The organism is Roseburia inulinivorans DSM 16841 (assembly GCF_000174195.1).
GTDB lineage: Bacteria > Bacillota > Clostridia > Lachnospirales > Lachnospiraceae > Roseburia > Roseburia inulinivorans.
Map to the genome: position 1 here is coordinate 1 of NZ_ACFY01000113.1, position 55,965 is coordinate 55,965.

Here is a 55,965-nt window from a genome sequence, read left to right on the forward strand (position 1 = left end):
ATATGGCGAGATAGCTCAGTTGGCTAGAGCACATGGTTCATACCCATGGTGTCGAGGGTTCGACTCCCCCTCTCGCTACTAACAAAAAGCTTTGAGATTTTCTCGAAGCTTTTTTCGTGTAACAGGAAATTACGGTGAAATGTTCCTGATACATAGAAACGCAGTTTTGCAATAAGAAATCAAAGTTACATAAAAATCCTTTTCTAATTTAGTCGAAAAAAGGTTTTCTTTTATACTTTTATGTGGTAAAATGATAAAGAATACGGCAGAAAGACCGTGGAGACAAGGAGTAGCATGAAAATGACAAAGAAATGGGAAGTAACGGTAAATGGAACAAACAATGTGATTGAGTACAAGGCAGGATTTGGAGCAAAGATTCTGGTGAATGGTCAGGCGTACAAGGTGAAATCACAGAACTGGTGGGTGATGATGGTGGATTATCCAATTATGATCGATGATACGGAAATTCGTGTTGTGGCAATCGGAAATAAAGTTGATCTTGCTGTGAACGGAGTATATCAGGGCAGCGGCGAGCAGTATCAGCCATTGCATAAAACACCGACAATGTGTAATGTGTTTATCGGGATCAGTTGTATCGCTGGATTTCTTCTTTGCGGATGGTTGGGTTTACTGATCGGAGCTTTATTTGGAACAGTTTATGTAAGACAGGGACTGGCAGGTAAGATGGGGAATGTTGTCGGCGCTTTTGTTGGATGTACGGTAATACAGCTTTTGATCATGGTCATTGTAGTATTTCTTCAGCTTGCATAGTAAAGGACGGTTTACATATGGAACAGGGAAACTATGGAGAAAACTTTGACAGAGGATATGAGGAGCAGGCGAGACCGAGACAGCAGGTGATCGTGATCGGGGAACCGGTTCCGGATAAGAGAACGACCAAGAACCTTGCAATCTGTTCGCTGGTACTTGGAATTCTTGCGATTGTATTCAGCTTTTTGCCTTATATTGGAATTATTCTTGCACTGATCGCATTGCCACAGGGAATTGTAAGTCTTGTGCAGAAGCGGCCGGGCAAAGGACTTGCGATTGCAGGGATTATTACAGGAATATTCGGAATATTATTGTCGATATTGTTTATTTTGGTGTATGTTGTTGCGGTACTTGCTTTATAATACCGGGATAGGATAAAGAGGTTATTACAGAAAGAATGTCAGCTTTGTGTAGTAACCTCTTTTTCTACCTATTGACATTTTTTCTCTTATTGTTACAATGAAGTTAGTTAATACTAACTAACAAAATACATACATTATGAATAGAATACGAAATTGTAAAATTGATTGAGGACTTAAAGAAAATAACTGAAATAAAGTTTGCAATTACTTATTAATAATAAGAGAGGAAGGTGTCTTATGAATTTGTCAGTATTTTATGGAATTTTAATTCCGTTTTTGGGTACGTCGCTTGGTGCAGCGTGCGTATTTTTTATGAAACATGATATGAGCGAACGGTTGTCCCGTATCCTTACCGGGTTTGCTGCGGGGGTGATGGTGGCAGCATCCATCTGGAGTTTACTGATCCCGGCGATGGATCAGTCGGAAGAGATGGGAAAGTTTGCGTTTGTTCCTGCAGTTGCAGGTTTTTGGGGAGGCATTCTGTTTCTGCTTCTGTTAGATCACATTATCCCGCATTTACACAGGTACAGTGTCAGCGCAGAGGGACCAAAGAGCAGATTGCAGAGAACTACCATGATGGTGCTGGCCGTCACGCTGCATAATATTCCGGAAGGAATGGCAGTCGGGGTTGTGTATGCAGGATATCTGGCTGGAAATGCAAAAATCACAGTGGCGGCAGCTATGGCATTGTCAATAGGGATCGCAATCCAGAACTTCCCGGAGGGGGCGATTATTTCCATGCCGCTAAGGGCCGAAGGGATGAAAGTGTCAAAGGCTTTTGCAGGCGGTGTGCTTTCGGGGATTGTGGAGCCGGTCGGTGCAATGCTCACAATCCTTGCAGCTGGATATATTGTCCCGGCTCTGCCTTATCTGTTAAGCTTTGCAGCCGGAGCGATGATCTATGTGGTTGTGGAGGAACTGATCCCGGAAATGTCCCAGGGGGAACATTCCGACCTTGGAACGATCTTTTTTGCAGTGGGATTTACGGTGATGATGTCGCTGGATGTGGCTCTTGGGTAAAAATAACAGAATAGAGACAGTGAAAAAGAAATTCCTTTCCGGATGTGAAGGGAGTTTCTTTTTTTACACAGATGGATTGTGGACATACCAGTGACAAAACATTGTGCATTTTTTAACAAAATCATTGACAATAATACTTATGCAATGTATGTTATAGATAGAATGTTTTATAAATAACAATCTGGTTATACCAGAGAGTAGACACTGGAAATCTGATATGGAAACATGGGATAGCCGGAACATAGAAGAAGGGAAGAGGGAGAATAGATGAAAGACTTTAAAGTGATTGAGGTAAAACGGAGTATTTTTGAAGACAACAATGCGGATGCTGACAAATTACGCGCAGAATTAAAGTCAGAGGGGACATTTTTGTTAAATCTTATGTCTTCTCCGGGCGCAGGAAAGACAACGACATTAAAACGCACGATCTCCATGCTCAAAGACGAGATGAAGATTGGTGTCATGGAAGCAGATATTGACTCTGATGTGGACGCACAGGCGATCAGTGAGACCGGTGTGCGTGCCATCCAGATCCATACAGGCGGAATGTGCCATCTGGATGCGGACATGACAAGGCAGGGAATCCGGGAGTTCGGAACAAAAGACCTTGATTTTGTTGTGCTTGAGAACGTAGGCAATCTGGTCTGTCCGGCAGAGTTTGATACCGGAAGTACAAAGAATGCCATGATCCTTTCCGTGCCGGAAGGGGATGACAAACCTTTAAAATATCCATTAATGTTTTCTATCTGTGATGTGGTTCTCATTAACAAATGTGATACATTAAGTGTTTTTGATGATTTCAGCAAAGAGGCTGTGAAAGAACGCATCTTGAAATTAAATCCAGATGCAAAGATTTTCTTTGTCTCAGCGAAGACAGGAGAAGGTTTTGATGAGTGGGCGGACTGGATCCGCACTGAGATTTCTGAATATCAGAAATAAGTGAAAGCAGAATAAAATATTTTTTTACAGGAGCCGGCAGAGTGACGGCTCCGCATATAAGGAGGAAGAAATGGCAGATCCATTGGGAAATTTTGTACCGGAATTTATTGAAAACGAAGTAGAGAGAGAAGCTATTGTAAAGCTTGCTAAAATGATCACAGACCGTGTTCCGCAGAAACTTGGAATGAAAAAGATCACAAAGTATGATCCGGAGTACTGGGGATTATCTGCAATGTGTACAGATGAGATGGCAGAGATCGCACTGAAAATGGGTGTTCGTAAGCCAAAGACATTAGATCAGATGGTAAAGCTGACAGGCATTGAGAAAAAGCACTTGGAAGAGGTTTTACAGCAGATGGCTGTGAATGGTGTGATCGAGTATAATTGGGAAAATCCACAGCATGAGAAACAGTATGTACTTCCAATGTTTGTACCGGGAAGTGCTGAGTTTGGAAATATGAACCTTCAGATGTTAGAGGAACATCCGGAAGTAGGACGTTTCTTCGAGAGAATGAGCCGTCTGCCACTGGAAAAGGTAACACCTATGGTACCGGAAGGAGGAGCCGGCATCGGTATGCATGTTATTCCGGTCGAGAAAGCAATCTCTATGGAGAACCAGTCTATTTCCATTGAGCATATTTCACACTGGCTGGATAAGTATGAAGGAAAGTATGCAGCAAGCCCATGTTCCTGCCGCCGCTCCCGCCAGACGTATGAAGAAGGATGTGCGGATGATCCGGAGAGCTGGTGCATCGCAGTCGGCGACATGGCTGATTATGTTGTTGAGACGAATAAGGGCGGACGTTACATCACAAGAGAGGAAGCATTAGATATCCTAAAGAAGGCAGAGGAGAATGGATTTGTCCACCAGATCACCAATATCGATGGTGAGGACAAGATTTTTGCGATCTGTAACTGTAATGTGAATGTCTGCTATGCACTCCGTACTTCACAGTTATTTAATACACCGAATATGTCCCGCTCTGCCTATGTTGCTAAGGTTGAGACAGAGAACTGCGTAGCCTGCGGACGATGTGTGGAATACTGTCCTGCAGGTGCAGTAAAACTTGGACAGAAACTCTGCAGAAAAGACGGTTCTGATGTGGAATATCCAAAACATGTCCTTCCATCTGAGAAAAAATGGGGACCGGAGATGTGGGATGAAAACTACCGTGATAACAACCGCATCAACTGCTATGACACTGGTACAGCTCCATGTAAGACAGCCTGTCCGGCGCACATTGCAGTTCAGGGTTATCTGAAAATGGCAGCGCAGGGAAGATATCAGGATGCGCTGGCGCTGATCAAGAAAAACAATCCGCTCCCGGCAGTCTGCGGACATATCTGTAACAGACGCTGTGAGGATGCATGTACCAGAGGAACGATCGATCAGGCAATTGCGATCGATGAGGTAAAGAAATTTATCGCAGCCCAGGATCTGAAGGCTGAGACACGTTACATTCCAGAGAAAGTTGTCCCATCTGTCAGAGGATATTTTGAGGAGAAAATCGCGATCATCGGTGGTGGCCCTGCCGGTTTATCCTGTGCCTTCTATCTGGCTGAAAAAGGTTACAAACCTACTATTTTTGAGAAAAATGAGCGTGCCGGCGGTATGCTGGTATACGGTATCCCATCCTTCAAATTAGAGAAAGACGTTGTGCAGGCAGAGATCGATATCATCAAGGAGATGGGCGTTGAGATCAGAACCGGAGTGGAAGTCGGAAAAGACATCACATTAGATGAACTCCGTGCGCAGGGATACAAAGCGTTCTACATTGCGATCGGATGCCAGGGCGGAAGACTTCCGGGCATTCCTAACGATACTGCAAAAGGATGTTCTTCTGCAGTTGACCTCTTAAAAGAAGTCAATGCAAATGAGAAATATGACATCAAAGGTGATGTTGTTGTCATCGGTGGCGGTAACGTTGCGATCGACGTTGCAAGAGATTCCAAGAGATGCGGCAGTGACAGCACAAAAGTCAACATGTTCTGTCTGGAATCCAGAGAGACAATGCCGGCTTCCGTGGAGGAGATCGAGGAAGCAGAGTCCGAAGGAATCGTTGTAAATCCGGGATGGGGACCAAAGGAAGTTCTCGTGGATGAGAACGGTGAAGTGCGCGGAATCGTTTTAAAGAAATGTTTATCTGTAAAAGATGCAGACGGAAGATTCAATCCACAGTATGATGAGAACCAGCTTTTGACAGTAGAATGTAAGCATGTATTCTTCTCCGTAGGTCAGTCGATCGTATGGGGCGACTTATTAAAGGGAAGCAAAGTGGAATTTGGACGCGGCAACGGAGCGGTTGCAGATGCGCTTACTTACCAGACAGCAGAGCCGGATATCTTCGTTGGAGGAGATGTATACACCGGTCCTAAATTCGCAATTGATGCGATCGCAGCCGGAAAACAGGGTGCAATCTCCATCCATCGTTTTGTACAGCCACATTCGAGCCTTACGATCGGACGTAACAGAAATGATTTCATCGAGTTAGATAAAAACGATATCAAAGTGGAAAATTATGACAACTCCAGCCGTCAGATACCGGGACATAATGCTTCCATCGATACAAAACATTCCTTCCGTGATGCAAAGCTTGTATTTACAGAGGAACAGGTCAAAGCAGAGACAGCGCGCTGTCTTGGATGTGGCGCTTCTGTGGTTGACCAGAATAAATGTATCGGTTGTGGTATCTGTACAACGAAGTGTGAGTTTGATGCGATCAAGTTACATAGAGATCTGCCTGGATGCAGCAAGATGGTTCCAAGTGAAGATAAGTTGAAATATATCCTTCCGAATGGAGCAAAACAGGCGATTAAGATTAAATTCTCCAAGAAGAAGTAAGGATTGTAAAACTTAAATTATATTTGTTCTAGAGGAGTTTTATAAATAATTCATTCGTGAAGAATTTACGGAGAGGAATAAAATGCACGAACTGGGAATTATTGTACATGTTATGCGTACCGTGGAGGAAGTGGCTGCTGAGAACAATCTCACAGAGATCAGATCCGTGACCTGTGAGATTGGAGAAGTCAGCGGCGTTGTCCCGGAATACATGATAGACTGCTGGGGCTATGCAAGAAGCAGATCAGAGCTTTTAAAAGACTCAGAATTAAAAATCGAGATCATACCTGGTGTTACCATGTGTGAGGACTGTGGAAAAACCTATTCCACAGTCCAGTATGCAAAAATATGTCCGCACTGTGGAAGCAGTGCCACGTATCTTCTGGAAGGAAACGGATTCAGTATCAAGGAGATTGAAGGGGCATAACAAAAAAATATTGATAGTAAAAACCTCACTGGCTGAGTATAATCTGCTGGTGAGGTTTTTCTATAAAAAGTAAAAATACACAGAGACCAAATCCACTTCTCATGCATCTAATCTATGTAAACAAGTAAAAAGCCGGCAGAAAGGATGCTGTGCCACGGACAAGTCAGTGGAAACAGCGCAAAATAAAATGACAAAAGAAACATTAGGACAATTGATTATTGGTTCCGAGGAAACAATGTATCGTATTGCAAAGTCTCTGCTCTACAATGACGCAGACTGTGCAGATGCGATACAGGAAGCCATTGTAAAAGCATTTGCAAAATTACATACATTAAAGGATGACTCGTATGCAAAAACATGGCTCATCCGCATTGTGATGAACGAGTGTTATGCGATCATGCGCAAAGAGAAAAAAATTATTTCCCTGCAGGATTATCAGATGAACGAGCAGGAAACGGAATCCAAAGACTATTCAGATTTATATGAAGCGATTTTCCATTTGCCAGAGCAGATAAAACTGTGCGTCACACTGTATTATATGGAAGGGTACAGTGTGAAAGAGGTCGCAGCATTGTTAGATACGACAGAGAGTGCAGTAAAAAACAGGCTGGCAAAAGCGCGGGGAAAATTAAAAGAAGCGCTGGCAGATTGAGACATAGTGATGATCCATTGGAACAGACATACAAAAACACGGATATCGAATGAAAAATAATAAATTTCGTATCGTTTGGATAGCAGGAAAGGCGGTAACAGTATGAGATTAGAAGATATGAGAGAACAATTTCCGAAAATGCCGGAGAGCATGAAGCGGATGATTGAGCAGGAAGTTGCAGTGCAGATCGGGCAGGAGAAAGAAAATGACAATCCAAAAGTTGTAACTTATAAGAAAAGAAAGAAAAAACAATGGCACACCGTATGCTGGTGGCATCTATGGTGGCTGCTCTGGCACTTGCAACAACGGTCTGTGCAGGTGTTGCTTACCAGATGCATAATCAGAAGGTTGGAAAATATGGCTTAAAAACACAGATTGAAGGACCACAGACAGCGGCAGAAAGTACGGAGAATATGGCAGATCAGACGACAGAAGAGAGAGCGGGTAAAGCAGCCGAATATGTCAGACTGGAAATCTCTTATCTGCCGAAAGGTATGGTGCAGTCAGAGGAAGGAAAATTCAGTTTTGAAGATAATTATATGCAGGGTGGAGTCAGCATGATCGTGTACCAGCTGACACCGGAAAAAACAATAGCAGACATTGAAAATACAGGCATTGCTGTGAGCGAGGAAACCAGCATCGGTGGCAGACCGGCAGTTTACATGGAAACAGCTCCTGCCGAGGGTGATTCAGCAGAAAATTCTTCTACAGAAGGAACTGCGAATGAAAATACAACCGGTGCAAAAAAAATATATATGATTTACGCGGAACACAACTACCTCCTTGAGATGTTCATTTTCCCGGATGTGACAAAAGAAGAAGCATTCCAGATCGCAGAGGGTGTTTCCATTACTCCGACAGAAGAAACGAGAGGAGAGAATGTTATGCAGGTGTGCAGTTGGAATGACATGGAAAATGAGGCAGGAAAAGGAGAACCGGAAACGGATGAATCAGAAACATTGATGACATTTCCAAAAGAGAAAATGAAAAATATACACCTCATTGGCGGTGAGATTTCTCTGGATCAGAACGGAATTGAAGCAACACCGGGACTTACAGCAATCGTTTCCGATGTAACAATTTCCGATAATATCAGCAGTTTGTCAGAAAATATGCTGGAGGATGATACAAAAGCAGCATTTGACACAGACGGTAATTTATTGCCAATGAAAGTGGAATATTTAAAGAGCGGAGACGGTATCAACACAGTTGATGAAGTTGTGGAGACCAAAGAGATTCCAATGAAAATTGTTTCAGTGACAGTGGATTATAAAAATAATGGAAAGACGGCACTTTCCAATGTAATGTTTAACGGCGGCATTGCACTTCTGGCAGAATATGGAGAAAACATGCAGTTTGACGCATACATGAATGAAAAACCGGGAACAGGCGATATATGGGATTGCGTAAACGAAGAATCTATTGGATTTAGTCAGGAAGTTTATTTATCGGATGTTCATGGAGGAGAACGCCACAACAACTACATTAATACGATAAATCCAGGTGAAACCGTCACCGTGCGTATGGCATTCAAAGTGCCGGAAGAAAAATTAAATGAGATGTACTTCACCTTAAGCAATTATGGTGGCAGCCATTTCTATGATGAGACAAGCTTACAGCTTGGGTATGTGGATATCAGACAGTAGAAAATTTTTATGAGAAAACCCTCGCATCCAGTTTTAAGAAGCTGTTTGCGGGGGTTCTTTTTAAGTTTGCCGTCACCTATATACAAATCTAATTTATAGAAAAGGAACCATATAAACTGGCAGACAAAGAATGTCAGAGTCCTTAGCCAAATCTTTGGTATACACAAGATACTTATCAAGTATACGATCAGAATATTTTTTGCAAAATTCATCAAGAGATTTATGTGTTTTGTATCCGCTTGACTTTACTTCAATCGGACATATTTTATTTCTACTTGCAAGAAGAAAATCAATTTCATAATTATGCCGCGAAGTTTCATTGAAAAAGGTATAATAAAATAATTCATTGCCATTACAAGTAAGGATTTGGGCAACTATATTTTCATAGAGATATCCGAGATTTGTATTGAGCGTATCATTTAATAGTTTTTCGTATATTATATTTTCTGTAAAGTCTTTGTCCTTGAACATCAATGTAGTAAAAAGTCCGGTGTCGCAGAGGAACAGTTTAAATTTACAAAGGTCTTTATTAGTTGACATTCCAGCATTTGGATCATTGGCATGATATGAAACAAGAACAATTTTTGAATCTTTTAATTCGGCAATTAATTCTAATATACTATCGGCTCGGTCATTTGCCAGTACACTGGAAACTTGATATCGTGCAGCATTTTTATTTAGCTGGGCAGGAATTGCATCAAAAAGAAGTGAAAGCTTTCCTGTTGAGTCTATTTTCTTGAAATCATCCTCATAAAGATTTAAAATATCACGTTTTATGGTATCGACTTTTCGAAAATTATTTGTCTGGAGATATTCATTTACAGCCTGTGGCATTCCACCAACAAGCATATACAGTCTGAAGTCTCTCATTAATTTCCGATGTAATTTATCTCCGATTGGATGGCGGGAGTCAAAGAGTTTTCTTACTAAGGCGGTGGTTGTATGATCACCTAAAGCCCATAAGAATTCTTCGTAATCCATGGGATACATAGAGAGTTTTCTTTCTTCACTCGGAATAAGGATGTTCTGTATGTTCTTTTTTATGGAAATCAGTGAACCGGTTTCTATATAGTCATATCTGTGGTCTTTTACTAATGATTTAATTGCCTGTCTTGCAAGTGGACATAGTTGAACTTCATCAAAGATAATTAGAGAATTTCTTTCGTGAAGATCAACCTTGTATTGTAACTGAAGCTGTAAAAAAAGATAATCTAAATCGGAAATGTCTTCAAAAAGAGCTTTGATACTTTTGGATACAGTTGAAAAATCAATTAATATATAGCTTTGATATTCATTCTTAGCAAAAGATTCCACAACCGTAGATTTTCCAATTCGCCGCGCACCTTCGATTAACAATGCTGTATTTCCGTTGGATTCTTCTTTCCAGGATAGTAGTTTACTGTATATTTTTCGCTTAAACATAGATCCTCCAAACAAAATCGCGTTTTTTATTTTGATATATTACCACAAAATCGCACTTTTTATTCTATTATATTACCACAAAATCGCACTTTTTCAATCATTTATTTGGAAACAAAGTGTCTTCAGCTTGTGTTTGATATTGACAGTTTCTGTGCCTGCGATGGCAAAAGCAGAGACAATATGGGCAAATATAAATTGAAAAGTCCTGTGATTTAAACTATCATAAAAGATATATCGGCAGACATTTTTATAGATGGAGAAAAGAGAGTATTGTATGAAGGAAACAAAAGTTTATCCGCAGTCAGAAGCAGATCAGGATTTTGCAAAATTACTAAAGAATATACGGACAGAAGAAAAGGTATCATTAGACCAGTTAGCGATGGGATTAATGAGTGCCAGCCAGCTTGTGAAAATTGAAAACGGAGAGCGCCCCATTAATAAAAATATCAGAGACAGATTGTTAGAGAGGCTTGGTATAGCGAAAGAATTATACGAAAACCTGTTAGATTTATGCGATTTCGAAGAATGGGATTATAAGAAGAAGATTTTATCTGCGATTCAGAATAAAAAAATAGAGGATGCATATCGTTTGCTTAAAGAATATAAGGCACATTTAAGGGAAAATGATAGAATAAATCATCAGTTTATTTTGGCAATGTGGGGAGAAGTTTTGAAACAGGAAGGGGCTTCGAAAGAAAAAATTGCTGAATGCTATCGGAAAGCCGTAATACTTACAATACCGGATGCAGAAAAAGTATGGTGGGAGAAAAGACCATTATCGGTATTGGAGATGAATCTGCTATTGGAAACAATTATATATGGAAACAACATGGATTATTTGCATAAATGCAGAGTGCTCATGGAGTATATAGACACAGGATATTATGATGAAATTATGAAAGCAAAAATATATCCTAAAATTGTTTATTATTATCTGAAAAAGCAGATTTTATTTAAAGAGTATTGGAATATGGAAACACAGACTGAAAATTTGAAGATATGTGAAAAAGCTATTGACAAATTAAGAGATGCCGGGCGGACATATTATCTGGTCGAACTGCTGGAAATAGAAATACAAATATTAGAGACAATGCCAGAGGATGCAGTTACAGAGCATTTAGAAAAAAATGAGGCAGATAAGATAAATGCAAGAGAATTAATGTCTGTGATTAAAAACTTGTATGCAGAGTATGAAGTTCCGGCATATATGCAGGATTGCACCTACTTTTACCAACAGAAGTGGATCTTTAGTATGAAAGATGTGCTGCGAACCCGCAGGGAAATGTTCGGATTAACGCAGGAGCAGCTCTGTGAGGGAATATGTTCTGTAAAATCACTTCGCAGGGCGGAAAAAGGACAGACAGATATGCAGAGGGAAACACTCAAAAAATTATTAAACAGACTGGGACTGTCAGGACAAATGCAGTGGTCACGACTTATCACAAGTGACCGCGAAGTCATAAGAATGGCAGAAGAACTGGCAGATTACATCAATGACCGGAAGTTTTCTGTGGCAAGTAAACAATTGGAAAGCCTGAAATCACGGATTGATCTGGATATTCCGCAGAATAAACAATATTTTTTAGAGAAGCAGGCATTACTAGAGTTTGAACAGGGAAAAGTAACGAGAGAAGAATTTGTAAAGATGGAAAAAGAGGCTCTGGAATGTACGCTGCGTGCGGAAAATCTTTATAGGAAAGAGAACGTGTATCTGACAGAGAGGGAAATAATCTGTATTAGCAATAGCTGGAAAGGGATGGAGGGAAAAGAGAAAAGGGAATCTATTAATTTAATACTTAGACTTTATGATAACTATGCTTTAAATAATGGATTGTCACAGGCAATTTCAGTGTATGAAATTGTAACTGAAGCTGCTGTAAATGAACTTGGAAATAATGGGGAACATGTGAGGGCAGAAGAAATAGACAGAAAATCAATTAAGGTAAGCTTATCGTGTAGAAGGGTGTGGGATATTCATTATAAAATATATGATATATTATGGAATGAGAAAGAAATACAAAAGAAAAACAAAGAAAAAAAACGGAATATGGAAATGACCGATGGATTAATGAAATGCATATCCATCAGTCATTATGTGAAACAGCCTTTTTACGAAAAAATATATAGAGAAAAAATGATTAACCTTTATATTCAGGATAATTAGGAATATCATTATATGGGGCAATAGATTCTATATATTGTATGAATGGAATTTCAAAGTTACGAGAAGGTAGCTTTGATTGAATAATGCAAATAAGTACTAGTGTGATAAATAATTTTGAAATAAATTTTTGGACAATTCTGTCCCTTGATTGGAAAGCAATAATATATTAAATTGAAGTTAAATAGAAATACGTATTTTATATGGAGACTATCATGGAAAAAGAACCATCAAATTTATAATTCAGATCAGATAAAAATTGTTAATACTAATGATGAACTAATTCAGTTTACAGATTTGAAAAAAGATACAAGAATTTCTATGAGATTATGGATAAAGGAAAAGACTTTATATAATGATATGGATAGGCTGGATATTGTTACATTGATTCAGTGCTGTGAATGAAAAGGTCATATATCTTTCCATTACCAGGTATTATAAAGGGGACACAAAATGAAAAGCTATATAAAAATTGTAAAAGCAATGTTTTCTGGTAATAAAAGAGTATTAGCAGAGGCTTTTTCTGTTATGGTGATATTGCTTGCACTTGAGATGACAATCCCGGTATGTGTGAATAAAATGATAGACAGTCTTGCAGTGGAAAATGGAATTGTCACTTTTTTGGGAGGAATCTTTCTATTTGCCTGTGCATATGGAATCGTTTGTTTTTTATCAGCACTTAATACAAAATTATATATTCGTATTGGCAAACATCGGTGTACAAGGGGTACAAACGAGATAAAATAGAAATGAGGGGCGATAGAGCGGAAATGTCAGATTTTCCACTCTATCTGAACACGGTCGCTGGTGGCCTTGATCGTAGAGATCAAACCATCGGCGGCTTTTCTTTTGTCGTCAAAATCTATGCTGTCCCAGTTGTCGAGATAATAGGATAACTTCTTTATCTGCTGGGGCGATATGGTTTCAACGCTCAATTCAGCGATTGCCTTTGAAATGGTCTGGCGTCGGGTGTCCAGTTCTTCAATTTTTTTGTTGGCGTAGGCAAGCAAGGTCGCATTGGCTCCGGTCAGCGTATCCAGCAGCTTTTCAATTTCTGCCTCCACCTGTGCCAGCTCCACTTGATAGGTGGTCAGCTTCGGATTGACTTTTTCCTCCCTGCCGTGGAGTATCTGAAAGTCTTTGAACTTCTCCTGCATGGCCGAGAAAATGAATTGCTCAAATTCTTCTTTGCGGATTTTCCCGCAGCCCGGACAGCCTTTGTTTTCCGTCCGTTTGGTACAGCGGAAATAGCCGGTGCTGTTTGGTACATGGGTGGCTTTCAGAGCATACCCACAATGCCCGCATTTGATTTTTCCGGCCAGCCAAGTATTTTTCGGTTTCCGTCCCTGCTGGAAGGTGGTATTTGCCATAAGTTTTTTCCGGCATTTAAGCCATGTGTCAGAGGAAATGAGTGCTTCGTGGGGAGCGATAACAAGTATCTGGTCTTTTAAGCACCTGTCCTTGTCCTCCTTCACATCCCGCCCCTGATAGAGATAGCAGCCGTTTGTTCCGGCAAAGTCGGAAGCGTCATTGACAATCGCTGCGCCCTGGCTCTTGAAAAATTCGTACAGCTCCAAATCGGCCTGTGCGTAAACGGGGTTTCTTAAAAGCTGGGAAAGAAATGTACGGAACATGGATTTGCCATAAATTTTTATGTCATGTTCCTCGAAGTATCGGGTAATATCTCCGAAGGAGGTTTCCGGTTCAGCGTACATTTCAAACATCAGCCGAACATGGTCGGCGGCTACGGGGTCGGCAACCATTTTCTTTGTGCGGATACCCTCTACCACAGTAGGCTCTAACTGATAACCGTATGGTGCCTGTCCGCTCATGTGAAAGCCTTTCAGGCACCGGGAATAGTAGGCGTCTGTGACACGCTTCTGAATTGTCTCACGTTCAAGCTGGGCGAATACAATGCAGATATTCAGCATGGCCCGGCCCATCGGGGTCGAAGTATCAAACTTTTCCGTGGAGGATACAAACTCCACATCGTACTCTTGAAACAGCTCCATCATCGTTGCAAAGTCCAGAATAGAGCGGCTTATACGGTCCAGTTTATACACGATGACCCGCCTGACCTTTCCCTTGCGGATCTCGCCCAACAGCTTTTGAAACTCCGGCCTGTCCGTATTTTTACCGGAATAGCCTTTGTCCTTGAATACCCGGCAGCTCCCACCTTTCAATTCATACTTGCAAAAGTCAATCTGACTTTCAATGCTGATACTGTCCTTGCGGTCTACTGACTGTCTTGCGTAAATACAATCTTCTCTGATAAATTCCATATTGGGCTCCTTTCCTTGTTGGAATGGAGCTACCAACCTTACAACTATATTATACCATCAGCAGCCCCGGACAACAATGTTGCGAATGATTAGGGAAATCTGTCTCCATATTTGCGGAACACCTCATAAAGACAACGCTCAATTTCTTTTTTGCGCTGTGCTTTCTCCTTCGGGGGAAGTACCGGCGTGAGGCTTTCCAGCACAATGATCTTCCCTTGAAATGCGACAGACTTTGTTTCTCGTTCATAAGTGACAGCTTGCGTCATTGAAAACCTCCTTTGCGAAAGTGCGTGTATATGCCTGCCTTTCCCACTTGTCCCGTGGGGAAATGTCAAAAGACGGCACCCAGCAGGTGCCGCCCTTTGAGCTTTCTCCACTTCGGGTCGATGTGACCCGAGGTCAGTAAGGACTGGAATGGTACTTTTCTTTGGCGTCCTCCACGCTGTTGAGGTCAAATACTTCATAAAGCTGCCCCACAACACGCCGTATATCCTTCTTTGAAAATCCGCAGTCCTCCATTGCCATAATGACATAACCACGGCAGGCGTCATTGCTCCATTCGTCCGGTTCCAAGCCGGGGATCATTCCAAACGCATTTCCCATAAAGTGCTCCTTTTTTTGAAAAGATGGGGAGCCACGCCGGATTGGTTGGCCTATCATCAGACAGCATTGCCGGGGGCTCCCCATAGGTTTTCACTTCATTTCAGACACACCGGACGGGCATAGGCTTCATGCCCCATAGTATTTCAACTCTCCCCATTCTGATGGCAAGGCGTTCTCATTGCCTGCGACGGCTCACGGCTTACAAGGCCGCTTCAACGCTCGGACTGTGACTAAACGCAAGTATCCGGGTTCTGCGCCTGTTCCGGTGGAGCCAGCCTTGCCCCACCTATGGCATGGACCTGTTCGCTCGCTCAGTTTTACAAAGACTGTATTCTCTGAAATCCGAGGTCATGGCGGGTCTGTCACACAGCGCGTTTCCCTTCGTATCCGGGTGTCTTTTTATTCAATTTTCAATCTGCATGAGGCTTGTCTGAACCTCGGGCCATTGTGACCCGAAGTGTTTTGCCTCTCATAAGCCATTTCATTTTCCGGCCTAAATCGGTACGCCTTACAAAGAATTTTTCAAAATTTTTTCTAAGTGCCGCAGACCTCGCTCGATTGCGACACGAACCACTTTTTCATGGACGCCCTCTGCCCGGGCAATATCCTGTTTGGTCATGCCGAGAATGAAATGAGCGTAAATCCGTTTTGCCTGTTTGTTCGGCAGACTGGCAATCGCCGCATGAAGCTCCTGCATGGTCACTTTCCGCTCATACAGTTCATGGGGAGATAAGGCGACAAAGACAGCTTCATGCTCCAGCCCGTCATCCCGATCAAGGGAATAGTAGGCTTTGTGGCGGTATGTACGCAGCCGGTAGGCAGCCTCTTTACGATCAAACTCTTTGAACATTTCTGCAACTTCTTCCGATACTTCCATGAAGCAATCTGATGTATAGAATGGGTAATAGTCCCGCAAATTGATAATAGCCATATTGACCTCCGTTTCGGTTGTTGGTTGACGAGCGACCGAAGCGGAGGGCGGCGGAGAGCGACACCGGGGTTGGACTTCGGGCCAAGTTGGCCCGAGGCAAAGCAAAAGAAATGCGCCCGCACAGCAAGACACTATGCAGACGCATGAAATTACATTATCATAATTGTACTGATATATTGTACCTTCATAGCCAGACTGTCCCGGAGGGGGAGCTACGCTTTTTTTAGCTGGTGAAGGTCATGGGAATTGTGAGAAAGTAAGATGGACACGGCGACACCCTCCTATGGGCCGCCGTGGGGTTACTGAATATCCAAAGAGAAACGGCGGCTCTGAAAATTGAGCCGCCGTTTCAAATAGACGTATTGATAGGCTGCTGTACGACGGCTTTTTTTCTTTTGCCGTCGTGCGGCAGATAGATGGTTTATTTAGTTATGGCTTGCATTACCTATGGGCTGATTTCCAGACATTCCGGCCTGTGTATGCTCGTCAAATTCCTCTTGACTGTATTTCTCGATGCCAGTTAATGTTCCGTGATGTTCGCTGTTCAAGTGGCCGTAATCACGAACGGTATAAATGTCTATTGTGCCAACACCACTTCCAAGCGTTCTCATTTCGCCTTGGAATTTTCCGCTGGTGAGGCTTTCACCATTAGAAGTGAGAACATCCCGGAAATAGCGGACTTCCTCACCATTGAAATACCACTGATCTTTTTCGGCATCATAGGTTACTCCAAATGCCTCATACTCTGCAACGAGCTTTGCAGTTTCGCTATCTTCAAGCGGCGTTCCTGCCATAGCAACGGATGTGCTGTTTTTCAACGCCTCAATATCCCGTGCGTCAAATTCCTGCTGAGTAAACTCTTTTAAGCCAATCAGTTTACCCGCCGGATCAACGGAGCCGTCAGCCGCTTTTGAAAAGCTCTCTAAATCCCGTACAGCATACACATCTACTGTGCCGTTCTCATTTAGAAAATCAATACCGGCGGTTTCGTTGTTACTGATGGGATAATAGTCCTCAAACCAGCGAACCAAATTCCCGTTATAGGTAAGTTCATCTTTGACCGCGTCATAGGTCATCCCGTATTGTTCATAAGGTGCAAACATTTTTTCTTTGTCTGCGGCGGAGAGTGACGAGCTGTCCTCGCTGTTTCCCAGCGCCTCAGAACCGCCAAGAGGTTGACTGATTTCTTCCTTGATAACGGGATTACCTTGTTCCTGGCTGTTCTGTGGTGTCGTACTGCATCCAGCCAAACAGCCTAACAAGAGCATGGACGCAGCGCATAATGCCATTCTTCTCATAGTGTTTACCAATCCTTTCTTTGAATGTACCCCAAGTATAGCAAAGCATTTTGGGATACCTTTGGGATTAGTTTGTGATTTATGTGTAGTTAAAAAAAGCGGCAGGTTGTTCACCTGCCGCTGATTGTCCGCTAAATCGTGAAGAAGAATTTAACACCGTTTTCTGTGTTGCAAGCCTCACAATAGCTGTTATGTTGTTGTAAAATTCTTTGAACCATATAAAGCCCTAAGCCGCTGCCGCCTGTTCTTCTACTGCGGGATTGCTCCATACGATAAAAAGCGTCAAACAATTTGGGAATATCATCTTCTGGTATATGTGTACCTGTGTTCTCTACGGAGAACAAAAAGCGTCCGTTGGTATTTTGTAAAATAATATCAACGCTTGCTCCATGCGGCGAATACTTTACAGCATTTGAAATCAAATTGGAGAACACCTTTTCAATCAGTAATTTGTTCACATTGATAAAAGCGGGAGACTGTATAGCAAGATGTATTTGTAGCTCTTTTGTTGCCACTAAATCATCAATCTCCCTCAAATAGCCATGTATCATGGGAGCGCAATCAAAATGCTCCATTTTGAAATCGACATTGGTTTCCAGCCTTGAAATCGTTAATATTTCCTGCACCATCGTTTCAAGCGTAGCTGCAACTTCCAAGGATCGGGCAAGATACTTTTCGTGGTCTTTATATGCCCCTATACCCAATAGCATCCCCTCTAATTGACCCTTGATAATGGTGATAGGGGTTTTCAGTTCATGGGAAGCGGAAGAAAAGAAATCCTGTTGTGCCCGTTCCAGCGCCTTTTGATGTTCAATATCCTTTTGGAGCTGGAGATTTGCACTTTGCAACTCCTCCAAGGTAGCAGATAGTTTCCGGGACAGCGTATTCAAGCTATTCTCCAGTACACCCAGCTCGTCAGAACGGCGTTCCTCAAGTTGCCATTCCAGCCGCATATCAGACATCTCTTTAGAAATCCGACTGATTTTTAATACCGGGTTTGTAATGATACGAGAATACACCCAAGCAGTTGCCAACGATACAAGGAGAATAACGCAAAACAAAATCGGTAATACGCTTACAAATGATTGCCGCAGTTCTGCGATTTGAGAGGCTTCTCCATAAACTGTTAAAATATATTGGTTATTATCATCTGCAAATGAGAAGTAATAGCTGTTGGATATAATCGGCGCACTTTCATAAGATGCTCCGCCAAGAGCCTCCCCGGTGATCCCATCGTTAAAGCTATTTTGGTTAGACGGTGTTTCCACCAGAACACCATCAGCAGTATAAAGCTCCACCATGCTAATTGTCGTGTTTTGAAGAAACTGATCAAAAAGTCCGCCGCTATCCTGCATACGGATATGTTCTAATTCATAAATAAAGTCGCTTGTCTGTTCATCTAATGCCGCATTGAGATTGTTAGAATAGGTTTGAGGCATATACCAAGCCAAAACGCCATAGACAAGAAAGCTCACGCAGAGCAAAACTGCCACAGTCAGAATAAAGACTTTAGCAAACAGACTGCCTTTAATTCTCTTTATCAACTTTATATCCCACCCCTCTGATTGTTTGAATGAAATCTATTCCCAATTTTTTTCGTAGATTTTTGATATGGGTATCAACAACACGCTCGTCCCCATAAAAATCATATCGCCACAGCTTATCCAACAAGTTCTGCCGGGTCAATATCCGGCCCTGATGGGTCAGCAGTTCCCGCAGTATTTCAAATTCCTTTTGTGTCAGTTCAAAATTAGCTCCGTCCACGGTGGCGGTGTAGCTGTCACAGTTCAAAAGCAAATTGCCATAAGTAATGATTTGATACTTTTCATCTGTTTCCCGGTTACTGCGCCGAAGTACAGCCGCAATTTTGCGGAGCAGGACAGGCATAGAAAACGGTTTTGTGATGTAGTCATCCACCTGCAAATCCAATCCTTTAATCTGATCTTCTTCTCCGCTTAATGCGGTTAGCATAATGATAGGAACATCAGATTGCTTGCGTATCAATTCACAGACACCGTAACCGTCAATTTTGGGGAGCATAATGTCCAACACAATCAAGTCATATCGTTCTCCCGCAAATAAAGATAGTGCCTCGACACCATCATTTGCAACAGCTACTTCATATCCTGCTTCTTGTAAAAAATTCTGTAAAAGTTCTTGAATATCAAAATCGTCCTCAACGACTAAAATCCTTTGCATAATAACACCTCCAAAGATAGCGTATCATAGATTTTTGTGATTAAAGTGTAGTTTTCAAATTTTCTTTCTGTTATTATACCTTGTCCGTGTAACATCGGCAACCTTGCCGACGGGCAATAAAATACTACTAAAACATAAAATCGTGTTTCGTTCTCATAGTCAAACCCGAAATGTAAAATAATATAGGGGTGATATGAGAATGTACCAAGACACCAGACGGCTTGACTTCCACGCATTAGGCCGGGAGATCAAGCGCAAGAGAGAGGCAAAAGGTTGGACGCAGGAATATCTTGCACAGCTTGTAGACCGTACCCCACGCTCTATCATGTATTTTGAAAACCGGGGTCAGCATCCAAGCCTGAATACCTTTTACCAAATCGTCACCTTGCTGGATATTTCCGTAGACCAATTCTTTTATCCTGACAGGCAAAATAGCGAAAGCGACTGCCGCCAGCACATTGATAGACTGCTCAACTCAATGGACGAAAAGGAATTGACGGTCATGGAGGCCACAGCAGAGGGACTACAAAAAGCCAGAGAAACGGAGGTCATGTAAAAGGGCCTTCGTTTTTCTGGCTTTTTGGAGTACTTTTCGGGGGTTCCGCTAAATGGCAAGCAATGCCTCTGTGGCCACAAGTGGCACAAAGGCGGCTTGTTGGGGCTCGCCCCAAACCCGTATCTTCGGGTCAACATGGCCCGAAGTGTCAGCGTCGCTTTGCTCCTTGTTTTCATAACCTTAACGCTCCTTTTCCTGCTTTCTTCCCGGTTCGGTGTAGCCCATCAGAGTGTCAATGTTCGCTTTGATCGTGACGATCTCCTGCATATCCCGTCGTGTCTTTTGATATTCTCCATAGAGCTGTTTTTCTTTGCTGTGAGCTTACGGCCTTCCTCCTTCAGCACATCCATTTTGGGGAGCTTCGCCCCGCCCAGCAGAGAGCGCATTTCCGCTTGTGCAACCCGGTACAGTTCAAGGTCGGCCTCATGCTCCGCAAGGAATTTCCGGCTGTACTTCGTCGCCTTATACTGCTCAAAGACTGGGCGGGTTTTGGCATACTGAACCGTTGCGGCCTTTAGCCCGGCATTGGTTTTCATGGCCTGTTCCGTCTGCTTGATCTGCTCGGAAATGGCATGAAAACGGTCTGCCGCCTCGGTGGCTTTCTTCGCCAACTGCTCATAATCGGTCAGGTTATTGTCCTGTATATAGGCAAGAGCGGCGGCCATCTGCTTAATGTTAAATACCTTCACCCAGCGTTCATATCCCGGCCCCTTACCGGCAGCCAGCTTCGCTTGAATATCCACCGCCAGACTGATTTTCCGTTCCGAGTGCCCGGGGCGTTTTTCTTTGCCCTCAATGGCGGCCAGAACATCTTGCAAGTCGTAGCCGTCCCCCAGCGTGGAGGCACGCAGACGGGTGAAGCGTTCCTGCCCTTGCCCGGTCAGCCGGAAACTGATACCACCGCCCCGAACCTTCTTGACCTCATACCCGGTCCGCTTCATCAAATTGAGAAATTCGTCCAAATCAGCGGGGCGTTCCGCCAACGCAGTATCAATGGCAAGGCGCAGCCTGTCCTGATAGGAAAGCGGCCCTTTCCGGTCTTTCTGCCACTCTCCATAGTTCCGATACTTGCCCTTGCTCCGGGGCTTCGGGTTCTCCACGATGGATAGCTCGTTTTCAAGGCACAGCCTGTCAGAGAGCCGCCGAAGGGCGAAGCTGGAGCCCCAAAAATTTCGGAATTTCCGGGTGCAGTCAAGGGTGGTGGAGTTGTAATAAATGTGACAATGGATGTGCTGCTTATCGGTGTGCGTGGTAACGATAAAAGCGTGCCGCCCCTTTGTCCAGCGCATAGCCAGCTCATAGCCGATACGGTTCGCCTCCTTCGGGGTGATCTCGCCCGGATAGAAGGATTGTCGTATCTGATAGCACAGCACATTATTTTCTTTCTTCTGTTCCCGGCCCGTCATAGCGGCATAGCTGGCCTTTGCCAAAAGGAACTCGTCCGCCACGGTGGCCGGATCACATTCATAAGCGGAGATATACTTTCCGCTTTCTGTTTTCTCCGGGTCCTTGCCATAGTCCAGACAATCCCGGATAGCCTCAGCAATCGTTTCGCCTTCGCCCGCATGGCGCTGTAACAAAGTTGTGGTAGCCAAAAATCATTCCTCCTTTCCATGAGAAAGGGGCGGTCCATTCAGACCGCCCCGACTTCGGGCCAGTATGGCCCGAGGCTGCTTAACTTGCCAGAAACCGGTACAGAGCGGATTTGCCTCCGTCCAGCGCCCAAAGAAGGGAGCCCGCCGCCGCTTGCAGTCCATACGGCGAAAGAAGGAAGGCAAGAAACAGAAATACAATCCCGCCTATGGGCGTCGGCGTGAAAAAGAGAGCGACACCCAGCACCGTCAGGATCACAGAGGCAATCGTCAGCAGGACGGCACAAATATCAAATAGGAACACCAGCAGAGCCGCCAGAAGGGACAACGCTAAAGCAAAGGGAGCAACCAATATTTTCAGCAGTATCTTCATCTTCAAAACCTCCTTTATCTATCCTTCCTACCTCTATTTTATCATGCTTGCCCGGGGACATAAATGTTGCGAAAGATTAGTAAATCCTGTCCCAAACTTTTGGGTCATACTGGCCCGAAGTGGTAAAAAAAGAGCAGGGCGGCAAGCCCCGCAACGGAAGCCTGCCGCCCTCGTCTTACTTTGCCACCAGCTCGGAAAGCTCCCGCAGCACCTTTGACACCTCGCCCCACAGCTTTTCATAGTCCCGCTTCAATCCGTCGATTTCCTCCGGGTACACGCCATGGGTTGTGCGTGTACGGCGACCTGATTGAGATTGTTGGAACAGCGCCGTTGCAGAGAGATCAGCTCTTTTACGGGCGCAAGGTCGATGTGCAGGATATACCCGTTCAGAGCCATTTTCCGTACATAAGCCCCCGGCGTTGGAAATGCCCGCCTCGGCCATCCGCTCATGGATGGCCGCCAGCTCGTCCGGTGTTACCATGACGTGCAGATGGACATTCCGCTTGCGGTTCTCCATCAGCGTTCCAGCTCCCGGCCTTTCCGGCGTTCTTTGGGCTCCTTTACCTTATCCAGCGGTTTTGCGTCCAACTCCGGGGGCGTGGGCGGGATGGGCGTGTTGTTGGGTACGCCGTCGATCATGTTGCAGTTCTGCTCTGTGGAGAGCTCGGCGGTTTTCAGATAGTTGTCTTTTTCGTGCATGGCGATCCTCCTTTATCGTTCCTCATGGTTTTTATGGTTTCGCTTCTGGCCGGGTTCCTTCGGGGGTTCCTGCCCTCTGGTTTCATCTTTGAGCCGGGCAGTAATGGATGGGCGCACCCGGTCAGGATTGCCCGGTGCTGGTTTCAGCTCATAATCCTCCATCTGCTTTTCGGTCAGCGGCTTTGCGTAGGTCAGTTCGCCCCATGCCATCAGCCTGCCGTCTGCCACAGGACGCCGCCTGTCATCATCGTAGTTGACGATGGAAAGAGGCTGGTTATCCGGCGGCTTCGGGTAAGTTCCTATGTCCACGGGCCGCTGGGTGGAATAATAGCGGTAAACGCCCTCCGGTCCCAGCTCGGTATGCTTGACCGCCGCATGGTAAAACTGCTGATAGTCGTCCACCCGGCGGTCAAAGTCCCTCTGCGCCCACGCCTGACTGGTTCCATAGCGGCCCCAGTAGTAATCCCGATGGCCGTTTTCCCCCTCGGTAAACTGCCAGGTCACAAAGGGGCTCGGCGCTCCCGGATTATGCCCCAGCGCAAAGCCGTGTCCGGTTTCAAAGGTGGCAGCTTTCAAAATCACATATCCTTGTACTGTCTCCAAGAGATTCCTCCTTTCTGTGCCTCGGGCCAACATGACCCGAAGTGCTGGATGTTACGAAATAAGAGGGCAGACCGGGGAGGAATGTAATAAGATATTCCCACCCCGGAAACACCCTCAAAAAAGCCCGGAATGTCAAGCCTTTGGAGGCGGCAAATCGTAACAGCCGCCCGGCCTTTTCTCCCGCATTTTCCTCATGCGTTCCCGGCTTTTCCGTCGGTTCCCTTCGGCCTTGCAGGCGTCGGAGCAGTAGGCTTGACGCCCCTCGGGCAAAAATGCCTTTCCGCAGACCGCACAGGCCCGCAGCTCCGGGGAGATGCCTTCCGTTGTCAGCGCCGCTTGAAGCTCCGGGTTAAGGGGCAGGACAGCCTCACGGAAGTAACGGCAGTACGCCCCTGTCCAGCACTTGTGCAGCATATAGCAGGCACAGTCAAGAGGAAGGCACAGGCCGCTTTCCCGGTCATAGTTGGCGCACACCCCCGTGACCAGAGTGCGGATTTTCTTCTTCTCGTCACGGGTCAGCTCCCGGGCGTCCATTTATGACTTCGGGCCACGATGGCCCGAAGGGCGGGGCTCCACGATCAGCGCCCGGAACTTCTTCCGGCACTGTTTTTTCTTTCCTTTGCACTCCTTGTAATAACGGCATCCCTTACAAGGGTCGTCATTGTCCCAGCCGGGGTGCGGTACTTCCTTCATCATTCGTTCAAAAGGGCTGCTTGTAAAATTCATTCTCATTCCTCCGTATCTTCCTCCCATGGCGGGGTATCTTCGTCCTCGGGTTCCTCTGCGATCTCCTCCAGCTCCCCGTCCTCATATTCGCAGTAATCATCTTCCAAATCCGGGGCTTCATGCTTCGGCTTGTAAATCTTGAAATAGTAACCAATTCCACCGCCGGCCAGCACCACCGCACCGATTAGGAGCAGAGAGAGAAGGGGGCTGTCCTTTTTCTCCGGCTTGGGTTCCGGTACTTCCTCCACCGGTTCGGTGGGCTTTGGCTCTGGCTCAGGGGTCACTTCTTTGGGCGGTTCCTTACCCTGTTCAGCAAGAGGCAGAAGGTCGTCTGTGGTAACGGTATTGAGGAAATAGACGTTCTCGCTGGTTTTCTGTTTGTCGATCACCAGATAAAACACGCTCTCGTCTGCTGTGGTGATGGTGTAGAACTCCTTTCCATCCTCGTCGGTGGCGTTGTCCACCACGGTTCCCGTCCCGTCCGGGGTAAAGGGGTTCTGGGTTTCCGGCTCTGCTTCGGTTTCTGCCGGGGAGGGAGCTGTCTCCGGCTGCGGCTCGCTGCTCTGGGCGTAGGCCGGGACCGTAAAGATCAGGCAAAACAAAAGGCTGGCAGCCATCGCCGCCAGCCTGCGAAATTTAGTTTTCTTCATGGGCCGTGTCCTCCTTTTCGGGTGCCTCCGGCTTCGGGTCAGTATGGCCCGAAGCGGTAAGGCTGTTTTTGGGGTCATTCAGAAAAGCCATAAGCTGGGCGGGCGTCAGTTTGAGGGAGCGCACCGCCTGCACGATCTGGCTGTTTTCTTCCTCCTGTTTCTGCTTTTCCAGCTCCCGGATTTTGGCCTGCCATTCGGCGGCCTTCTCCCGGGCTTTTTCCAGTTCCTTATCGAGCTTGTCGATTTTGTTCATGCAAGGACTCCTTTCCTCTGGCTCACAAACGCCCGAAGGCATAGAAATGTGTCTGCCAGTAGCTTGAATTGATGTTTGCGTATTGGATGGGCGAACCACAATGGAGCATCATCCCGTCGCCCACATAAATTCCCACATGGGATACAGGGCCGGGGCTGTCATAGGTTCCCGTGAAAAAGATAATGTCGCCGGGCTTTGCCTCGGAGGGAGAAATGATAGCACACTGGTTGTAAATGCCCTGCGCCGTGGTACGGGGCAGGTTGTGGACGCCGCTGGCCGTGTACACCCAGCAGACAAAGCCCGAACAGTCAAAGGAGGTGGACGGGCTGGAGCCGCCCCACACATAGGGCCAGCCGATGTACTTTGTGGCTTCTTCCATGAGCGCCGCAAAAGCCGGGTCATCCAGCGCCTCGCCGGGTATCTCATAGCTGGGGCCGGTATCTTCGCCACCGTTGTAAATCCCTTCCCACAGATAGGGTTTGTTGCCTTTGAGCTGCTGCATAACGGTGTAGATTTCCCGCTGCTGTTCGTTAAGCCTCGGCAGGATCACGGCGGGCAGCGTCTTGTTTGTGAGGGTCACATTGAGAATGTAATACTCATAGGGGACTTCCTCGGTGGTGGTTTCCCCTGTCTCCGGGTCGGTGCTGGTTTCGGTGCGGTAGCGTATCTCGACTTCCTCCGTCAAGGTCAGCTCATACTGTGCCTCAAAGATTTCTCGCAGTTCGTCCTGCACCTGTTCCCGGAAATACACATGGTACTTTGCCGAGAGATAGGACGCCAGCTCATAGGGGTTATGGCCGATCTCGTCCACGGAATAGCGGTACTCGTCATAGCCGGGATGGGTGCTTTCGATGTTCGCTACCGTCTGCGCCAGCTCGTTTTCCAGTGCCGTGTAGTCCTCGTCCACGCCCAGCAGGTCCGTATCCTCCGAGGCGTAGGAGGTGCCGGATAACGCATTGGCAAGGCCGCTGCCAAGCGTGGGAAAGATAGAGCTTACCGCCGACACAAGAAAACAGAGCAGCAACAGCAGGAGCAGGACCAGCACCGCCACGGGATGACGGGTCACAAACTGCGCCGCCCGACGGGTCGCAGTTCCCGAAGCGGCAGCGGTTTTCTTTGCGGCCTTTGCGCCCTGTTTTGCAGCCGCCTTTGCTTCTTTGGAATACCGGCGTTTCAGTTTCCATTTCTGCTGCACACGGGAAAGCGGATTGCTGGCAAGTTCCGGGTGCTCGGAGGCCATCTTTTGAAAATCTACATTGGCCCGGGCTTTTATGTCCTTCCGTTCCCACTTTGCCACCTTCCGGGCTGGGTGTTCCCGCCAGCGGCGTTTGGCATAGCGGGTCAGTTTCCGGGCTCCGGCCTCTGCGGCCAGCTCGGATTTATGGGCTCCTTCCACACCCACATTTTCATGCTCAACCTCGTGTATCTTGTTGTGGACATAGAACCACGCTTCTGTACGGGCTCCCCGGACTGCCTTTTTTGCAAGCCCCGGCGGCTTCTTCGCTGCCCGTTTTGCCTCGGTCTTGTCCAGTTTCTCCCGGGCCTTTCCCAGCTTTTCCCCGGCGTGTTCCGCTTTTGCCTGTGCTTTCTGGTACTTGTCCTTTTTGCTCCCGGCCTTCTCGGCGGAGCCCTCCGGCTCCTGTGCCTTGCCGGTATCCTGCGGCCCGCCCGCTTCATCTTCCTGCCTCATGCGGTCAGAGGAACGGCTTTTCCGGCTGTCCTCTTGAAACTTACCGCTTTTGGACTTCAGGCCATCATGGCCCGAAGGGCTGTCCTGTCCGGTATCCTCGTCCTCAAACCGCAGACGCCGGGATGGTGCGGGGGAAGGTCCTTCCCGTTCAGCCGGTCCGGGGCGATTGCCCCCGGTATCCTCCGTCGGCCCCGGCCTCTGAAAATTCCGTTTGTCCGGTTTCTTTCCGATGACGTATCCCTCCTTTCCAAACCTCGGGCCAACATGGCCCGAAGTGTGTTATGCCCGGTTCATTTCCTGTTTTTTGTCCTCCGGGCGGGTGGTCATAATGGCGTACAGCTCGGTATTCTGCGGGAAGCGGTCAACAAACGGGATGGTGGTATTCCCGAAGAACAGCAACCCTTCGCCGGAATTGGTATGGGTCACATAGGAAAGCTGGTGGGGGCTGATCCCAAGCTGTTTAGCTAAAATCTGCCGGTCCCCCTGTGCCTGCGAGAGCAGCACAAGGAAGTCCGAGTTTTCAAAGATGTTCTCAATCTCTGGGCTTGCCAGAAAATCCTTTACGTTCTGCGTTAAAGCACTCGGAACGCACCCTTTTTTTCGCAGCATTTTCCAGATCGCCACACAATAGCTTGCCGTCAGCCGGTCGCGGAGCAGCACATGGAACTCGTCGAAGTAGCACCATGTAGCGATACCACGCAGGAAATTCATGGACACCTGCGAGTTTACCAAGTCCTGCATAATGAGCATGGCAATCGTCCGAAGCCCGGCCCCCAGCTTTTTTAAGTCAAGGCATACCAGACGGCGGTTCAGGTCCACATTGGTTTCATGGTTGAACACATTAAGGGAACCCGACACATAGATTTCAAGGGCAGTTGCCAGCCGTACCGCCTCGCCCTCCGGCTGGGAACAGAGCAGGTCATACAGGGTTTGGAGGGTCGGCATTTTGCTTGTTTCCGGGTCCTGCAAGTGTTCCCGGTACATCTGGCGTACACAGCGGTCAATGACGGTCCGCTCCACCGGCTGCAAGCCGTCCTTGCCGCCGACGATCAGCTCCATCAGTGACAGGATAAAGTCGGCTTTCAGCGCCATCGGGTTTTCCTCGTCGAAGCTCAAATCAATGTCCATCGGATTGATGTGGTGGGGGCTGTCCGGGGCGATCTCGATGACCTGACCGCCCAGCCGCTTGATAAGGGGCGAATATTCGCCCATCGGATCAACCACAATGATCCGGTCACGGGTGGCAAGGAACACGTTCACAAGCTCCCGCTTTGCGGCAAAGGATTTGCCGGAGCCCGGCACGCCGAGGAACAGGCCGTTGGGGTTTTTGAGCTTTTTCCGGTTTGCCATGATGACGTTATGGGAAAGTGCGTTGAGCCCGTAATAGACGGCTTCGCCATCCATGCGGAGCTCCTGCGTCATAAAGGGAACGAAAATGGCCGTGGAGCTGGTCGTCATGCCACGCTTGATCTCAATGCCGTTATGACCCAGCGGAAGGCTGGAAAGAAAACCGTCCTCCTGCTGGAAGTCCAGCCGCTTCAAGGTGCAGTTGTATTTCTGGACGATACCCGACACCGTGAACAGGTCATTGTCCAGCTCCCGGCGGGTCGGGGCCATGTTTACCACAAGGAAGGTCAGCAGGAACATTCTTTCATTCCGGCTCTGTAAATCTTCCAGAAGGGTCTTTGCGTCGTTGCTGTACGTTACAAGGTCGGGCGGAAGTATGTCCATGTCGTACCCTGACCGGGCTGCCTTCTTTTGTTCCTCCACCTTCATCTTGTCAATGTCGGAGACTTTGGCCTTGATAGATTTTACGGCGGCGGCCTGATCGACGGTTTGGATATGGAGAGTGATGGTCATTTCCGCGTCCATTTCCAAAAGCTCCGCCAGCAGCTTGTCCGAGAGCTCCGAGGCCAAAATCTGCAAGTAGGAGGCAGCGCCCCAAGTCGTCCCCACCCGGAACAGACGGCTGAAACGAAAATCGAAACTGTCCGGGGCGATAAAGTCTTTGGTGGAAAGCCCGGTTTTGGGGATCATATCCCATGAAAACCGGAAGGGGGAGCCGCTGCCGGGGTGGAGTTGCCCGTGAAGAAGTTCCAGCCGTTCCAGCCCCGAAAGGGAACGGCACTTGACGCCCAGCTTTTTGAAGTTCCCGCAAATGTCCGCCTCTACACGTTCCAGCCTTGCCCTGGCGGTGGAAAGGTCGTCCACGTTCACGCCGAAGGTCAGGAGCTTTGTGCGGACAATGCCGTTGTTGCTTTTGGCGATCTGGTTTTCCAGCATTTCCACATACTCACACCGGACGCTGTTGTAATCATCGTCCTGCATGGGGATGTTCACGCTGTACCGGCTGCCCGGGCGGCTTCGGTGGTTGAGGAAGGAAAGCTGGAACGGAAGGCTGCTGTCAAAGTAGTTGAGGCAGGCGCTCCACCCGTCAAAGATGGCCGCCTGATCCTCGGACTGTGCGAGCTGGTAGTTGATGTCCTCGTATTCAATGGTTTTGGTGTAATAGCGGTCCGCTACCCGGCACACCCCGTCCCGGTACATTTCCCGGTAAGGGAGGGTCTGCTGGGCGGTGGTGGGAATGTTCTTTCCTTTCGTGAACAGGCCGGTAAGGCCCTGCTTTTCAGGCTTTCTGCCTGCGGGCTTTCCGGCCCTTCTGCTGTTTCGCAATCGGCTGCGCCTCCTTTCTGGCGCTAAGCAGCGCATAGAAGTTTTCGGTTTTGTAAGGCCGCACACGGGGATAGAGGAACCGGGTGCGGATGATATTTTTCAGCACTTTTTCCAGCGGCAGGCCGTCCCGCTCATACATAGCCAGAAAGAAGAACGGGAGCATGAGGCCGATCATCAGGAACATGGCGGCGCTGTTCCCGATACTGCCACGGGAAAACAGGTAAGCCGGGAGGCCCACCGCCGCCGCGCTGGAAAAACAAACAAGCTGGCGCTTCGTCAGATTGAAGGCCAGCTTTGTCTTGATTTTGGAAAGGTCTTTTGGTACTGGCACATAGGCCATTTGGGTACACCTCCTTTATTGCTTCGGGCCAGCATGACCCGAGGTTATCTTGCGGCCTCTTTGGCCGGGGCTGTGCTGCGGGCAGCTTCGGCGGCCTCTCGTCCGCTCTGCCTTGCCCGCCAGTATTCGGGGTGATACTGCCGGATGGACTGATTGAGTTTTTCTTCAAACTGTCCTTTGTCCTTAATGCGGTCAGGGATTTTCCACAGCTTTTTGTCCAGCAGCTCCCGGAGCACCACACTTTCCTGTGCGTCCTCCTCATAGCAGATATAGCCCTTGTCCTTGAAGCCGCACTTTTTCGCTGCTGGGGAGAGGACGGCGGCTACCTCATTTGCCACCATCGTTCCGCCGTGGCTGGCGGTAGATACCAGAAACACCCCCGGACAGAGGGTTTCACAATTCTGCACCTCGCCCCACGGGGAACTTTTCGGCCCATGGAACATTCCGCCCGTCCGGCTCCGGTCCGCCTGCATGAGCGCCGCCTTTTCCAAGATGGCGCGAAGTTCCGGGGAAAAGTAGGCGTATTCCCGAAGGACACGGGCGGCCTCCCCGCCGCAGGCGTTCATCAACAGGGTATAGGCGTCACTGTCCGCTTTGGTACAGCGGCCCAGCAGTTTTCCGTCGTAATAGCAGGCCGCGTCATAGCCCGTCCGTTTGCGTGGCATGGTTCCCGCCTCCTTTCTGCTTCGTGCCAGCATGGCCCGAGGTCAACGCTCTGCACTGCGGCTGGGCTTTTCCTTCGGAGGCCGCTCTGCCTTTGCCTGTTCAGCAGCCGCTTTCCCGGCTTTGAGCTGGTCGCTGATGGACGCACGCCCCACAGAGCCGCGCTCCGCCATCTGTTCCAGCTTTGCCTCATAGGCTTGCAGAACAGCGGTGTTGAGCTGTTCTCGGAACTCCTTTGTGACAGGGTAGGCCATATCCCGGTAGCCGCCTTTGCCGTCCGGCTGGCTGGGCATCCCAAGAAAGAGGCCCTTGCTGCCCTGTACGATTTTCAGATTTTCCACCACAAAACAGTCATTGAATTTCACGCTGGCAAAGCCCATCAGATTTTTCACAGGTTCGATGACCCGCACGCTTACATCCAGCTTTATAGGGGCGGCTGGTGTTCCGCCCGCAGTTTTTTCCTGCATGGATTTCTCCTTTCCGCTTCGGGTCAGCATGGCCCGAAGTCTCTTAATGGCAGCCGAAGATGGATTTTGCAAGACTGCCTGTTTTGAATAAGGTAAAACACAGCAGCACCGTATATCCCACACAGCCCCAGATTGCCCCGATGGGGTCGCCGTCGGTGGCGATACTCTGGATCAGCACCGCATAGATGGCGACACAGACCAAGATCAATAGACCTTGAAAGCCCACCGCAAAGAGAGAGCGGAAATAGTTCTGCCCCATGTGTCCGTTTTCCCTGTTGGGGACTGTGGCAAACGGGATAGGCGCTAAACTTGTGAGTAAATAAATTTCAATCATACGGCCATATACGATGACGAAAATCACGATGTTTAAGGCAATCATGGTAAGCTGGATCAGGAAGGACTGGAGCCAGAGTCCGAACAGAGGGCCTAACTCCATCGCCTCAAGCTCTGTCCGCAGACTGTCCAGCACATCCGGCGTGATCTCTGTCCCGTTCTGGATAATGCCCGCTGACTGCTGTATCACATGCTGGCTCACATCAAAGACCGCCAGCACGATATTGAAGGTATTCGTCAGGATCATCACAGCCACAAAGGTTTTGAACACCCACTTAAAAAACATCCATGTGTCAACTTCATGGAGGTTGTTGCGTTCTATGAGCATCTGTATCAGTTCATAGGTCATAACAAAAGTGAGGATGACCCCGGCGATTGGCAGAATGGCAGTTTCGGAGATCTGTCGTATCATGGAAAAGACCCCGGCGTTCCAGTCCGCCGGGGTCGTGCCTACCTGTGTGGCGATCTCGCCAACGCTCTGATTGACGTTATCGAAAAGGCCATCCAGATTTCCCATGATACCATCGACGAGCAGACCTTTCAGCCATTCAACGATTGCGTCGATGATAAAGTCCATACATCAGCTCCTTTTCTGGAAAAGGGACAACGGGTGACACTTAGCTGAACAGGCCGGACAGCAGAGGGATAAGCTGAAGGCCGATCAGAACGACACCGCCGCCCGCCATGAGCTGTTTTATCCCCAATTAGGTGTAAAACTCTGCTCGATGGCGGGCGGCGGCGTACAAAAAATCTATATGGTGTTTTTAAGAGAACCGTCCCGGCGGGACAGGTCAGGCAGTGACCTGTTCCACCTCTGGGATGGGTTTGAGATTAAAATGAATTTCGATAGAAATGTGTCTTGTTTTATCTTCGTCAATGCGCTCATGCACGACGATTTCTTTGATTAAGCGGTTGAGGGTGGCTGCGTCCAGCTCTGTGATATTGGCGTATTCCTGAATGGCTTCCACCCATTGTTTTGCGTCATTGGCAAGCTGGACTTCATCGGACAGCCGCTTTCTGCCCTCGGACACTTTTGCTTTAAGCTCCGCTTGCTCGGTCTGTGTCTTTTCCAGCATGGTGTTGAAATTCTGCTCACTGATACGCCCTGCAATCATATCCTCATAAAGCCGCATGACCATTTTATCCAGAACCTCAATCCGTTCCTCGTCCCTTGTAAGGGAGCGTTCCATTGCTTCCCGCTGTTCCCGCTGCTCGGCTTCACAGGTATTAGTCAGGCGGTCGGCAACCGCTTTCCCGTCCATCAGGGCAGCTCTGGCACATTCCCGGATTTTCCGCAGCACATGGCTGTAAAGGGTGTCATAGTCAATCCGGTGCTGGGTGCAGTGGTTCTTTCCAAAGGCATTGTAGGTCTTGCAGGAATAAATCTGCTGGGGATGTTTTGCGTTTGTGTAGCGTATCGTCAGCGACTTCCCACACTCGCCGCATTTTATCAGTCCGGCAAACAGGCTGATTTCATTGGTCTGCCCCGGACGCTGGCGGGATTTCAGCTTGTTCTGCACAATGTCAAAGCTCATGCGGTCAATCAGCGGTTCATGCTGTCCCTCCACCACAATCCAGTCCTCCGGCTTCTTTTCTCCAATCGTGCCGATTTTGAAACGGTAGTCTTTTTTCTGGGAAGCAATCGCCCCGGTGTAGACGGGATTCATCAAGAGGTCTTTGATAACGGAGAAGTCCCACATATACCGTCCGTTTTCCGGGTCTTTCTTTTCCCATTTGGTGCGGGTATTGCGAAGCCCCCGTTCCCGGTTCCACCATGTGGGGCAGGGGATTTTTTCTTCCTCCAGCCGTCTGCGGATATAGTTCGGACCATGACCGTTCAGGGCATATCCGAAAATCAGCCGCACAATCGGGGCGGTTTCCTCGTCAATGAGCAGATGGTTTCTGTCCTCTGGGTCTTTCCGATACCCAAAGGGGGCAAGACACCCGGTAAACTGTCCTTTCTGCGCTTTCAGAAGATAAGAGGAATGGACTTTCTTGGAAATATCCTTGCTGTACATCTCGTTCAGGATATTCTTGAACGGGGCAATATCGTTGTTATCCCGCAGGGTGTCGATACCGTCATTCATGGCGATATAGCGGACACCGTTTCTTGGGAAAAAGTCCTCAATCAAATGCCCGGTTTGCAGATAGTTACGCCCCAGTCGGCTGAGGTCTTTCGTGATGACAAGGTTGATTTGCCTGCGCTCAATGGCTCTCAACATTCTCTGTAAATCAGGACGCTCCATATTAAGACCTGTGAAGCCATCGTCCTGATAGACTGCCACAACCTCCCATCCCTGCTTTTCGCAGTATTTTTCCAGCATATCACGCTGGTTTGCGATACTGGCACTTTCGCCTTGCAGGTCATCGTCCTTTGACAGCCTGCAATAGACCGCTGCACGATACCCTCCGGCAAGTGCCGAACCGATTGTTCTGTATTCCATTTCGTTCATCATAGCCATTTACCCACACAATCCAGACGGTATCTGGCTCTTTTGAACCTCATCTTCATTATAGCTCATATCTTTCCTTTTAGCAAGATATTCTTTCGTATTTGTCTTACCGTATTTCTGGGAAATCAGGCTGACGAACACATCGGTTGCGTCCAGTTCCCCGTCAAATACCGTTGTAACATGAATCTCTGTTTTGTTTTTTGCCATAGGCAGTTATCCTCCATACATGAAAATAGCCAGACAGAGGGTGTCGGCAACGAAGTCCGGCAACGGGCTTCAAAAGACCTTGCAAACAATCTCAATCTGGCGATGGTTACTATTTATACTTTTCTTTTATTTTTCTGTTGTTTTGGTTGTCATAGGGGAGAAAAGCCGATAGTTTCGGGATTTTCCCCGGCAACCGGCTCGGCAACGGGATAGCAACAGGGGGTGCAACGGGCTGCCATTTTCAGAACGGAAGCTCCATCTGTTCTGTGACCTCCACAAAACCGTCCATCGTTTTTTCAGACGGGTTGCCGGAGTCCGTTGCCGGGTTTTCACGCTCCCAGCCCTTTTGTCTGCCATATTCGGAAAACATTCTTGGGTTCGGGAAGTACCGCCAGCCAGAAATGCACTGGTTCATAATCTCGTTGATTTCCCGGATTTCCCATTGCTTCGGCTCGTCAAAGGCATGGTTCAAGGCTTCCTTATAGAGCTGCTTGGAGCAGACCATGCTCCCGGTGTACTTATCAAGATACGCCTGTATCATCCCGGCTTTGGTGTCCTCCGGCATAAAATCCCGCTGGTGTTCTTTGAGATACCGCTGCATGGCAGGGCTGAAAGCCAGCTTGAACCTGCCGCTTCTGTAAATTTCCATCGCTTCTGCCCACATCTGCTCGATATAGGCTCTGGAAGCGGCTTCGTCCTCCAAAATGTGAACCTCGGCTTGCTCCGGGTACACCATGACGGGGATAAAGCGGCGGTTGCCGGAACGGTCAAGGGGCAGGAAGTCAAGGGCATTGGAAGTGCCGCCAAACACGCACTGACGGGGGCGGTCTGCTGGGTGGGTTTCATAGGGTATCTTGTAAACCTCTTTCTGTCGGCTTAAAAATGACTTGATTTCCTCAATGCTCTTGGCGTTTGCGGTTGCCATCATTTCCGACATTTCGATAATCCAGTGACCTTGCAGCTTACGGTACACATTGTCATCGTCCAGCTTCCGCAAATCATCGGAGAACCACTCGTCCCGGACTGCCAGCAGACGGAAGAAGGTGGACTTTCCAGCCCCCTGACCGCCTACCAGACAGAGCATGATTTCAAACTTGCACCCCGGCTGAAAGGCTCGTGAGATTGCACCCAGCAGGAACAGCTTCAACGCTTCATAGGTGTAATCGTCTGCGTCAGCCCCCAGAAAGTGCCGCAGACAGAAACGGATTCGTTCTGTCCCGTCCCACACAAGGGCACTTAGGTAGTCCCGGATGGGATGGTACTTGTTTTCATTCGCCACAATCCCGATGGCATTATCAATCTTTTTCTCATTGGTAAGCCCATAGGTTTCTTCCAGATAGAGAAGCAGATACTTCATATCCGTATCGTTCAGGGCTGTGCTTTCTCTGTGAAAACCGATGGGCTTTATGATGTCCTTGCGGTCGGTCAGGATGTTGTATGCGATAGCCCCGGAAAGCAGAGGGTCACGCTGGAATACGGTCAGGCAGTTCCGTATGCTCTGGCGGACACCGCCTTTCTCGGTGGTTTCCAGCCCCGCCTTGATTTCCTCAATGCTCTGGGGCGGCTGCATGGCGTTCATGGTGTTTTTTAGTTCTTGCTGCGTCTGCGGCTGCAAGCTCTGCCATTCGCTGTTCAAGCTGTATCACATCCTTTCCGTAGTCCGCAATCAAAGCCGCTTTTTCCTCTGTCTCCCCGAACAGCAGCACATCCAGCAGATATTCCACATGGGCTTGCTTTTGTAAGGCTTCCACAAACCGGGGATGAAAGGCTTCCTCTGGGGAGTGCGGGGCATATTCCGTTCTCCATGCCATAAGCAAGTGGAGATAATCGGCAAGGATACGGAAGCAGCGGTTCTTTGCTTCCTGAAACTGTTCCTCCGGGGATTTCTGCCGGGGCTTGGGCTTTTTTGCCTTTCCCGGCGGTTTCCAGTCCTCATAGGAAAGCCCGAAGTCATTTGCCAGTTGTACGGCGGCTTCTTTCTTTGCCAGCCCATACAGGGCGGCGGCAAAATCAATCACATCCCCATCCGCACCGCAGCCGAAGCAGTGGTAACGCCGATCCAGCTTCATGCTTGGGGTTTTATCATTATGGAACGGGCAGCAAGCCATCCCGTTCCGACCTACATGGATTCCATAATGCTCCGCAGCCTGTCTTGTTGTGACGGACTGCTTCACAGCTTCAAATACATTCAAATCTATCCCTCCTTGAAAATAAGAAAAGCACCTGACATTCTCTGATTGAAAATGGCAAGTGCCTGTTAAAGTTCCATATCCTGTTGTCTGTGTTTCGCCTGTGCCGGGGCGGTTCTTTGAGCCTTTTTCTCGTCTGCCTTATCCTGCAAGACTTCCTTGATGGGCTGCTTCTTGGGCGGCTCTTTACTTTCCTCTGTGCCGGGTGTGGCTTTCCGTACCCAGTAGCGGATGTCCCGCAGCTTCTTCAAATCCTCCTGTACCTCGGTCAGTGGTACTTTCAACTCTGCGATTTCTTCCAGAAGCGTTTCCTGCTCCTCTTGCAGCTCCTTTTGGGTACTGTCCTTATCATCTGGGTGCTTGGCAAGGTGGGTGGCGGCTTTTTCATACCGGGCAACCTCCGGGTGTTCCTGTTTGAATTTCTCCTTTGTTTTCTTAAAAAATATCTTCTGGTACTTCTCATAGACAGGCTTACATTCCTTGCAGTCTGTCCGGCTGGCAAGAATCCCGTCAATCACTTTGCTTCGGGCTTCCTTTGGCTTCATCTGATTGCGGTAATCTGCGGCTGATTTCCCGGAAGATTCCAGAAATGCTTCTAAGTCCTCCACAGTGGAAAGCCCCTTTTGCTGGAGATAGGACAGGGCTTCGCTGACTGCCTTTAAGTCCTGTGAAGTCCCCCGGTTCTGTCCAGACCTCGTCCAGTCCTTCCGTTCTTCCTTTCGTATCTCCATATATTTCATCAGTAGATTGGGAAGAAGTGTCGCTTCCTCCGCCGCCTTTTGTGCAAGCAGTTCTTTCCGTTTTTCTCCCAGCTCGGTAATCCAGCCTTTGAGGTTTTGGATAAGCTGCCGGATGGACTTCATCAGGCGGTTGGCGGCTCTGATTTCCCGGTTCAGGTTGCCGATGTTCGTCTGGATACCCCGCTTTTCCATCTGCCGGACAGCAGCTCCCTCATGGACAGTAGGGATAATATCAAGCCCCTGTCTGGCATAAGAACGCAAGTCCACACGCTCTGGGCGGTCATTGGCTTCCAGATAGCGGTTCTGGATGACCTCCCATTCATGCCGCCAGATTTCGCAATACTTCTGGTCGTTCCAGTCAACCGTATCCTCCTTGTGGCTTTTCCATCTGCCGGACGGAAGTTTTATCCGTTCCCCGTTTTCGTCAAGGTCATAAACCTTGCGGCTCTTGGGAAGCCATTTTCCATGTTCGTCCATTGCCCTCATAGTGAGCATGACATGGGCGTGGGGATTGTGTCCCGGCGGATGGGGGTCATGGATTGCAAAATCAGCAATCATGCCTTTGGAAACAAACTGCTGCTCACAAAACTCCCGGACAAGGACAGCATACTGGTCGGGCGGTATCTCTCTGGGGATGGTAAGCACCCACCGCCTTGCAAGCTGGGAGTTCCATTGTTTTTCCACCGCTTCGGCGGCGTTCCACAAAGTATTGCGGTCTGCATATTCCTGTGGGGCATTAGGTGGGAGCAGGATTTCATTGTGGACAATACCACGCTTTTCCGGGTAGTGCTTCACTTGCTGGTCGTATTCACAGAACAGCTTTTCGCCGCTTTGGTAAGCAGCGGCGGCAACCGCAGACTGCCGCTGGCTGCGCTGAACAATCGTGATTTCGTTGTGTGGGCAGGGCATTTCGTGTCCCTCCTTTCGGTAATTGGTGGATGGGGTGGCGTTTTACCACCTCATTTTGGCAGAAAAAAAGCAGGAGACCTTTTTCAGATTTCCTGCTCGGTGTGCCGCTGTGAAGGCGGCGGATATTTAGCTGTAAAAGTTCGGGACAAGTTGACCCGATGTGTGGGTGGCAAACTTGAATTTTACGATTTTTTGTTTTTCAAAAAGTCAATAGTTCTTTTCACGATAAATACGATACATATCAAACCTACAATCCCACAAACAATAGAGTCCTTTAAGTCTGCAAATCCTCCTGTGTACTGCATTGCATAATAATAAACTGTCCATATCAGTATCAATACGAACACACTAATACTTAACCAATAAGACTTTTTCTTCATCTAATTTTCCTCACATTGAACTTCCGATTAGTCGTTGACTTCATTATACTTTATTCGACCGTCAAAGTATAGAGAGATTTTGTAAAACTTGTCGGCTGGGAACAACTTGCAACGCAAGGTGTCCCCAGATGGCAAGTCCACAAAAGGGTAGCTGGCGGCAGCCAGCGCAGGGGAAGCGTAGCGTCCCCTGTTTGATTTGGAGCAGACCATGACTGCGGAAAATCACAGCCCTCCGGTGAGGAGCCTTCGGAGAACGCAATGCACCAACCTCTGGGTGGTGTATAATTGCGCCCTTAGTAAACTAAGGGGTTTCCGGCTTCTCACGTTCCAGCAGTTTCTTCAATAGTTCCTGCGTGTCCTGCCTGTGAAAAATGAGTGTCAACAACAGCATGACATCATCATCTGTCAGGCGTTCCGGCTCTTGCAGAAAACTTTCCAGCATACCGCCACGAGTACAGAGCCGGTGTGTCCGTTCTTTTCGGGTAAGCTGCTTTAGCTGGTGCTGCAATGCCTTTTCATCATTGATGGCTTTCCGCAGTTTCTTTTCACTCTTTTCCAACTCTCGGTTGAGCTTTTCCAGCTTTGAGGTATCAGGCAAGGGCAGCGTCCTCCTTTCCCGGTATCAGCACATAAATCCTGTTTGGTTCTCCAACGCCCTGACGCACTCGCATGATCAGTCCGGCGGTTTCCAGTTCATTCAGAGAACGCTTGACCGTCATGGGGCTGCGGGACAGGACTGCGGCAATGGCTGTGACAGGGAAGCAGATAAACAGGATTCCGTTCTCGTCCTCCTGTCCGTTGGATAGCATAGCGTCCAACATCCGGCAGTACATGACCTTTGCGGTGCTGCTGACTGGAAATCCTGTCAACGCTCTGGGAAAGGGCATACAGGGCGGCAACGGTGTGCCTATCGTCATAAATTCAAAATTCATTCGGTGTGTTCCTCCTTTTTCTTTGCTCTTTTGGATAAATAACGGGGGCAGTCAACCACAACCGCCCGGAAGCTCTGCTTGCACCCATGCTTGCATTTCCGGCATAATTCGTTGTAAGTGACACGCCCCCGGTCATTGAGGTAAAAAGAAAGCTCATGCTTCCTCTTTTTGCTCATTCTCGGCATATTGCGTTTCCTCCCGTTTTAGTGTATAGTTTCGGGGCGATTTTCGGCAAAATTACGGTCATAGAGCCGTCTAAAATCTCCAGAAGTATCAGCAATAGGGTAGACTATCCCCCTATCAGATTGTCGTGTTTCGGTATCATTTCGGTATCAGTTCGCCAGTTCTCCCCGGTGTCGTTCCTCCCCTGAATCTCACAGCGGCGTATTGCTCCCTTTGGTACGCTCGTTTCGGTCAGGGTTCCTCCATATCCCTGCCAAAAGTCATGGCGCTACATCGCCGGGGAAGCATATCCCACACAGGCTGGTCATTCGATTGGAATAATCCATCGATGAACTACCTGTATCATAGAACATTTTTGTGCCCTGTGCCGTATGTCCACAAAGTAGGAATTAAGGGTAAAAATCAGAAATTTCCACGATTGCGGAAAGTATGATATAATCCAGTTAAGCGGCAGTAATGAAACCGCCGGAAAGGAGCGTGCGCCCATGAAAGGAGCGACAAGCATACAGGAACGCCTTTGGGAACTCCGCAAGGACAAAGGCTTAAATCTGGAAGAATTATCAGAGCTGACGGGCATTTCCAAATCAGCTCTTGGCAGTTATGAAAAAGAGGATTATAAGGAAATCAATCATGGCAACCTTATCACGCTGGCAGACTTCTATGGGGTTTCCGTTGATTATCTGCTGTGCCGGACAGAGAACCGGGAGCAGATCAACACGCCACTAACAGAGCTGCATTTGAATGATGAGATGGTGGCACTTCTGAAAGGCGGTCGGATTAACAACCGTCTGCTCTGTGAGCTTGCCACTCATAAGGACTTTATCAAGTTTCTTGCGGACATTGAGATTTATGTAGATGGGATTGCCACCATGCAGATTCAAAACCTCAACGCCCTTGTCGATACTGTCCGGCATGAAATCATTGAACGGTATCGCCCCGGCGAAGACGACCCGCATTTGAAAGTGCTGCAAGCCGCCCATATCAGCGATGATGAATATTTCAGCCACATGGTTCTTGATGACCTCAATCTCATTATCCGGGATATTCGGGAAGCCCACAAAAAGGACAGCGAGAGTGCGCCCCAGACCACCGTTGCCGATGAATTGAAAGAAAATTTGGAAGCGGTTGAAAATTTCAAGGGCAGTCGGGATGAAAAGCTGGTTGTCCTTTACTGCAAGCAGCTCGGCATCAACTATAAAAATCTGTCAGACGAAGAATTTCGCTGGCTCATTCGGATTCTACAAAAATCAAAGAAAACAGGAACTCCTATCAGTCAAAGGAAAAACGGTAAAGAAAAACCGCTGTTGCATGGTTGTGTTTGCTTCCATGTAGCAGCGGTTGGTGCTATACTTATTCAGTTAAAATTTCAAAGCGATAAAGTGGAATTTATCTTAGAAATTACAGCAATGTTATTTTGATAAACTTTCAAGAATTGAAATATCATGCTTATCTTTATCTCTTAATTCATAACCTGAATGGAAAACTCTTTGGCCTTTTAAGGATATACAAGGAATTGTTTTTCCTTCAAAAAAAGCACTACCAAAGTAATCTTTTTCAAACTCATACCAGCCACCCTCTAAATCAGCTTGTTTTGAAGTTCCGTCCTCACTTAAAACGAACGGGTGAATGTCTAAGTAACCAAGTTCATCACTATATAACTCTATTCTAACCGGTTTCCAGTCTGTATCAATTTTATAGCCCAGATTCAAAAGCACATTTAACAATTTTTCCGTATGTTGAGCATCAAAATTTATATCTATATCTCTATGAATTCTTGTTTGTTTACCAGCTAAAATATCTACACCCCATCCGCCATCCAACCAGTATGTAATTCCAGTATTTTCGAATAATTCTATTACTTTCATTAAATCTTCTTTTGTTGTTATTTCTTTTCTACCCATACAAAGTCTCCTTTACAACTTCTAATTTGTAATAATCATTCTACCATACCGTTATGAATAAATCATCTCATGTAAAACAATTTCTTCTGCCCGGTTGTGAATGTTATTGCAACGCTGCACCCATTCCATTTGACGGGTACGCTTCAATTCCTCGGTCACGCCCTCGGCAGCTTTCATCTGCTCCATGATGGTGTCTAACCGTTTCTGTGCCTGTTCGTTCAGGTCTGCAAGATATGTCCACAATTCCCCGGTCAGGGTCAATGTGTGTAATCTGGCTGGGCAGACTTCTCTTAAATATTCCCGGTGCATCCGTCCGTACTTTCCGATGGGGCGGTGTTCCTCCGGCAACTTCAAGTCCGGGATGTAGTAATCTCCAACAAGGATATAATCAATTCCGTTTTCTTTTATTCTTGGTTTCAATTCGCTCATGTTCCTTACCTCCTGTGGAAGCAGGCTCGTCTGGTACTAACTCAATCACATCGGTAATCTCACAATTCAGCGTTTCGCAGATACGGGCTAATGTATCCATGCTGATGTGCTTTCCCTCTTTGCTCATGTTGGCAATCATATTTGTTGTCATACCAGCGGCAAGCCTTAAATCCTCTTTTCTCATATCACGCTCTAACAGTGTGTGCCAGAGTGGTTTATAGCTGATGTGCATATTGTTTTCCTGCCTTTCTATCCATACCACCGGAGCGGCTGCCCCGGCAGGAACTTTTCTCTTATTATAGCACCAATCTTGTGAAATCACAATTTATTCTTGTAGCCTGCCGCTGATACCGTCTGGATTGGCTTTTCCTTTCTTTTTGTTCCCTTTAATTAGCCATGAACTGCTTAATGCCCTGTGATTTTGCCGCAGGGTTGTCCGACCCGTAACCTTCCAGAAGGTTGATGACGCCCCATACCGCCAGACCAGCGCCAAGAGCCATGACCAGAATTTTAAGAATGTCGATTGCCTGATTGAAAAATTCCATATACGTTCCTCCATTTTGTTTGTTTGATGGTTTTGGGTACAAAAAAAGCCGCCCACATCGGCGGCGCTTCGGGTCATCATGGCCCGAAGTTACACAAACTCGTCGCTGTCCAGATCATCGAAGTTCAACAGGTCAGCTTCTTCGTCCGTGTCGGAGCCGTCCACTTCGTACACCGTATATTCGTCCTCCGGCTTTAGTCTCAATGGCCGGTGGCGGAACAGGCTTTCCAAGCGGAAGGCGTTTTTCTTTTTATCAAATTCGGCTGTGTACTTGTAATTCGGGTGCTTTTTCAAGTCATACTTTGGGGATAGAAAAGGCGGGAGCCCCCGAAGCTGCAAGATACATTTATCCCCGGGCATGGTGGTGATCTCGCTGGTGGTCATCAGTTCCCGGCCAAGCCGCTGCATATTCTGGCTGTAACTTTCAGACTGTCCCCGGCTTCGGCCCTCGGTCTGCATAGAGATGGTGGCCTTGCCCAGCCAGTTTTCCGAAATATCCTTTAGGGTGGAAGCCTCCCGGCCTCCGAGGAACACGATACTGTCCATGTTTCCCATGATGGTTTCGGAATGGTCTTTGTACAATGCCTTGCACTGGCTCATAGCCTGATAAAAGAGCGTCAGGCTGATCTCCCGGGAACGAATGACGGCCACGATCTTTTCCAGCCCCGGCACCTGCCCGGTGTTGGCAGCCTCGTCCCATAGCACCCGCACATGGTAGGGCAGACGCCCGCCATAGGTGTTGTCAGCCCGTTCACACAGAAGGTTGAACATCTGCGAAAAAGCAAGGGCAACCAAAAAGTTGTAGGTGGTGTCCGTGTCGCTGATAAGAAAGAACAGCGCCGATTTTTCATCCCCCAGCTTATCAAGATCCAGCTCGTCATAGGACATGATCTCCCGAAGCTGGGGAATATCAAAAGGAGCCAGTCTTGCACCGCAGGAAATCAAGATGCTTTTTGCCGTCTTGCCGCTGGCGAGCTTGTATTTCTTATACTGCCTCACGGCGAAGTGCTGGGGGCTGCGACGTTCCAACCCGTCAAACATATAGTCCACCGCATTTTTGAAGGTTTCGTCATCCTCCCGGACTTCCATGCTGTTTATCATTTCCACCAGCGTATTCATGTTGCGTTCTTCCTCCGGCCCCTCAAAGACGATGTAGGCCACAAGGGCGCAGTACAAGAGGGTTTCAGCTTTAGTCCAGAACTCGTCGCCCTCCTTGCCGTCGCCTTTGGTGTTGGCGATCAGAGCAGTAACGAATTTCAAAACATCGCTTTCCGTCTTGATATAGGCCAGCGGATTGTAGTGCATGGATTTTGAAAAGTCGATACTGTTGAACACCCGCACCCTGTATTTCTCCCGTTGCAGGAACCGCCCGCACTGATCGAGGGTGCCGCCCTTCGGGTCTACCACCACATACGAGGAATGAGCTTGAAGGAGCTGCGGGGTCAGCCAGAACCTTGTCTTACCCGAACCGGACGAGCCGATGACACAGGCGTTTAGGTTCCGGGCATTGGCGGGTATCTTCGGACGGGTGTTCATGGTAAGGAACTCCGTCCCTGTCAGAATGACATTGTTCTGAAATTTAGGGTCTACAAACGGCTTTATATCCTCCTTTGTTCCGAAGCGGGCGGTGCCGTACTCCGCATCCCGCCGGAATTTCTTTGCCTTCCTGATCTTTGACTGTATCAGCAGATACATCCCAGCCGCACCGGCAAGGCCCACCAGCAGGTCAATACCGCCCAGCCCCGGCCAGTAGGTTTCAAAGGCTTTGGGGAAAGTATCGAGCATCCCCATGAGCTTTGTCCCGAAGTCTGTGCCGGGGGCGATCCGGTAGGCCGTCCCGATTTTGGAGAAGAACCAGAACACAAAGAGGTACGGCAGGGTGGGGAGCACATATTTTCTGATCTTGTCACTCAACGTCCGTCCTTCACCGCCTCTCTGGTCCGCTGCTTTTCCTTTGCCTGCGTCCTGATCTGCTCCGTGAATTTCCGAAGCTGACCGAGGATGGAAGCCTTGTCCTGCTCTTTGTTCAGCACCTTTGCGCTGTACTTCTGGAAGGCCGCCGTGATAGCGTCCGCCTGATTGGCTTTGAAGAACAGCAGGTAATGGCCGGGGCTCACTTTATGGAAAGCGTAGTCCACATGGAACTCCTTCGCAATCCGGTCAAAATCCTTTGGGGCTCCCACATAGGGCATGGCGCTTTTGCCGCCATAGTGGTTCATCAGCTTTTTTACGCTCTGGCGTCCCTGCGGGGTCAGCGCTTTCCGGTGGTGCTTTTGTACTGCCCGCGCCACCTTCCCAAGCGCAGCAGCCAGCACCTTTCCCGTGAGCTTCGTTGTCCTGATCGAAAGGGCAACTGTTTTTTGGTTTACTTCTTCCTGCATAAAACCTCCTTTCCGTCGGGGTCCCCGCTATCCGGGAGGCCCCCGTACAATCTCGGGAAACAGAAAGCCTCGGGCCAATGTGGCCCGAGGCTTACCGCTCGGCATCCCTGCCGGACGGAGCTTTCTTTTCCGGCTCCGTCTGGACTTTTTCGCCCTGTTCCCGCATGGTCTGCAAGATAGAGGGCTTCTTTTGAAGCTGGGAGGGCTTTTCGCCGGACAGCGGCTTGATACATTCCAAACGGTCAGCCGCCCGGATGGCGTTGTCCGTGAGCTGCCTCTGCCATGCGCCCACGCTGGGAGCCCAGCGAAAGCCGCTGCTTTTCAGCTCGGCCCGGGTGTCCGCGTCAGGCTTTCCATCAAAGAATACCTGCAAGCGGTTGTCCTCCCGGTTCATCTCCACACGGCCCCCGTCGAACTCCCAGCCGGAAAACTCCCGCTGCGCCTGTTTGGAAAGCTGTTCGATACGGGCCTTTACCCGGCGGATCTCCGCATTGTTGTTGGTAAGCTGGTAACTTTCAAAGGGCCTCGGGTCGCTCCGCCAGCTTGACGCCATGCTGGCTTTCAGCTTTTCAATCTGGTCCGGCGACAGCAGCGCACAGCCGTCCAGCTTGCCATGCTTGCGGTAATAGGCGTTGACCTCCTTCATAATGAGCTGGGAGCGTTCCAGCCCGTCCAGCTTCTTCTGGAGCTTTTCAATCGCTGTCGGGTCATCGGCGCTGATCCCGCCCATGCCGGTACTGCATATCTTATCCAGCAGCCCTTGAATATACCGCCATTCCTCCATGTTGCTGTCCCGGGCCCGGTTCTGTTTTTCCTTCTTTCCCACCGGGAAATTGGAAGGCCCGGCGATCAGCACAGAGGGAACCCTCGCGTCAATGGCAAAGCCTTGGTTCATGTTTTCGGCCAGCTTGCGGGCGTAGGTGTCTAACAGATGGTCGATCTTCTCATGGTACATGGGGTCCACCCGGGATTTCTGCTGTTCCGCTATGGCGGCGGCCTTGTCCACCATTGCCCGGTATTCCGCCGTTGCGCTCCCTTCCTTGTAGTCGGAAAAGCTGTTCATTTCTTTTGCCCGGCGGGCGGCCCCTTCATTGATAGGGTAATAGTTGATGGTATGCACCTCCTTCATGCTTCGGGCCATGCTGGCCCGAAGTCTTACCGTTCTTCATGGGAAGGCTCCGCCTTGTCCTTTTTCGGAGCGGGCGGGGCTTCTTGAAACCGTTTGAGTGCAGCGAGAATGGAGTGGACAGGCTCGGCCTTTTCAGGGTAGGCAAATATCCGGTGTTCCGGCGGAATGTCCTGCGGCCCGTGGTAATACTCCTTGAAGCCCTTCGGGACTGCCGAGACATACCCACCGGGAGCGAATACGCCGCCCTCGTTGATACGCACATCCCGTCCGTATGCCTCATAATCGAAGTAGTTCTGAATATGCTCCGGTATGTCGATAGTCCCAAGCTCGTCGGCGTAAAGACGGCCCAGCCCTTCATCATTAGAAATATCCGGGTAAAAGCGGTACAGGTCAAGGTTCTGCGTCAGGTTTATCAAATCCTTCACGCTCCTTGTGTGGTTTCCTAAGACAAGAGCGGCTTCAAAGGTTTCCAGTCCGCCCTTATCCCGTACTTCCAGCAGGGCGTGGCCCAGCTCGTTCAGCTCGTCGATGTTCTCACATTCGTAGAGATGATCGTAGAGCCCCAGCACATCACTGTCAAAGCTGGTAAAGAACACTTCGCTGTACCGTTTTCCGTCTATCCCGATTTTGGCAAGGGCGGCCTGCAACTCCTGTGTCGTCATGGGGAAATGTACCGTTGTCCCTACCTCGATCCCCATTAAGGGGTATAGGGCTGTATTGGTTATATAGGCTTCAAACATGGGCTCATTCCTCCTTTCCGGCCCGGTCAGCCAGCACCTCATAAATCCCGGCCATAATGTAATCGGCGCAAGGGAGGGCAATCGCATTTCCCAGCGCCTTGTAGCGTTGCAGAGGCCGAATCTCCACGCCGTCCGCCCCGTACTTTGTCCAGCCCTCTGGCAGCCCCATCAGCCGTTCGCTTTCTGTTTCCGTCAGAAAACGGATACAGCCGCCCTCCGGGTCGCCCTCATACCAGAAGGCAAAGGGCGTTACATCACTGGCTAAAAGAGTGGGAAAAGGGTCAGTTGGTAATCCGAAGCTGTTTCGGAAGGCCGTTTCTTCCTGCCTTTTTGCCGCTCCCCGCATACGGAAGCACTGAAAGGGGTGGATGACTGGTATCTGCCGCCCTGTTTCAAAAGAAGCTGTTCGATCTCCTTCGGCGGCGGCCCGCCCGCCCTCTCCGCAAGGCGGAGGAAGTGGGAGCATTGGACGGGGCTTAAATAGTATGTCTGCGGCACGTCTGCCTCCAAAATCTGCCACGACGAAAATCCGCTGCCTTCGTGCCAGCCTTCGGGAGCCTGCCCAATACTGGGCGTCCATGAGCCGCCAGCACACATCAGGCGTTCCCCCTCGCACCATTCCGGCGTTTCCCCATCTTCCCGAAGGAGGCATTGGAACTTCGGTGTCCGAGAAGGCGGATAAGACGGCTCTAAAGTCCATCCGGTCATTTGTAGAAAACGCTCCCATGACGTTTTCCCAAACAGCGATAGCTGGATATAGGTTATCAGTAGCATCCCTCATTTCCTGTATGATACGAAACGCCTGATAGAACAGGCTTGATTTTGCCCCGGCAAGGCCGGAGCGGTTGCCGATCAGAGAAAGGTTCTGACAGGGAGAGCCGAAGGTTATCACATGGACCGGCGGGATTTTCCCGCCGTCCACCTTCGTAATATCCCCCAAATGCGCCATATCGGGAAAGTGCCTTTTGGTTATGGAGATGGGCGCTTTTTCAATCTCGCTGGCCCATACCGGACGGATACCGCACCGGGAAGCAGCCAGAGGGAACACGCCGATCCCGTCAAAAAGGCTCCCCAGCTTAATGTCCGGCATGGCCCGGGGTGCCGTGTCCCTTCACGGCAAGCACCCCTTCCAGCGTTGTCGCCGCAATGCCCAGCCGTCCGGCAACCGCAATATCGTTTTTCACATCCTCGTCCACAACGCTGCCGCAGACGATCAGGGTATGGGAACGCCGCAGCATATCCCGGCGCATATCAATCCCGGCCTTATGTTCCTCGGGAACGCTGTCATTCAAAAACAGCGGCAGGTACAAGAGCGGGCAGATCGGGGAAAAGCCCGCCTCATAAGTAAGACGGCAGTAGTGGGCCGCCAGCTCCATATCAACATCCGGCTCGCCGCTCCATGCGGCAGTCAGGTATGCTAAAGGTCGTTTCATTGGTTGAGCCTCCATTTCTGTTTTGGTTTAGGGAAAAGCAAGAGTTCGCCCAACCCCTCCGCCCCTTCCCCCGGGAAGGGGAACGGCTCTGGAGAATTTATATCCCCGTCGCTTGACCGGGAAAAAGCATAACCGGGAGAAATCCGTCAAGGGTGCCTCTGGCACCGCCTGCGGCGGCGCTGCCCTTGACTGATTTTCCCGGCTATGCTACGGAATAACTGGCGACGGGGAATAATTTATATCTCCAGAGCTTCGGGGCGCGGGGCAGAGCCCCGCAATCCTCGGGCCATGCTGACCCGAAGTTTGGGCTTATTTTTCCTGTTCGGTTTTCTTCTCCGGCTTTTCGTGTTCCTTCTGCTGACCCTTCCAGTCGTCCAGCAGCTTGATGATCTGGTCCTTCATTTCCCGCGGCGTAGTTTCCTTGCCGAAATACTTGCTCAGTTCCGCACCTGTCAAAATCACTTTGTCTACCTCCTTTTTGTCCTCCATCATAATGCCGTCGATCACATCCCCGTTGAGCAGCTTCTTTTCGTCCAGCTCACGCATACGCTTTGCCTGCGCCTGTGAAGGCGAGGACTGCTGGCTGTCAATGGCGACGGCGATATAGTTCTGGTTCTTCTTGCCGATATAGGAAAGCTCCACCGCCGTAGTAAAACCCAGCCTTTTTTCATCCATCAGCTTCATCAGGTCGGGAACCAGCTCATTGAGACGGATATACCGCTGCACCTGCTTGACCGCCATCTTATTGCGCTCGGCCACAATCTCGTTGGAGCGTTTGCCTGCGTCCTTCGGGTCAATCTGGCCCGAAGTGCGGGAGCCCTGGTGCTTGATAGCCTCAAGCTGCATTTTCAAGGCTTTGGCCCGCTCACTGGGGAGGATTTCTTCACGCTGGTTGAGATTGTCCTCGACCATCTGTGTGATGGCTTCATCGTCTGTCAGGTTTCGGACGATACAGGGCATATCCGCATACCCGGCAAGCTCGCTGGCTTTCTGGCGGCGGTGGCCGGACACGATCTCATAGCCGCCATCCTCACGGGGACGGACGATAGCGGGCTGAGTCACGCCCTTGTCCTTGACGCTGGACACCATAGCCCGCATTTCTTCATCATCCCGGACTTCAAAGGGATGGTTTTTGAAGGCGTAGAGCTCGTTCAGCTTGATATAGACGATTTGCTCCTTGCCCCGGCGTGGTGCATCCTTCGGCTTTTCGGGTTCCTTCGGAGTGGGAGCGGTCTGCACCGTTGGAGCCGTTTTTTTCTCCGGTTCCTTTTTGACCGCCTTTTCCGGTTTCTGTGCGGGAGTTTTGGACTTCGAGGCTGCGTCCTTGTCCTTATCTGCTTTCGGGGGACGGCCCCGGCGCTTCGGCGGTTCCGGCTCTTTGGGCTTTTCCTGTTTTCCCACAGCCTTTTTGGGAGCCTCCGGCTGCTTTTCCGGTTTCTCCACTTTTGCCGGGTCAGGCTTTTCCACGCTGGGAGCTGCCGCCCGTTCCTCTGCTTTCTTTTCTTTCATAATTTCAGCGAAGTTATAGACAGAAACCTGTGGGTTCTTTACCTCCGGTTCCGTCTTTTTTTCCGGCTCCGGGGAAACGGAAACCTTCTCCGGCTCTTTTGGGGGAGCGGGAGGCGTTTCCTTGCCCGGTCCGGTATCCGTTACCGGCTGTTCCGACGTTTTTGTGGTTTTATCATCTGCCATAAGCATTTACCTCCTGTTTTTTGGCATGAAAAAAGGGGCTCAACTTTTCAGTCAAGCCCCCGTGGGAAGTTCCTCCTTTCTCCGCCATGATACAAAAATACCGCCCATAGTCTCGTTTGGGCGGTACTTTGTGTAAGATTGGCAGTCCATTATTAAGTTTTTATTATGTTCCCTTTGTACACCGTTGCAATCAACTATTATGGAACATGCGGGAACAAATTTATAAAGTGTTATGGTACAGCGGCTACATGGAAAATGTGCAGAAAAAGAAAGATAAGTTTAAATTTGTACTTTCAAATCAGGCATATACAGCATTTGCAATAGCTGTCATTTATTCCATTGGAGGCTTTACAAATTTATTAAGTATGCTTGCTTTTCTGGTAATTGTGTTTCTATATAGTGTACCTGTTGGAATGACATTGATAATCTGCATTTTTGTTACATTGGTTGTTTCATTTTTTACCGGAAAAAAGATTTTAGAGGGGTATGAAACCTGCAATGTGATGCAGGAAAAAGATACAAGCCAGATATATGAAACGGTTGATATGGTTGAAGTGACCAGATCAAACGGATTAGAAGATTATTATTTGAAGAAAAATAAAATGATTCATGATAATTTTCTGCATTTGCTAGAGACGGCTGAGAGCCGATCCGCTTTTTGTGAGACTGTAGAGAGCAGTCTGCATTCACTGATATATATTGTAGTGGCAGGTGTGCTGCTTTTGAGCACAAATTTCAATGGGGGAACATTAGTGACTATATTATTTCTCACAAATTTATTGTTGGAAGTCAGTCAGAGAGTACAGCGGCAGTTACAGGTAATTATAAAAAACATTCCGGTATTCGATAATGTTGTGGAATTAATGGAGATTCCATTGGAAAGTGGAAGAAAATTAGAAAAGGTAGAAAATATAACGTTTGAGAATGTAAGTTTTCAAATAGAAGAAAGAAGCATTTTTAAAAATCTTAATTTTTCAGTTCAGGAAGGACAAAATATTTTGATTCAGGGAGAAAACGGCAGTGGAAAAAGTTCTCTTTTAAAAATGATTTTAGGATTTTATAAGCCGACAGGCGGTACCATATATATCAACGGAATATCTGTGGAAGCGTATGATTGTAAAACATTTTATAAAGAAATTTGTTATATATCACAGGAAGAAATGCTGTTGAATGAATCGGTTGAGGATTATCTGCGTTATGCTGCGCATGCAGATTTGAAAGCTGACAATATTGAGCAAATGCGGAGAAAGGTTAAATTGAGACCTGAAATTAAAAATATTGAGGAAAATGGAGCAACTCTTTCAGGAGGAGAAAAAAAGAAATTGCTTATGCTCAAATGGCTTTTGAATCCGTCGACTTCATTTGTCATTTTAGATGAGATCGATGCAGGATTGGATGATGAAACAAAAGTGGTACTGAAAGAACTGGAGAAAGAACTGCTGAAAGACCGAAAAAAAATTGTGATGAAAATTTCACATATTGATGAAGATATGGATGGATACGATCAGATTATCAGATTATAGAAAAATAAAGAGTGTCTATAAACGGTGTGGATAAAGTAAATAAAAATTCAGATGGAATATTGGGGAATCTGCATATTGTTGAAAAATATATATGATGATACACTGAAATCAGATGATATAGGAGCAGGCAGGAACAATACGAAAGGCATATTTATGAGAACATTTTTTATCCTTCTGACTTTTGCTGTGAACATATTATTATCAGGGTATAATAACCAGCAAATATATGCAACAACTGTTGTAGAAAAGAACAACATGGAAGAACAAGAGAATACATTGTATTCAGGGAACAGGATTACATCTGACTATCTGGAAGTCAGTGGAGGTGTAAATTTCTGGTGTGAAAATATAAATGGAGAGAATCACCTGAAACTTGAATATATTCCACAGGAGGATGAGTTTGCATATTGTAAGGTAGAATGTGAGAACGGACGAGTACAAAGTAATATCATTTCGAAATACAGTAAGGTAAATTATTATCTGAATGCAGACAATCAGATAGAAGATGAATATGCAGATAGAATTACGATTAATTATTACGACGAGGAAGGCACATTATTATCTTGGAGCGTAAAATATATATATTGGGATCCAATTCAAGAAACCTATTATTCGTCTGATATAGGAATTTAAAAAGAAAAGTGAAAACAAGTCAACGGTTATGCAGAAACAATTAATAGGAGGGAAAGCGTATGGGTACAAATAGCAAGTTAAACATATTGATCGTAACTCCATTTGCATTATGGATGTATATTATTTGCATTTCCAATATTATCATGCAGGAGTTGAGTGGGGCACCTTATGTAGCGGGACTCATTACTTATGTGAGTGCGTTTATTATTTTTTTATTGCTACTATTGGTCTGCTTTTACAGAATATCAGAAAAATGGAGGACAGCGCGAAGTATTTAAAATGGACACGTTTTTGCCGGATCGTTGGTATTGTTGCATTTATAGTCGCAGGGTGTATTGTTTTACTTGTATAGAAAGAAATTGGAATGGAATGAAGAGATAAAATACACGAAGAAAGTATAGTCATATTAGGTGGAAAGATGTTTGCCTTGGATTAAGTATTTACAAAATGAATGTTATGGTAAATAATAAAAATCTTTCTAAATATGGAGAATATCATGGAAAAAGAACCAACGCTTATTGAACAAAAATTTGAAGATGCAGTGAAAAATTTTCGTAAGGAAATGGAAAAAGGAAAAGAATCAATGCAATACGTTTTATGTAAACTATAGATAGTTTTCACGCTTAAAAGATCGTTTTAACTTCCTGTAAAGCTGAATATTCAATTGTTAGGAGAGATTATGAAGAAAAAAATTTGTTTAGTCATTTTTATTGTTCTGTTTGTAGTCAGTATATTGGTAAATGTGAAATTATTATTTTTTTCGCCAGCAGTTTCATTAAAAAATATTCCATTCGAGGGAGTAATCACAGAAGCTGATAGTGGAAAAATAGTAGTAAAGGGTGATGGAACGAATGGTTGCGGGCTTACAGAGCATTATCAAATTTATAATTCAGATCAGATAAAAATTGTTAATACTAATGATGAACTAATTCAGTTTACAGATTTGAAAAAAGGCACAAGAATTTCTATGAGATTATGGATAAAGGAAAAGACTTTATATAATGATATGGATAGGTTGGATATTGTTACATTGATTCAGTGCTGTGAATGAAAAGAGATGCAAATGAAGAAAAATAAAAAAACAGCCGCACCGAGATTCATAAAAATCCCGGTGCGGCTGTCTTTTTACATTTATAAAGTGTAATTTGAAAGATCAGCCGACATATTTCTGTAATGTTTCCATAACAGCGCCAGGTTTTCTGGTCATTTCTGTGAAGTACTGGCAGGTAAGTTCTGCAAGTCCTGCTTCATAAAGATTAACACCGAAAATCTTAGCGTTAGAGAGGATATCTTTTAATTTTGCATCAGCGTCAAAAGAATCTCCAAGTTTAATGTCAGCAACGTAAGGACGAACTTCGTCTAACATTGGGTCTGGGCTTAAGGTAAATTCATTTCCGTTGTCATCAATTGCCATAAGGTAGCGAAGCCATCCGGCAAATACCAATGGAATTAATTTAATATCAGAAACATTCAGTTCAGGGGAAGCAGCGTAAGCTTTGATCGTCTCACCAAAACGGATTGCCAGTTTCTGGGAAGTATCGGTTGCGATACGCTGTGGTGTATCCGGCATGAATGGGTTTGGAACACGTACATTAAGTACAGTGTCGATAAACTCTTTTGGATCAAGAATGCCAGGATTTACAACAACCGGAAGTCCTTCTTTGTATCCGATACCTTCTACTAATTTTACCAAAGTCTCATTTTTCATCTCTGCGGAAATGAGGTTATAATCTAATAAACATCCGAATACAGCAAGTGCTGTGTGAAGTGGATTTAAGCAGGTGCAGACTTTCATCTTCTCTACTTTATCTACTGTCTCGCGGGTTGTGAAGATAAGACCGCCTTTTTCTAACTCAGGACGTCCGTTCGGGAATTTGTCTTCGATGACAAGGTACTCTGTTTCCTCAGCGTTTACGAATGGAGCAACGTAAGTATTTTTGCTTGTGATAACCGGATCAAGACCTTCGATGTCATCTTTCTGCAATAATGCCTCGATGGAAGCGTCTGGTCTTGGTGTGATCTTATCGATCATAGTCCATGGGAAGGAAACTTTATTTTCGTCCTCTGTATAGGAAACGAATCCTTCTTCTACAACACCATTTTTTGCCCACTCTTTTGCAAAAGTAGTGATAGCGAGTTTTAATTTATCTCCGTTGTGGGAGCAGTTATCCATACTTACCATAGCGATTGGTTTCTTGCCGGAAATGTAACGTGCATAAATTAATGCAGCAACTTTACCGATGTAGCTTTCTGGTCTTTCCGGTCCGTTTTTCATATCTTCTGCAACAGCAGCCATGAAGTTTCCGTCCGGAGTATTTAAGTTATAACCCTTTTCTGTGATGGTGAAAGTACACATCTGAAGGGAATCTTTTGCAAAAATCTCTTTTAAACGGGAGAACTGTGTGTCATCGTGGGAATCTAAAGCGAGGGATTCCATGATACTTCCGGTAACGGATTTCTCAACAGTTCCGTTTGCTTTTAAAGTAACGAGAATGCTTAAATCGTCGTGTGGACGGTTCATTTTCTCGATGATCTCGTAGTCATATCCCTCTGCAACGGTCAATCCGCGGTCAAGAACACCTGCATTTAAAAGGTTCTGGACAACGTTGCACTGGAATGCACGGAAGATATTACCAACACCGAAGTGAACCCAGAATGGATTCTCTTTTGTATTCTTTTTTACTGTTTCATAATCAAAGGAAGGAAGGGCATAACCCTTAGCTTCCCATGCACTTTTATCTGCTAAACCTGCTCTATTTAACTGCATGTCTTGTCTCTCCTTTTTCAATTGCTTCCCATAAACCGTTTAAATATGTTGCACCTAAAGCTCTGTCGTAAAGACCGTAACCCGGCATTGCAACTTCGCCCCAGATCATACGTCCGTGGTCTGGACGGATTGGTCCGTCAAATCCGATATCGTAAAGAGCTTTCATGATCTCGTACATATCAAATGTTCCGTCAGAAGAAAGGTGAGCTGCCTCCTCGAAATCTGTCGGGCTGTTGAATTTTAAGTTGCGGACATGTGCAAAGTGGATACGTCCTTTTAAGGAACGGATCATATCCGGAAGATCGTTCTCAAGGTTTGTTCCGTAAGAACCAGAGCAGAAAGTAACACCGTTGTGTGGGTTATCTACCATTTCCATCATACGGAGAATGTTTTTCTTGTTGATGATGATACGTGGAAGTCCGAATACGCTCCATGCAGGATCATCTGGGTGGATTGCCATGTTGATGTCGTATTTGTCACATACAGGCATGATTCTCTCTAAGAAATATTTTAAGTTTTCAAAAAGTTTTTCATCATCGATGTCTTTGTACATTGCAAAAAGATCTTTGATTTTAGCCATACGTTCTGGCTCCCAGCCCGGCATAACAGTTCCGTTCATATCACCGGAGATAGAAGCGAACATATCTTCTGGATTGATGGCATCTACAGCTTCCTGTGTGTAAGCTAAAACTGTGGAACCGTCCGGTCTTTTACGTGCAAGCTCTGTACGTGTCCAGTCGAATACAGGCATGAAGTTGTAGCATACAAGATGGATATCTTCTTTTCCAAGATTCTCTAAAGTCTCGATGTAGTTATCGATGTATTTGTCACGGTCAGCGGAACCTGTCTTGATCGCATCATGGACATTTACGCTCTCGATACCCGCTACATGGAGTCCTGCAGCAGCAACTTCCGCTTTCATTTCCTGAATGCGTTCTCTGCTCCATACATCTCCAGGTGCGGTATCATATAAAGTTGTGATAACGCCTGTTACGCCTGGAATCTGGCGAATCTGCTCTAATGTTACAGTGTCGAATTTGGAACCATACCATCTTAATGTCATTTCCATAGTTTCTTGTTTCCTTTCTTAGAAAAAATTGTGAAGCTGCCGTGTGGCAGCAGGTTTTTGTTTTGATAAGCTTATTATATCCAAAAGAGGAAAAAGAAAATTGACAGAGTTGTTGTTCACATTGCAAAAGTTGCGGTTGGATGATAAAATGAGTGCAAGCGAGAAGAACACATGCATGTGTTCGGCGAGCGACGAATGTTGATCATGTGCTGGTTTTGCACATGATATAATGTATGCAGGTAGTGAAAAGTGCAGACACATAAGAAACAGCAGCAGGCTGTTTACAGGCAGGAAAGGAAACACACATGGCAAAAAATCTTCAGACCAAGTTTTCCACGAGACAATACATGCTGTCCCGGGATTTTGAAATCTACTATTATAATGAGCCGGCATCTGAAAAGGTTTCCATACATTCGCATGATTACTATGAGTTTTATTTTTTCCTGGAAGGGGATGTCTCCATCTGGATCGAGGGGGAGCAGTATCCTTTAAAATATGGAGATATGGTGCTGATACCTCCGGGGATAAAGCACATGGCGATGGTGCATGGAAATGAGA

Annotated in this window: 59 protein-coding genes, 1 tRNA gene and 5 pseudogenes (1 of these 65 only partly in view); 19 read left to right on the forward strand and 46 right to left on the reverse strand. The window is 47.4% G+C overall.

Going from position 1 to position 55,965, the window contains the following annotated elements; translation table 11 throughout:
- Positions 1–4 precede the first annotated feature (4 nt).
- The 10 genes from ROSEINA2194_RS12755 (at position 5) to ROSEINA2194_RS12795 (ending at position 8,659) form a co-directional block, all read left to right on the forward strand.
- Positions 5–78: transfer RNA gene (locus ROSEINA2194_RS12755), tRNA-Met, on the forward strand.
- A 222-nt stretch (positions 79–300) separates the two neighbouring features.
- Positions 301–771 (forward strand): hypothetical protein, encoded by a 471-nt coding sequence (locus ROSEINA2194_RS12760; protein WP_044928023.1) that lies wholly within the window; start codon positions 301–303, stop codon positions 769–771.
- Between the two features lie 17 nt (positions 772–788).
- On the forward strand, positions 789–1,133 hold the full coding sequence (locus ROSEINA2194_RS12765; RefSeq protein WP_007887782.1) for a DUF4190 domain-containing protein: 345 nt from the start codon (positions 789–791) through the stop codon (positions 1,131–1,133).
- A gap of 237 nt (positions 1,134–1,370) precedes the next feature.
- Positions 1,371–2,153: a ZIP family metal transporter gene (locus ROSEINA2194_RS12770; RefSeq protein ID WP_007887783.1), complete on the forward strand. Its 783-nt coding sequence runs from the start codon at positions 1,371–1,373 to the stop codon at positions 2,151–2,153.
- A 267-nt stretch (positions 2,154–2,420) separates the two neighbouring features.
- The gene (gene hypB / locus ROSEINA2194_RS12775) at positions 2,421–3,092 is read left to right on the forward strand and encodes a hydrogenase nickel incorporation protein HypB (protein ID WP_007887787.1); all 672 of its coding nucleotides are present in this window, start codon (positions 2,421–2,423) and stop codon (positions 3,090–3,092) included.
- A gap of 70 nt (positions 3,093–3,162) precedes the next feature.
- Positions 3,163–5,934, forward strand: coding sequence for an FAD-dependent oxidoreductase (locus ROSEINA2194_RS12780; RefSeq protein WP_007887789.1), 2,772 nt, complete (start codon positions 3,163–3,165; stop codon positions 5,932–5,934).
- Positions 5,935–6,016: 82 nt separating this feature from the next.
- Positions 6,017–6,361, forward strand: a complete 345-nt coding sequence (locus ROSEINA2194_RS12785; protein ID WP_007887798.1) for a hydrogenase maturation nickel metallochaperone HypA — start codon at positions 6,017–6,019, stop codon at positions 6,359–6,361.
- A 187-nt stretch (positions 6,362–6,548) separates the two neighbouring features.
- Positions 6,549–7,013 carry an RNA polymerase sigma factor gene (locus ROSEINA2194_RS12790; protein WP_044927979.1) on the forward strand — a complete coding sequence of 155 codons (465 nt, stop codon included), beginning with the start codon at positions 6,549–6,551 and terminating at the stop codon, positions 7,011–7,013.
- A 102-nt stretch (positions 7,014–7,115) separates the two neighbouring features.
- A complete protein-coding gene (locus ROSEINA2194_RS21210) occupies positions 7,116–7,379 on the forward strand; it encodes a hypothetical protein (RefSeq protein WP_007887801.1) in 264 nt (87 codons plus the stop codon).
- Positions 7,265–8,659, forward strand: coding sequence for a hypothetical protein (locus tag ROSEINA2194_RS12795; protein ID WP_044927982.1), 1,395 nt, complete (start codon positions 7,265–7,267; stop codon positions 8,657–8,659). The genes ROSEINA2194_RS21210 and ROSEINA2194_RS12795 overlap by 115 nt, the downstream gene beginning before the upstream one ends.
- Positions 8,660–8,752: 93 nt before the next feature.
- Here the strand turns inward: ROSEINA2194_RS12795 and ROSEINA2194_RS12800 are convergent, their stop codons facing one another.
- Positions 8,753–10,081 carry an ATP-binding protein gene (locus ROSEINA2194_RS12800; protein WP_007887806.1) on the reverse strand — a complete coding sequence of 443 codons (1,329 nt, stop codon included), beginning with the start codon at positions 10,079–10,081 and terminating at the stop codon, positions 8,753–8,755.
- Between the two features lie 274 nt (positions 10,082–10,355).
- Here ROSEINA2194_RS12800 and ROSEINA2194_RS12805 point away from each other — a divergent pair, with 274 nt between their 5' ends.
- Both ROSEINA2194_RS12805 and ROSEINA2194_RS12815 read left to right on the forward strand, forming a co-directional pair.
- Complete coding sequence (locus ROSEINA2194_RS12805) at positions 10,356–12,245, forward strand: helix-turn-helix domain-containing protein (RefSeq protein WP_044927983.1); 1,890 nt, start codon at positions 10,356–10,358, stop codon at positions 12,243–12,245.
- A gap of 450 nt (positions 12,246–12,695) precedes the next feature.
- Positions 12,696–12,989, forward strand: a complete 294-nt coding sequence (locus ROSEINA2194_RS12815; protein ID WP_007887824.1) for a hypothetical protein — start codon at positions 12,696–12,698, stop codon at positions 12,987–12,989.
- Between the two features lie 26 nt (positions 12,990–13,015).
- Here ROSEINA2194_RS12815 and ROSEINA2194_RS12820 read toward each other — a convergent pair whose 3' ends face one another.
- The 7 genes from ROSEINA2194_RS12820 to ROSEINA2194_RS12845 form a co-directional block, all read right to left on the reverse strand.
- Positions 13,016–14,524, reverse strand: coding sequence for a recombinase family protein (locus tag ROSEINA2194_RS12820; protein WP_044927987.1), 1,509 nt, complete (start codon positions 14,522–14,524; stop codon positions 13,016–13,018).
- Between the two features lie 89 nt (positions 14,525–14,613).
- A complete protein-coding gene (locus ROSEINA2194_RS21215; protein ID WP_165483719.1) occupies positions 14,614–14,790 on the reverse strand; it encodes a hypothetical protein in 177 nt (58 codons plus the stop codon).
- Between the two features lie 133 nt (positions 14,791–14,923).
- Positions 14,924–15,127: a hypothetical protein gene (locus ROSEINA2194_RS12825; RefSeq protein WP_044927990.1), complete on the reverse strand. Its 204-nt coding sequence runs from the start codon at positions 15,125–15,127 to the stop codon at positions 14,924–14,926.
- Between the two features lie 508 nt (positions 15,128–15,635).
- Positions 15,636–16,058 (reverse strand): RNA polymerase sigma factor, encoded by a 423-nt coding sequence (locus ROSEINA2194_RS12830; protein ID WP_044927992.1) that lies wholly within the window; start codon positions 16,056–16,058, stop codon positions 15,636–15,638.
- 425 nt (positions 16,059–16,483) lie between these two features.
- Positions 16,484–17,368 carry a hypothetical protein gene (locus ROSEINA2194_RS12835; RefSeq protein WP_252832634.1) on the reverse strand — a complete coding sequence of 295 codons (885 nt, stop codon included), beginning with the start codon at positions 17,366–17,368 and terminating at the stop codon, positions 16,484–16,486.
- A 119-nt stretch (positions 17,369–17,487) separates the two neighbouring features.
- Complete coding sequence (locus ROSEINA2194_RS12840) at positions 17,488–18,900, reverse strand: sensor histidine kinase (RefSeq protein ID WP_007887834.1); 1,413 nt, start codon at positions 18,898–18,900, stop codon at positions 17,488–17,490.
- A complete protein-coding gene (locus tag ROSEINA2194_RS12845) occupies positions 18,884–19,555 on the reverse strand; it encodes a response regulator transcription factor (protein WP_007887836.1) in 672 nt (223 codons plus the stop codon). Before ROSEINA2194_RS12845 ends, ROSEINA2194_RS12840 begins: the two co-directional genes overlap by 17 nt.
- Positions 19,556–19,754: 199 nt before the next feature.
- On the opposite strand from ROSEINA2194_RS12845, the gene ROSEINA2194_RS12850 reads away from it, so the two are divergent.
- Positions 19,755–20,111: a helix-turn-helix transcriptional regulator gene (locus ROSEINA2194_RS12850; protein WP_007887838.1), complete on the forward strand. Its 357-nt coding sequence runs from the start codon at positions 19,755–19,757 to the stop codon at positions 20,109–20,111.
- Between the two features lie 180 nt (positions 20,112–20,291).
- Here ROSEINA2194_RS12850 and ROSEINA2194_RS12855 read toward each other — a convergent pair.
- From ROSEINA2194_RS12855 to ROSEINA2194_RS12970, 24 genes and pseudogenes are all read right to left on the reverse strand, one after another.
- A pseudogene (locus ROSEINA2194_RS12855) lies at positions 20,292–21,706 on the reverse strand (relaxase/mobilization nuclease domain-containing protein).
- 79 nt (positions 21,707–21,785) lie between these two features.
- On the reverse strand, positions 21,786–22,076 hold the full coding sequence (locus tag ROSEINA2194_RS12860; protein ID WP_005927606.1) for a CD1845 family protein: 291 nt from the start codon (positions 22,074–22,076) through the stop codon (positions 21,786–21,788).
- Positions 22,077–22,251: 175 nt separating this feature from the next.
- A pseudogene (locus tag ROSEINA2194_RS12865) lies at positions 22,252–22,593 on the reverse strand (plasmid mobilization protein).
- A complete protein-coding gene (locus tag ROSEINA2194_RS12870; protein ID WP_003500078.1) occupies positions 22,593–22,775 on the reverse strand; it encodes a DUF4316 domain-containing protein in 183 nt (60 codons plus the stop codon). Before ROSEINA2194_RS12870 ends, ROSEINA2194_RS12865 begins: the two are co-directional and overlap by 1 nt.
- A 12-nt stretch (positions 22,776–22,787) precedes the next feature.
- Positions 22,788–23,378 carry a defense against restriction DarA-related protein gene (locus tag ROSEINA2194_RS12875; protein WP_202615304.1) on the reverse strand — a complete coding sequence of 197 codons (591 nt, stop codon included), beginning with the start codon at positions 23,376–23,378 and terminating at the stop codon, positions 22,788–22,790.
- Positions 23,379–23,510: 132 nt separating this feature from the next.
- A complete protein-coding gene (locus tag ROSEINA2194_RS12880; RefSeq protein WP_044928002.1) occupies positions 23,511–23,912 on the reverse strand; it encodes a cysteine-rich VLP protein in 402 nt (133 codons plus the stop codon).
- The gene (locus ROSEINA2194_RS12885; protein ID WP_003500082.1) at positions 23,913–24,104 is read right to left on the reverse strand and encodes a hypothetical protein; all 192 of its coding nucleotides are present in this window, start codon (positions 24,102–24,104) and stop codon (positions 23,913–23,915) included.
- A gap of 2 nt (positions 24,105–24,106) precedes the next feature.
- Positions 24,107–24,754, reverse strand: a complete 648-nt coding sequence (locus ROSEINA2194_RS12890) for a DUF4366 domain-containing protein (protein ID WP_007887850.1) — start codon at positions 24,752–24,754, stop codon at positions 24,107–24,109.
- Positions 24,741–25,007, reverse strand: a complete 267-nt coding sequence (locus ROSEINA2194_RS12895) for a DUF4315 family protein (RefSeq protein ID WP_005927622.1) — start codon at positions 25,005–25,007, stop codon at positions 24,741–24,743. Before ROSEINA2194_RS12895 ends, ROSEINA2194_RS12890 begins: the two co-directional genes overlap by 14 nt.
- Positions 25,008–25,029: 22 nt before the next feature.
- Entirely contained in the window at positions 25,030–26,697 is a 1,668-nt protein-coding gene (locus ROSEINA2194_RS12900; protein ID WP_007887854.1) for a C40 family peptidase, read from the reverse strand.
- A gap of 279 nt (positions 26,698–26,976) precedes the next feature.
- Positions 26,977–29,406 carry a VirB4-like conjugal transfer ATPase, CD1110 family gene (locus ROSEINA2194_RS12905; protein WP_370672134.1) on the reverse strand — a complete coding sequence of 810 codons (2,430 nt, stop codon included), beginning with the start codon at positions 29,404–29,406 and terminating at the stop codon, positions 26,977–26,979.
- On the reverse strand, positions 29,324–29,710 hold the full coding sequence (locus tag ROSEINA2194_RS12910; RefSeq protein ID WP_003500106.1) for a PrgI family protein: 387 nt from the start codon (positions 29,708–29,710) through the stop codon (positions 29,324–29,326). Before ROSEINA2194_RS12910 ends, ROSEINA2194_RS12905 begins: the two co-directional genes overlap by 83 nt.
- Positions 29,711–29,754: 44 nt before the next feature.
- Positions 29,755–30,408 (reverse strand): DUF7007 domain-containing protein, encoded by a 654-nt coding sequence (locus ROSEINA2194_RS12915; protein WP_007887859.1) that lies wholly within the window; start codon positions 30,406–30,408, stop codon positions 29,755–29,757.
- Between the two features lie 9 nt (positions 30,409–30,417).
- The gene (locus tag ROSEINA2194_RS12920; protein WP_007887861.1) at positions 30,418–30,870 is read right to left on the reverse strand and encodes a SpoVG family protein; all 453 of its coding nucleotides are present in this window, start codon (positions 30,868–30,870) and stop codon (positions 30,418–30,420) included.
- A 13-nt stretch (positions 30,871–30,883) separates the two neighbouring features.
- Positions 30,884–31,750 (reverse strand): VirB6/TrbL-like conjugal transfer protein, CD1112 family, encoded by an 867-nt coding sequence (locus ROSEINA2194_RS12925; RefSeq protein ID WP_007887863.1) that lies wholly within the window; start codon positions 31,748–31,750, stop codon positions 30,884–30,886.
- 40 nt (positions 31,751–31,790) lie between these two features.
- Positions 31,791–31,874 (reverse strand): annotated as a pseudogene (locus ROSEINA2194_RS20480) (Maff2 family mobile element protein); the annotation flags it as partial.
- A gap of 90 nt (positions 31,875–31,964) precedes the next feature.
- Positions 31,965–33,635 carry a recombinase family protein gene (locus tag ROSEINA2194_RS12930; RefSeq protein ID WP_007887864.1) on the reverse strand — a complete coding sequence of 557 codons (1,671 nt, stop codon included), beginning with the start codon at positions 33,633–33,635 and terminating at the stop codon, positions 31,965–31,967.
- Positions 33,636–33,833 carry a hypothetical protein gene (locus ROSEINA2194_RS12935; protein WP_003020324.1) on the reverse strand — a complete coding sequence of 66 codons (198 nt, stop codon included), beginning with the start codon at positions 33,831–33,833 and terminating at the stop codon, positions 33,636–33,638. It lies immediately after the preceding gene.
- A gap of 241 nt (positions 33,834–34,074) precedes the next feature.
- Positions 34,075–35,412, reverse strand: coding sequence for a virulence-associated E family protein (locus ROSEINA2194_RS12940; protein WP_003500111.1), 1,338 nt, complete (start codon positions 35,410–35,412; stop codon positions 34,075–34,077).
- Entirely contained in the window at positions 35,381–36,025 is a 645-nt protein-coding gene (locus ROSEINA2194_RS12945; RefSeq protein WP_007887871.1) for a CHC2 zinc finger domain-containing protein, read from the reverse strand. Before ROSEINA2194_RS12945 ends, ROSEINA2194_RS12940 begins: the two co-directional genes overlap by 32 nt.
- A gap of 65 nt (positions 36,026–36,090) precedes the next feature.
- On the reverse strand, positions 36,091–37,671 hold the full coding sequence (mobQ, locus tag ROSEINA2194_RS12950; RefSeq protein ID WP_007887873.1) for a MobQ family relaxase: 1,581 nt from the start codon (positions 37,669–37,671) through the stop codon (positions 36,091–36,093).
- A gap of 681 nt (positions 37,672–38,352) precedes the next feature.
- Positions 38,353–38,649, reverse strand: a complete 297-nt coding sequence (locus ROSEINA2194_RS12960) for a DUF3847 domain-containing protein (protein ID WP_002584328.1) — start codon at positions 38,647–38,649, stop codon at positions 38,353–38,355.
- Positions 38,642–38,983 (reverse strand): replication initiator protein A, encoded by a 342-nt coding sequence (locus ROSEINA2194_RS12965; protein ID WP_002584329.1) that lies wholly within the window; start codon positions 38,981–38,983, stop codon positions 38,642–38,644. The genes ROSEINA2194_RS12960 and ROSEINA2194_RS12965 overlap by 8 nt, the downstream gene beginning before the upstream one ends.
- Positions 38,980–39,168, reverse strand: a complete 189-nt coding sequence (locus ROSEINA2194_RS12970; protein ID WP_002584330.1) for a hypothetical protein — start codon at positions 39,166–39,168, stop codon at positions 38,980–38,982. Before ROSEINA2194_RS12970 ends, ROSEINA2194_RS12965 begins: the two co-directional genes overlap by 4 nt.
- Before the next feature lie 483 nt (positions 39,169–39,651).
- Between ROSEINA2194_RS12970 and ROSEINA2194_RS12975 the strand changes: the two are divergent.
- Positions 39,652–40,449, forward strand: a pseudogene (locus ROSEINA2194_RS12975) (helix-turn-helix domain-containing protein); the annotation flags it as partial.
- Positions 40,450–40,575: 126 nt separating this feature from the next.
- Here ROSEINA2194_RS12975 and ROSEINA2194_RS12980 read toward each other — a convergent pair.
- The 12 genes and pseudogenes from ROSEINA2194_RS12980 to ROSEINA2194_RS13030 form a co-directional block, all read right to left on the reverse strand.
- The gene (locus ROSEINA2194_RS12980) at positions 40,576–41,067 is read right to left on the reverse strand and encodes a nucleotidyltransferase domain-containing protein (RefSeq protein ID WP_002584332.1); all 492 of its coding nucleotides are present in this window, start codon (positions 41,065–41,067) and stop codon (positions 40,576–40,578) included.
- Positions 41,068–41,118: 51 nt separating this feature from the next.
- Positions 41,119–41,496 carry a TnpV protein gene (locus ROSEINA2194_RS12985; protein WP_002584333.1) on the reverse strand — a complete coding sequence of 126 codons (378 nt, stop codon included), beginning with the start codon at positions 41,494–41,496 and terminating at the stop codon, positions 41,119–41,121.
- A complete protein-coding gene (locus ROSEINA2194_RS12990) occupies positions 41,456–41,728 on the reverse strand; it encodes a helix-turn-helix domain-containing protein (protein WP_002584334.1) in 273 nt (90 codons plus the stop codon). Before ROSEINA2194_RS12990 ends, ROSEINA2194_RS12985 begins: the two co-directional genes overlap by 41 nt.
- A 154-nt stretch (positions 41,729–41,882) precedes the next feature.
- Positions 41,883–42,041 (reverse strand): Maff2 family mobile element protein, encoded by a 159-nt coding sequence (locus tag ROSEINA2194_RS20495; RefSeq protein WP_003500126.1) that lies wholly within the window; start codon positions 42,039–42,041, stop codon positions 41,883–41,885.
- An 89-nt stretch (positions 42,042–42,130) separates the two neighbouring features.
- On the reverse strand, positions 42,131–43,954 hold the full coding sequence (locus tag ROSEINA2194_RS13000; protein WP_007887895.1) for a VirD4-like conjugal transfer protein, CD1115 family: 1,824 nt from the start codon (positions 43,952–43,954) through the stop codon (positions 42,131–42,133).
- Positions 43,951–44,421 carry a PcfB family protein gene (locus tag ROSEINA2194_RS13005; RefSeq protein WP_007887898.1) on the reverse strand — a complete coding sequence of 157 codons (471 nt, stop codon included), beginning with the start codon at positions 44,419–44,421 and terminating at the stop codon, positions 43,951–43,953. Before ROSEINA2194_RS13005 ends, ROSEINA2194_RS13000 begins: the two co-directional genes overlap by 4 nt.
- Positions 44,422–44,512: 91 nt before the next feature.
- Entirely contained in the window at positions 44,513–45,562 is a 1,050-nt protein-coding gene (locus ROSEINA2194_RS13010; protein WP_007887900.1) for a DUF8626 domain-containing protein, read from the reverse strand.
- Between the two features lie 14 nt (positions 45,563–45,576).
- Positions 45,577–46,290, reverse strand: a complete 714-nt coding sequence (locus tag ROSEINA2194_RS13015; protein WP_007887903.1) for an antirestriction protein ArdA — start codon at positions 46,288–46,290, stop codon at positions 45,577–45,579.
- Positions 46,291–46,294: 4 nt separating this feature from the next.
- Positions 46,295–46,885: a class I SAM-dependent methyltransferase gene (locus ROSEINA2194_RS23930; RefSeq protein WP_330370502.1), complete on the reverse strand. Its 591-nt coding sequence runs from the start codon at positions 46,883–46,885 to the stop codon at positions 46,295–46,297.
- Between the two features lie 81 nt (positions 46,886–46,966).
- Positions 46,967–47,380 (reverse strand): annotated as a pseudogene (locus tag ROSEINA2194_RS23935) (DNA cytosine methyltransferase); the annotation flags it as partial.
- Complete coding sequence (locus ROSEINA2194_RS13025; RefSeq protein ID WP_044928013.1) at positions 47,367–47,723, reverse strand: DUF7768 domain-containing protein; 357 nt, start codon at positions 47,721–47,723, stop codon at positions 47,367–47,369. The pseudogene ROSEINA2194_RS23935 and the gene ROSEINA2194_RS13025, both read right to left, overlap by 14 nt.
- 309 nt (positions 47,724–48,032) lie before the next feature.
- Positions 48,033–49,415, reverse strand: coding sequence for a ParB/RepB/Spo0J family partition protein (locus ROSEINA2194_RS13030; protein ID WP_330370495.1), 1,383 nt, complete (start codon positions 49,413–49,415; stop codon positions 48,033–48,035).
- A 206-nt stretch (positions 49,416–49,621) separates the two neighbouring features.
- Here ROSEINA2194_RS13030 and ROSEINA2194_RS13035 point away from each other — a divergent pair, with 206 nt between their 5' ends.
- The 4 genes from ROSEINA2194_RS13035 to ROSEINA2194_RS13050 all read left to right on the forward strand — a co-directional run bounded on the left by ROSEINA2194_RS13035 (position 49,622) and on the right by ROSEINA2194_RS13050 (position 52,622).
- Positions 49,622–50,938 carry an ATP-binding cassette domain-containing protein gene (locus ROSEINA2194_RS13035; RefSeq protein WP_007887925.1) on the forward strand — a complete coding sequence of 439 codons (1,317 nt, stop codon included), beginning with the start codon at positions 49,622–49,624 and terminating at the stop codon, positions 50,936–50,938.
- Positions 50,939–51,091: 153 nt separating this feature from the next.
- Positions 51,092–51,571: a hypothetical protein gene (locus ROSEINA2194_RS13040; protein ID WP_172727125.1), complete on the forward strand. Its 480-nt coding sequence runs from the start codon at positions 51,092–51,094 to the stop codon at positions 51,569–51,571.
- Positions 51,572–51,630: 59 nt separating this feature from the next.
- Positions 51,631–51,849, forward strand: coding sequence for a hypothetical protein (locus ROSEINA2194_RS13045; protein WP_007887927.1), 219 nt, complete (start codon positions 51,631–51,633; stop codon positions 51,847–51,849).
- Between the two features lie 401 nt (positions 51,850–52,250).
- The gene (locus ROSEINA2194_RS13050) at positions 52,251–52,622 is read left to right on the forward strand and encodes a hypothetical protein (RefSeq protein ID WP_007887929.1); all 372 of its coding nucleotides are present in this window, start codon (positions 52,251–52,253) and stop codon (positions 52,620–52,622) included.
- Positions 52,623–52,724: 102 nt separating this feature from the next.
- Here ROSEINA2194_RS13050 and ROSEINA2194_RS13055 read toward each other — a convergent pair whose 3' ends face one another.
- Entirely contained in the window at positions 52,725–54,338 is a 1,614-nt protein-coding gene (locus ROSEINA2194_RS13055) for a mannitol dehydrogenase family protein (RefSeq protein WP_007887930.1), read from the reverse strand.
- The gene (gene uxuA, locus ROSEINA2194_RS13060) at positions 54,325–55,407 is read right to left on the reverse strand and encodes a mannonate dehydratase (RefSeq protein WP_007887931.1); all 1,083 of its coding nucleotides are present in this window, start codon (positions 55,405–55,407) and stop codon (positions 54,325–54,327) included. Before uxuA ends, ROSEINA2194_RS13055 begins: the two co-directional genes overlap by 14 nt.
- A gap of 305 nt (positions 55,408–55,712) precedes the next feature.
- Between uxuA and ROSEINA2194_RS13065 the strand changes: the two genes are divergently transcribed.
- A protein-coding gene (locus tag ROSEINA2194_RS13065; protein ID WP_007887936.1) for an AraC family transcriptional regulator crosses the window boundary here: on the forward strand, positions 55,713–55,965 show its 5' end (the start). The gene runs 626 nt beyond the window's last position; the window shows 253 of its 879 coding nt (coding positions 1–253); the start codon lies at positions 55,713–55,715; its stop codon lies off the right edge, out of view.

Coding starts and splice junctions, on each gene's coding strand:
- ROSEINA2194_RS12870 (WP_003500078.1), bottom strand. CDS start 22,775: ATGCACGAAAAAGACAACTATCTGAAAACCGCCGAGCTCTCCACAGAG.
- ROSEINA2194_RS12815 (WP_007887824.1), top strand. CDS start 12,696: ATGAAAAGCTATATAAAAATTGTAAAAGCAATGTTTTCTGGTAATAAA.
- ROSEINA2194_RS13005 (WP_007887898.1), bottom strand. CDS start 44,421: ATGCAGGAAGAAGTAAACCAAAAAACAGTTGCCCTTTCGATCAGGACA.
- ROSEINA2194_RS13030 (WP_330370495.1), bottom strand. CDS start 49,415: ATGGCAGATGATAAAACCACAAAAACGTCGGAACAGCCGGTAACGGAT.
- ROSEINA2194_RS12760 (WP_044928023.1), top strand. CDS start 301: ATGACAAAGAAATGGGAAGTAACGGTAAATGGAACAAACAATGTGATT.
- ROSEINA2194_RS13025 (WP_044928013.1), bottom strand. CDS start 47,723: ATGAAACGACCTTTAGCATACCTGACTGCCGCATGGAGCGGCGAGCCG.
- ROSEINA2194_RS12910 (WP_003500106.1), bottom strand. CDS start 29,710: ATGGCCTATGTGCCAGTACCAAAAGACCTTTCCAAAATCAAGACAAAG.
- ROSEINA2194_RS20495 (WP_003500126.1), bottom strand. CDS start 42,041: ATGGAATTTTTCAATCAGGCAATCGACATTCTTAAAATTCTGGTCATG.
- ROSEINA2194_RS12905 (WP_370672134.1), bottom strand. CDS start 29,406: ATGCGCTGCTTAGCGCCAGAAAGGAGGCGCAGCCGATTGCGAAACAGC.
- ROSEINA2194_RS12900 (WP_007887854.1), bottom strand. CDS start 26,697: ATGAGGCAGGAAGATGAAGCGGGCGGGCCGCAGGATACCGGCAAGGCA.
- ROSEINA2194_RS12970 (WP_002584330.1), bottom strand. CDS start 39,168: ATGCCGAGAATGAGCAAAAAGAGGAAGCATGAGCTTTCTTTTTACCTC.
- uxuA (WP_007887931.1), bottom strand. CDS start 55,407: ATGGAAATGACATTAAGATGGTATGGTTCCAAATTCGACACTGTAACA.
- ROSEINA2194_RS13050 (WP_007887929.1), top strand. CDS start 52,251: ATGAAGAAAAAAATTTGTTTAGTCATTTTTATTGTTCTGTTTGTAGTC.
- ROSEINA2194_RS13035 (WP_007887925.1), top strand. CDS start 49,622: ATGCGGGAACAAATTTATAAAGTGTTATGGTACAGCGGCTACATGGAA.
- ROSEINA2194_RS12795 (WP_044927982.1), top strand. CDS start 7,265: ATGGCACACCGTATGCTGGTGGCATCTATGGTGGCTGCTCTGGCACTT.
- ROSEINA2194_RS12770 (WP_007887783.1), top strand. CDS start 1,371: ATGAATTTGTCAGTATTTTATGGAATTTTAATTCCGTTTTTGGGTACG.
- ROSEINA2194_RS12845 (WP_007887836.1), bottom strand. CDS start 19,555: ATGCAAAGGATTTTAGTCGTTGAGGACGATTTTGATATTCAAGAACTT.
- ROSEINA2194_RS12915 (WP_007887859.1), bottom strand. CDS start 30,408: ATGCTGGCACGAAGCAGAAAGGAGGCGGGAACCATGCCACGCAAACGG.
- ROSEINA2194_RS12925 (WP_007887863.1), bottom strand. CDS start 31,750: ATGGACTTTATCATCGACGCAATCGTTGAATGGCTGAAAGGTCTGCTC.
- ROSEINA2194_RS21215 (WP_165483719.1), bottom strand. CDS start 14,790: ATGACGCAAGCTGTCACTTATGAACGAGAAACAAAGTCTGTCGCATTT.
- ROSEINA2194_RS13010 (WP_007887900.1), bottom strand. CDS start 45,562: ATGGCCCGAAGCATGAAGGAGGTGCATACCATCAACTATTACCCTATC.
- ROSEINA2194_RS13015 (WP_007887903.1), bottom strand. CDS start 46,290: ATGTTTGAAGCCTATATAACCAATACAGCCCTATACCCCTTAATGGGG.
- ROSEINA2194_RS12880 (WP_044928002.1), bottom strand. CDS start 23,912: ATGGACGCCCGGGAGCTGACCCGTGACGAGAAGAAGAAAATCCGCACT.
- ROSEINA2194_RS12820 (WP_044927987.1), bottom strand. CDS start 14,524: ATGGAATTTATCAGAGAAGATTGTATTTACGCAAGACAGTCAGTAGAC.
- ROSEINA2194_RS13055 (WP_007887930.1), bottom strand. CDS start 54,338: ATGCAGTTAAATAGAGCAGGTTTAGCAGATAAAAGTGCATGGGAAGCT.
- ROSEINA2194_RS13040 (WP_172727125.1), top strand. CDS start 51,092: ATGAGAACATTTTTTATCCTTCTGACTTTTGCTGTGAACATATTATTA.
- ROSEINA2194_RS12765 (WP_007887782.1), top strand. CDS start 789: ATGGAACAGGGAAACTATGGAGAAAACTTTGACAGAGGATATGAGGAG.
- ROSEINA2194_RS12825 (WP_044927990.1), bottom strand. CDS start 15,127: ATGGGAAATGCGTTTGGAATGATCCCCGGCTTGGAACCGGACGAATGG.
- ROSEINA2194_RS12935 (WP_003020324.1), bottom strand. CDS start 33,833: ATGGCAAAAAACAAAACAGAGATTCATGTTACAACGGTATTTGACGGG.
- ROSEINA2194_RS12940 (WP_003500111.1), bottom strand. CDS start 35,412: ATGAACGCCATGCAGCCGCCCCAGAGCATTGAGGAAATCAAGGCGGGG.
- hypB (WP_007887787.1), top strand. CDS start 2,421: ATGAAAGACTTTAAAGTGATTGAGGTAAAACGGAGTATTTTTGAAGAC.
- ROSEINA2194_RS13045 (WP_007887927.1), top strand. CDS start 51,631: ATGGGTACAAATAGCAAGTTAAACATATTGATCGTAACTCCATTTGCA.
- ROSEINA2194_RS12790 (WP_044927979.1), top strand. CDS start 6,549: ATGACAAAAGAAACATTAGGACAATTGATTATTGGTTCCGAGGAAACA.
- ROSEINA2194_RS12860 (WP_005927606.1), bottom strand. CDS start 22,076: ATGAAGATACTGCTGAAAATATTGGTTGCTCCCTTTGCTTTAGCGTTG.
- ROSEINA2194_RS21210 (WP_007887801.1), top strand. CDS start 7,116: ATGAGATTAGAAGATATGAGAGAACAATTTCCGAAAATGCCGGAGAGC.
- ROSEINA2194_RS12830 (WP_044927992.1), bottom strand. CDS start 16,058: ATGGCTATTATCAATTTGCGGGACTATTACCCATTCTATACATCAGAT.
- mobQ (WP_007887873.1), bottom strand. CDS start 37,671: ATGCCCTGCCCACACAACGAAATCACGATTGTTCAGCGCAGCCAGCGG.
- ROSEINA2194_RS12895 (WP_005927622.1), bottom strand. CDS start 25,007: ATGAACAAAATCGACAAGCTCGATAAGGAACTGGAAAAAGCCCGGGAG.
- ROSEINA2194_RS12780 (WP_007887789.1), top strand. CDS start 3,163: ATGGCAGATCCATTGGGAAATTTTGTACCGGAATTTATTGAAAACGAA.
- ROSEINA2194_RS12800 (WP_007887806.1), bottom strand. CDS start 10,081: ATGTTTAAGCGAAAAATATACAGTAAACTACTATCCTGGAAAGAAGAA.
- ROSEINA2194_RS12985 (WP_002584333.1), bottom strand. CDS start 41,496: ATGAGCGAATTGAAACCAAGAATAAAAGAAAACGGAATTGATTATATC.
- ROSEINA2194_RS12965 (WP_002584329.1), bottom strand. CDS start 38,983: ATGAATTTTGAATTTATGACGATAGGCACACCGTTGCCGCCCTGTATG.
- ROSEINA2194_RS12930 (WP_007887864.1), bottom strand. CDS start 33,635: ATGGCTATGATGAACGAAATGGAATACAGAACAATCGGTTCGGCACTT.
- ROSEINA2194_RS12980 (WP_002584332.1), bottom strand. CDS start 41,067: ATGGGTAGAAAAGAAATAACAACAAAAGAAGATTTAATGAAAGTAATA.
- ROSEINA2194_RS12920 (WP_007887861.1), bottom strand. CDS start 30,870: ATGCTGACCCGAAGCGGAAAGGAGAAATCCATGCAGGAAAAAACTGCG.
- ROSEINA2194_RS12805 (WP_044927983.1), top strand. CDS start 10,356: ATGAAGGAAACAAAAGTTTATCCGCAGTCAGAAGCAGATCAGGATTTT.
- ROSEINA2194_RS12885 (WP_003500082.1), bottom strand. CDS start 24,104: ATGAATTTTACAAGCAGCCCTTTTGAACGAATGATGAAGGAAGTACCG.
- ROSEINA2194_RS12890 (WP_007887850.1), bottom strand. CDS start 24,754: ATGAAGAAAACTAAATTTCGCAGGCTGGCGGCGATGGCTGCCAGCCTT.
- ROSEINA2194_RS12850 (WP_007887838.1), top strand. CDS start 19,755: ATGTACCAAGACACCAGACGGCTTGACTTCCACGCATTAGGCCGGGAG.
- ROSEINA2194_RS12990 (WP_002584334.1), bottom strand. CDS start 41,728: ATGCACATCAGCTATAAACCACTCTGGCACACACTGTTAGAGCGTGAT.
- ROSEINA2194_RS12785 (WP_007887798.1), top strand. CDS start 6,017: ATGCACGAACTGGGAATTATTGTACATGTTATGCGTACCGTGGAGGAA.